Below are 54,867 nucleotides of genomic sequence, written 5' to 3'. Positions count from 1 at the left end.
TGAATCGGGAAGGGACACATCTCAATGACCAGCCTGCTGATCCTTTTCGGCGTGTTCTTCGGCCTGTTGATCATCGGCACCCCAATCCTGTTCGCCCTGCTTTCCGCGGCGCTTGTGGTGCTATCGGTCGTGGACCTGCTGTCGCCGCAGCTCGTGTTGCAACGCGTTTATGCTGGGCTCGACAGCTTTCCGATGCTCGCGATTCCGTTTTTCATGGCGGCCGGCGCGCTGATGGAACGCGGCGGCATCTCACGACGGCTGGTGAATTTCTCGTCCTACCTCGTCGGCTGGGTGCGCGGTGGGCTCGGGCATGTCGCGGTCATGGCCTCGACGTTCTTCGCGGGCATCTCGGGCTCGGCCGTCGCCGACACCACTGCCATCGGATCGACCATGATCCCGATGATGAAGGCGCGAGGCTACGATCCCGCCTTCGCGGCCTCAGTCGTCGCGGCGGCGGGTGTCAACGGGCCAGTCATTCCGCCATCAATCCCGCTGGTGCTCTACGGTGTTATCTCCGGCGTCTCGATCGGTGCCTTGTTCATGGGCGGGGTCGTTCCGGGCCTGTTGATGACCGTGGGCCTGATGGTCCTGATTTACTTCAAGGCCAGCCGGGGAGGCTGGGCAATAGAACCCGAGCCATTCTCGATGCCGGGCCTCGTCAGCTCGTTCGTGTCGGCTATCGGCGCCTTGGTCATGCCCCTGATCATCGTCGGCGGGATTCTCGGCGGCATCTTTACCGCGACCGAAGCAGCGGCGGTGGCGACTGTTTATGCGCTGATCGCTGGACTGTTCATCTACCGCGAACTGAAGCCGTCCGACCTGCCAGACATCCTGCGCAGCGCAGCGCTGAATACGGCGATGGTGATGGTCATCGTTGGGGTCGCAAATCTCGTCGGCTACGTCCTGACGATCGAGCAGATCCCACAGGCGCTGTCGTCCTTCCTCGAGGAAAAGGTTGCCGATGCACTTGTCCTTCTGCTGCTGATCAACCTGCTCCTGCTGGTCGCGGGATGCTTTCTGGATGGCGGCTCGGCGATCATCGTCTTCACTCCGGTCCTGCTGCCGGTGACCCAGGCCTTCGGGATCGACCCGGTGTTCTTCGGCGTGATGATGACGGTGAACCTGATGATCGGCACCATCACCCCGCCGGTTGGACTGTCGCTTTACATCGCGGGAGGCATCGCTGGGTTACCGATACTGAAGGTATGCCGTGCGATTCTGCCGTTCCTGGGCGTCCATTTGGCGGTCCTTGTCCTCATCACCCTCTTTCCCGAACTCGTGCTGGCCATTCCCAGCCGGGTCTATCAATAACGAAAGGCACATAATGGCCCAGAAGAACTCAGTCTTGATGGGAACGCTCGGCAAGTATTCCGACCGGTTCCACACTTACCAGCCAGCCCGCGACTACGCGGAACGCATCGAGGTCGCCAAGACCATCTCCGGTGCTGACGGGATCGAGCCCGTCTATCCCCATGACCTCGGCCATGACGGAGAAATGATGCAGGCCACCAAAGACTGTGGCATGGCCATCTCGGCGGTGAACGTTAACCTGAAGGGCGAGGACCTGTTCCGCGCCGGCTCGTTCACCAACCCTGACGCTGGTGTACGCCAACAGGCCATCAGCTACATGAAACGCGCGATGGACATGGCGGCCGAACTGGGGACCGACATGATCTCGGTCTGCCCGCTGATTGACGGGTCAGACCACGCCTTCCACGTCGACCACTTCGACCAATGGCGGTGGACGATCGACGCTTTCGGCGAGGTCACTTCGCACCGAGACGACGTCCGCGTTTCGATCGAGTACAAGGCCTACGAGGTCCGCAATCGTATCATCCTGCCATCGATGGGGCGGACGCTGCACCTGTGCGATCGAGTGGGTGCGGCGAACCTCGGCGTGACGATGGATCTCGGTCACGCGTTGATCGAAGGCGAATGCGCTGCTGCGGAAATCGCCGCGGCGCATGAGGCCGGCCGGCTGTTCTACGTCCACTTTAACGACAATGACCGCAACGCGGACTGGGACATGCCGGTGGCCTCCATTAACCTTTGGGACACCCTGGAGGTACTTTGGTACATGGAGCGGATCGGCTATGATGGCTGGATAGCCTATGACGTCTTCACGCGCGCCGGCGACGGGGTCGAGGCCGTGGGCGATACATTCGAGACGATGAACCATCTCCGCGAGCTGCTGGCCAAGATCGGGCCTGACAAACTGAAGGCGATGGTCGCCGCCGGCAGCAGCGCGCGCACCACCCGCGATCTGATCAAGGCCCTCTTGTGAGCGCCATGACACCTGGACTCGGCTCCTACGCCTTCCGTTGGTCGATCGGCCACCGCGACCGCGTCCCGTCCAGGCCTATGACGGCGATGGACGTGCTCGACGCGGCCGTCGGCTTGAAGATGCCGGTCCTGCAATATGCTGACAACATGCGGCTTCACGAGATCGAGATCGCCAAGATCGACGAAATCGCAACCTCGGCGCGCGAGCGTGGCGTGGCACTCGAAATCGGGGCTCAGGGCTTTGAGCGCGACATGGTCTCTCGCTACGTGGCACTTGCTGACCAAATGGACGCAAGCATCTTGCGCATCGCACTCGATGGCGAGGATGCAGCCAGACCGCTCGAAGATCTGGGTGAGGACTTGCGCGGCGCAGTCGCAGAGGCGCGGGGGATCTGCCGCATCGCCATTGAGAACCACTTCGACTATCCGTCGCCGCAAATGGCGCGTTTGCTCGACAGGGTCGAAGATGACGGCCTCGGGGTCTGCCTCGACGTCGCCAATTCGATTTGTGCGGGGGAATGGCCGGCGGAGACGGTCGGCCTGCTCGCGCCGCGCACGATTAACCTGCACATGAAGGACTACGTCATCGCTCCCGATCCTTACGGGGTAGGGTTCCGGGTCCACGGTGTCCCCCTGGGAGAAGGGCGCACCGACATGGCGGCGGTGCTGGACGCGCTGGAAGGACGCGCGATGAGCGTGATCTACGAGCACTGGTTGCCCTGGCCCGGCGATTTCAGCGCGGCGCATGAGCAGGAGCGCGTCTGGACGGCGCAGGGTACCGCCGCACTGTCGGATATTCTCGCCGCAAGATGACCTCGCCGGCCCCTTTCCGCCCCATTAGGCTGGCGGGGCACCGTCTGCGAGCTGAAATTCTGCCCTTCGGTGCCAGCCTGGTGTCGCTGGTGCCGGACGGCCTGGGACGGTCGATCGTCTTGGGCCACGGCAACCGGGAGGATTACGCAAAGCATCCCAAGCTTTACATGGGTGCGGTGATCGGACGCCACGCGAACCGCATAGCATTTGGACGGACCCTCCTCGACGGGCAGACATTGAAACTCGATCTGAACGCACCGCCGCATCACAGTGCCGGGGGCGCGGCCGGTTTCTCGACCCAGACCTTTCGCGTTGGCCTCCGGACCCGGGAGCGGGTGGCGCTGCACTATCACAGTCCCGACGGTGAGGGCGGCTATCCGGGTGCCTTGGATGTTAGTGTAACCTACGAGCTGGCACCCCCGTCCACCCTTCGCTTGACCTTAGAGGCCACGACGACAGCGCCAACTATCCTGTCGATGTGCCATCATCCCTATTTCGACCTCGACGGGCGGCGGGACGTCCGCGATCACGAATTGCAGGTCCATGCCGAGCGCTACCTTCCATGCGACGATACCGTTCTGCCCACGGGCGATGTGGTGCCGGTCAAGGGGACGGGCTTCGATTTTCGCACTGCCCGCCGGTTTGCCTCTGCGCCGGGGTGGGCTCGTCTGAACAACACGTTCCGCCTCCACGATATGCCAGAGGGGCCGCTGCGGCCAGCAGCGACGCTTTGGGGTGCGGACGGGACACGGCTCGATCTGGCAACGACCATGCCGGGGCTCCACGTGTATTCCGGTCACCGCCTGTCGGGCACGGCGCACGGTGCCGACGGTCAGCAATTTGAGGCGTTTTCCGGCCTTTGTCTGGAGGCGCAGGCTTGGCCGGATGCCCCCAACAATCCCTTGTTTCCCAGTGTAGTGCTGCGACCTGAGAGGGGCTATCGACACGTCACCGAATACCGGATCGGATTGCAGAACGAAGCCAGGCGAGCAGGTTGACGTAGCTGCCACCGCTATTCCCGTTGACGTGAAACCGGACACAACTGTGGTCTGGAACCGCTCGGGCGCTCCACTACTGGAGAGAGTGTTATTTCAAGACGTTTCTTGGGGTCGGTTCGGAGCCTATGGAGGTGCCATAATTACATAAGGGGCGATCGAAACCGATCGGTAACGTGCGGTGAAGCCATCATCGATAAAGGCTCGAAGCGGTCATGCGGCGTCACGGCGTCTCGTCGGTGACGGTAGTCCCGGTGATGTCTGCTCTCGCAGGATGGCCAAGTTTCCCCCGCATTCGCAGCGAAGGTCCGAAGTCCGCCCTTCCCAGACCTCCACCCATCTGATGCGCCGCGTTGTTTGATCCTTCACAGAGTGAGCCTGCTCGTTGGACAGGCGCTGTAGGTGGCGTGTCCTCAGAAAATGACTATGACTTCTCTTTGTCGACCACGGGTCGGGTCGGAGTCACCTGCGCGGGATCGACTCCCGGCGGACGCGGCGCTCCCTGAGGATTGGGTGATCAGCAGGCAGGTTGCGCCAGAAGCCCCGTCCCTTAGCCCAGTTCAGGAACTGGCTGACACTGTCGACCTGGTCGTCGAACCGGGTCCTGGGGAAGCCGAGCAGTTCGCGCTTCAGTTCGCTCAGCCAAGGAGCTGACCGTGGCAGGACAACCCTGCCCTCCTCGATCACGGAACAGCTTGAGGCGAAGCGCACCTCCTTGTCGTCTCGTGCGGGAAATAGAATGAACTTCGCCCGGTCCTCTCGCCGGCAGTCGTGAAGAAGCGGCTTACCGGTTGCCGCGTCCTCGATAATGACCTCATCGGCTTTCCAGGACGCCTGAAGGCGGAGGACTTTCTTCCGAAGATCCGGATAGTCCAGGCGGTCCCGGAAGAGGTCGAGCAGGTACCACTTGTTCTCGAGGAATCCCCAGGTCGTACAGACGGTGTAGTCGCTGCGCGGATCGCTGGACATGCCGGTGTCCCAGCTCTGGATCACCATCTGCAGGCGGTGCCGCTCTGGGGCCTCCTCGTAGGTCCCAAACCACTCCCAGCGGAGGGGCGACCCATCAGGGGCGATCGGGTTCTGCTGATACTGCATGTTGAAGGTTGCAGAGCCCATTTCGGCCCTTAGGCGATCGAGATAGTCTCGGGGGAGCCTCTGCGGGAACAGCAGATCCCCCGGCTGGCGGACGATCGGCTCGCGCCGGCCGACGTCGATCTCCTGCCTCTCCTCGGCGATCGCCGGCAGGTTGAGGTGATGATAGTTGCCCTTGCCGATGAGCCACCCTGCAGGATCAAGCTCATGGAGCCGCTGTTGGATCGCGACCACGCGACCTTCAGTCGGATTGTTGAAACGAGATAGAAGGGAGCCTTCGATGAACTCCTGAGCCCTGACCAGCTCTGTCTCGGAGCTCGCGTCGCCGGCCTTCAGAAGGTCGTCGATAATGATGATGTCGGCGCCGTGGCCGGTGACGGCCCCACCGATCGACACCGCCTTCCTTAGGCCGCCCTTCGTGGTTCGAAGCTCGTCCTGGGTCGTGCCCCGACGCTCCAGCCGCGCGTCCGGGAAGAGACGCCGATACCATCGGCTCTCCATCACCCTGCGGCAGTCGTGGCCATGCTTTCGGGCGAGATCGAGGCCGTAGCTCGCCACGATGATCTTGGTCTGGGGCTTGTGCCCCAGAACCCAGGCCACGAAAGCCACCGCCGTCGTGATCGACTTCAGGCACCGCGGCGGCATGGTGATGACCACCCGCTTCCGGCTCCCTGTCTTGACCGCTTCGAGCGAGCAGCAGATCGCATCGATGTGCCAGTTCGGCACGTAGTCGGTCCCGTCGTTGTGGAGCTCGACGAAGACACGCTGAACGAAGGCCGCGAGGTTCTGGCGGTAGAGGGCGTCTGCGACTCTGGCGGCCCGCACTTGATCAAGAGCCATTGAGGTCCTCCAGATCATCGAGCGATCCCCCTTCCCTCAGGAGGTCAGCATATTGCCGGAGCACCTCGAGGTCGGTCTCGTCCGCCTTGCGCGGCTCCGCCGAGGGCTCGCCGTCTGACGGCCCTGCAGCTTCTCGGGCTTCCATGGCCTCACGCAATTGTAGGAGCTTAAGGATCGGGGCCACCGATTTCGTCTCCCCGCCAATCGCCTCCTTGAGGATACGCGTCAGACCAGCTTCGATAGCGGGAATTATTGTTCTGCGACCGTTTCGGGTCACAGCCACCGGTTGGAACAGAACGGCCTCCACGATCGAGTGTGCGTTCTTCTTCGACTTCGGCCGGCCTCGCGGGTTACCGGACTGTCCCGGTTTGAACCGGGTCGCCTTCGGCGGCTTGCCGTAGCCGACCTCATACTCCTCCTCACGCTTCGGCATCCGCTGCCTCCCGCTCCTCGTCTCTCTCGATCGATGCCGCGCGGTCCTCGAAGCGCTCTCCTGTCGCGACATGAACCGCGGACTTGCCTGTCAGCGCCTGCCAACGTCGGATCGTGACATCCACGTAGGCCGGATCGAGCTCGACGAGCCGGGCGGTCCGCCCGGACTTCTCTGCGGCCAGGAGCGTGGAACCGGAGCCCCCGAAAACATCGAGCACGACCTCCCCTCGCCGACTGACATCGCGGATGGCATCCGCCACGAGCGCGGTCGGCTTGACCGTCGGATGATCGGTCAGATCGGCCGTCCGGCTTCGACCAAAGCTGTTGACGCCGGCATAGTCCCAGACATTGGTCCGGTAGCGGCCGTGCTTGCCAAGCTCCACGTTGTTGACGTGGGCTGCCCCGGGTTTTTTGAAGACGGCCACGAGTTCGTGCTTCGAGCGGTAAAGGCTTCCCATCCCGCCGTTGGACTTGTTCCAGACGCAGAGGTTCAGCAGATCGAAGCCTGCCGCTTCCCCGGACCGTAGGAGGTCCTGGATGTGGCGCCAGTCCATGCAGACCATCGCGATCCCGCCGGGACGCAGACATGCTTCCAATTGAGCGAAGACCCTTCCGAGAAAGGCCTCGAACTCCGCCCGGCTCATCTCGCCCGATGCCATCGCGAACTCGCGATGCTGCCCCTCGCGGCCCGTCCGGACATGACCTTGGACGGGGACATTGTAGGGCGGGTCGGTAAAGACCATCGCCGCCACCTCACCCTCGAGAAGGGCCGCATAGCTTTCCGGTTTCAGCGCATCGGCACAAAGGATCTTGTGCTGCCCCAGGGTCCAGGCATCGCCGGGCTGCGTCACCGAGGACCGCGCTCTCTCGGGTTCCTCGACCTCCTCTGGCGCCTCATCCGGGGTCTCGCCGTCGATCAGCAGGTCGATCTCACCCATCTCGAAGCCGGTCAGGGTCAGGTCGAAGTCCACGTCTCCGGCCAACTCCAGGTCAGCAAGATCACCGAGCTCGATCTTGAGAGTGTCCCGATCCCACTCCGAGAGTTCAGCCAGTCGGTTATCCGCGATGCGCAGGGCACGAACTTCCGCATCCGAGAGATGGCCTGCGCGGATCGTTGGAACCTGAGCCAGTCCAAGCCTCTCGGCTGCCAGGGCACGACCGTGACCGCAGATGATTGTGTCGGTGTCATCGATGAGGATCGGGGTGACAAAACCGAACTGACGGATGGACGCGGCAAGCTTGGCCACATCGCGATCGCCATGCGACCGGCTGTTGGCGCGATAGTGCTTCAGCTCCGAAAGGGCTCTTTGCTCGATGGACGCTGCCGCCCAGTTGCTGGGCGCAGGAGAGTGTTCAGTGGATGCCATAGGCAATCCTCCGGTGTTGACGGCTCAACGGCCGCGTCGTGAGGTTTCGAGTGGTCGGCCGAACCACGAGGGGAATGTCCCGCCGTGGGCCCGACCGACCGATTTGGCTCTCGAATGCTCCTCGTCTCGCAAGACCGAAGTGCTGCCGAGGCGCGCCGTCTTGAGCGCGTCCTGAGAGTTATTCGGGGCGCTGAATTGCGACAAGAGCGGTCAAGGGAGGGTCAAAAAGAGTCAACGCGGGTCGATTTAAACGCTCTCCCCATGCCCATCGTCCAATTGTCGGCAACCAGACTGGACTTCGCCTGCCAAGGAAGCATTCATGTCCCCACGCCCGGCGCGGCTTCCGGGCGCCACTCGGTAGAAGGCCCGGCCACCGCCGGTCTTCGACAACCCGAGGAGACCGACCCATGACAGAGACCACGAAGACGCCTGCCGCGCGGCAGACCAAAGCCCAGATGATCCGCGGGATGCTGTCCCGCAAGGAAGGCGCCACGCTCGCAGCCCTCTGCAAGGCGACCGGATGGCAGACGCATTCGGCCCGGGCGGCGATCAGCTCCCTGCGCAAGGCCGGCTTCGTCATTGAGCGGGCGCAGCCAGCGACCGGACGCGACGCGCGCTACAAGATCACAGCCTCGCCGGAGACTGCGTCCTGATGGAGGTGGCAGAGATCGAGACCATGGACCGGGCCGCGCTTGTCGCGGCCTGGGTCCACCTCTTCGAAAAGGCACCACCCCGCGGGATCAGTCAGCCTGTCATGCGCCGCTTCCTCGCCTTCGAGAGTCAGGCACGACAACGAAGTGGGCTATCGCGGAAGGTACAGGCCGCCCTTTCCACGCCTACCGCGCCGAACAGCGAGCCTCGCCGACGTGATGCGCTGAAGCCAGGGGGCCGGCTGCTCCGCGAGTGGAATGGCGTGACGCATGTCGTGGACGTGCTCGAGACGGGTTATCGCTGGAACGGCCAAACCTGGCGGTCGCTCTCGGCCATCGCGCGCGAGATCACCGGCGCCCATTGGTCTGGGCCGCGCTTCTTCGGCCTGCGTGCGAAAGCCCGGCGATGACCAAGACCCGCATCCGTTGCGCGATCTATACCCGCAAGTCTTCTGACGAAGGCTTGGACCAAGAGTTCAACTCCCTCGATGCCCAGCACGAAGCCTGCGCTGCCTACATCGCAAGCCAGAAGCACGAAGGTTGGTCGCTGGTCCGTACCCGCTTCGACGATGGCGGCGTCTCAGGCGGGACCCTCCATCGTCCTGCCCTGCAGCGCCTGGTGGCCGAGATCGAGGCCGGCCGGATCGACATGGTCGTCGTCTACAAGATCGACCGGCTGACGCGCTCCCTTGCCGACTTCGCCAAGCTTGTCGAGAGTCTCGAGGCCGCGTCCTGCTCCTTCGTCTCGGTCACCCAGGCGTTCAACACCTCCTCCTCGATGGGACGGCTGACCCTCAACATGCTTCTGTCCTTCGCGCAGTTCGAGCGCGAGGTCACGGCAGAACGCATCCGTGACAAGATCGCGGCCTCCAAAAGAAAGGGGCTCTGGATGGGCGGGTTGCCACCTCTGGGATACGATCCCCATCCGGACCCTCAGGTTCGCCAACTCGTCCCGAACGAGGCGGAAGCGGTGACCATCCGAGCCCTCTTCCACCTCTATGCTGAACATGGCTGCCTGAACGCCGTAGCTCGCGCAGCGGCGGATAGAGGGCTCTTGTCCAAGCAGCGTCGGTCTGCCTCGGGGAACTCGAGTGGGGGAGGCCCCCTGAGCCGCGGGCAGATTCATCACATCCTGCGCAACCCTGTCTACGTCGGACGCATTCGTCACAAGGACACAACCTGGCCAGCCCAGCACCCCGCGATTGTCGATGACGACCTCTGGAAGAACGTGCAGGACCGGCTTGGTGAGCGGGGCCACCGCAGGCGCGATCCAAACAGAAAGCAGGTCTCCGCGGATAGCGCACTCTTGAAGGGCAAGCTTCGGGACGGAACGGGAGACCGGCTTACACCGACCCGTGTGCAACGAGGAGGCCGGCACTACCGATACTACGTCTCCAATCGCCTGATCTCGGGTAGCCCCGATCGAAGCGCCCTGCGAATACCTGCAATTGAGCTAGAGCGGCGAGTGACAGAAATCGTCGCCGGCCACATCCAAGCCGCCGGTGAGCGCCACAGACTGGCAACACCGAGCGATGCCGTCGCAAGCCACTCCCTCTCCGAGCGCGCCACTGCTTGCGCGTCGAACTTGCGAGACGATCCCCGACAGGCCCTCGCCAGGCTCATCGAGGGTGTGACGCTTGCAACTGGTCAGATCACAATCGGTCTGGATGGGACCGCACTCGCGGCGGCGCTCGACCTCAAGGAAGAAGAGATCGAGCGAGAGAGCGTCACGATCGCCATGCCGCTCCAGTACCGACGCCGCGGTCAGGAGACGCGCATCGTGATTGGAGATCTGAAGCGTACCCCGGATGCCACACTTCTGCGGGCCCTTAGAATGGCCCATCGGTGGGCCACCTCGATCCGCGATGGAGTCTCTCTGGCGCAGATCGCTCGACAGGAGAATGTCGGCCCCCGCTACGTCGCGAAGCTCCTTCCGCTCGCCATGCTGTCCCCGCGAATCCAGGACGCCGTCATCGCCGGAACACAGCCCGTCGAAATGACGCTCGAACGGCTGCTCAATAGCCCGCTCCCCTTCGACTGGACAGACCAGGAACGGGCTGTCGGACTGGCACCCTGAGTACCATCGTCGAGCGCTACAGTTATCCCTGCTCAGGCAAAATGCTTTCCCTGTTCTCAGAGAAAACTTCCCTGTTCGACCGCATAGGGAAATCACGTCTAAGCCTTTGGTGTGAAACCCGGATTCGGCCGCCACTTTCCTAGGATACCAGGATCTTCCCGTTATTTCCCTGCAGATCGCCAAAAAACAGGGAAAGCGCACTGGCCGCATCGCGCGAGTGAGACCACCGCCCAGTTCTGCCATGACCTGCGAGGTCCAGTGCGTCTCAGTCAGGAGTATCCCCGGGTAACCCCCGGAAAATGGGGCCAGACTACGGACAAGAAGTTGTAGGGAATTTGAGCTAGGGGTCCTTGGCGGAGGAGGTGGGATTCGAACCCACGGTACGCTTTCACGCACGGCGGTTTTCAAGACCGCTGCAATCGACCACTCTGCCACTCCTCCGGGTCCGGTCCGGTTAGACCGCGGACGTCGATTCTGCAAAGCGGTGCGCGCATTTGCGCGCGGCGTCAACGGCGGACTTTTCTTGTCGGGTTCCACCCGCTATCCTCGCACTCAGCTCCGCCGCAAGAATGCGGGGCACGTGTATCTTGAGCAGTGCCCGCTGACAGGGCCGCGCGGCGGACGCGCCGCGGAGACGAGGGGCGACGTATGACAGGCACTACCGGATTCCCGAAGCCGCGCCGCGCGCGGCTTCATCCCATCGGCCTCGGGCTGGCCGCGGGGCTCTTGCTGACCGCCTGCGAGAACGGCGAACTGCAAATGCCCTTCGCGAGCCGCGCAACCGAGACCCCGGCGGCCGACAGCGCCGCTGCCGGAACAGTCGAGTTGGTCGAACGCGACGTGGAAGCGCCCGAGGTCTTCCAGGTGACGGAGCCCGGCCTCTGGGACGGCCGCCCCTCGCTGGGCGGCGTCTGGGTTGCGCATCCCGACGTGGACGAGCCGGAGCGCGTCATCATCCGCAACCGCGAGAACGGGCAGTTCGTGATCGGCGCACTCTTCCGCCGCGAGAGGGACAACCCCGGCCCGCGCCTGCAGGTCTCCTCCGACGCGGCCGAGGCGCTCGGCGTGCTCGCCGGCGCTCCGACCGAGCTCAATGTCACGGCCCTCCGCCGGGAAGAGGGTCCGGGCGACGCCGCGGCTGTCTCCGCCCCTGCCCCCTCGGACGAGACGGCGACCTTCGACGAGGCCCCCGGTGTCGAGACCGCCTCCCTGGAGCCCGCCGGCACGACACCGGCTGCCCCTGCGGCGGAGGCAACCCTCGCCCCCGCGCCCCAGGCGGCGCCCGATCAGCAGCCGCAGGGCGGCTCCGACCTCGACCGGCCTTACGTCCAGATCGGCATCTTCTCGGTCGAGGCCAATGCCGAAGGGACGGCAGAACGGATGCGCTCCGTCGGTGTCGTCCCCACCGTCCGGCAGCAGGAAACCCAGGGGCGCGCGTTCTGGCGCGTGATCGTCGGGCCGGCCCGGACCGAGGCCGAACGCGCCGAGCTGCTCGAAAAAGTGAAGGCGGAAGGCTTTGAAGACGCCTACGCCGTGACAGACTAGGGCGGCGCCCCGCCGAGCCGGCGGAGAGCGCCCCGACCTCATTTGCAGGCGGTCCCGCCGCGCGCTATGCGACGGGCCGCACCCAGAGACCTGTCACCGAGGAGTGCCGCCATGATCCGCCGTCTCTTTGCCCTCGCGCTCTGTCTCGCCGCCGCCTCGCAGGCCGCGGCGCAGACCTTCGAGACCTCCGCCCGCGCGGCCTACGTCTACGACCACACGACCGACACGGTCCTGCTTGAAAAGAACGCCGACGCCCCCCTGCCCCCGGCCTCGATGTCGAAGCTGATGACGCTCTACATGGTCTTCGAGGCCATCGCGGACGGACGGCTCTCCATCGACGAGCGGCTCCCGGTCTCGGAGCACGCGATGTCCTACGGCGGCTCCACGATGTTCCTCGACACGACCGACCGGCCCACCGTCGAGGAGCTGATCCGCGGCGTGATCGTCCTGTCTGGCAACGACGCGACGGCGGTCCTGGCCGAGGCCCTGTCGCCCGACGGCACGGAAGAGGGCTTTGCCCGGATGATGACGGAACGCGGGCGTGAAATGGGGCTGACGAGCTCGACCTTCCTGAACTCGAACGGATGGCCCGAGCCGGGTCATGTCATGTCGGTCCGAGATCTGGGCGTGCTCGCGCACCGGCTCATCGCGGACTTCCCGACCTTCTATCCCCTCTTCGCCGAACGGACCTTCGAGTACGACGGACGCGCACCCACCAACGTCAACAACCGCAATCCGCTGCTGGGTCTCGGGATCGGGGCCGACGGCCTCAAGACAGGCCACACGGAAGAGGCGGGCTACGGCCTCGTCGGATCGGCCAAGCAGGGCGATCGCCGGGTGATCTTCGTGCTCTCCGGTCTCGATAGCCAGGCCCAGCGGGCCGAAGAATCGGAGCGCCTGGTCAACTGGGCGTTCCGCCAGTTCGTCGAACGCAAGGTGACCGACGCCGGGACCCGCGTGGCCGAGGCCGACGTCTGGATGGGCGACGTGCCAACGGTCGGCCTGACCGTCGTCGACGACGTCCGCCTTCTGGTGCCGGTCCTCGACCAGGACAGCCTCGAGGCCGAGGTGATCTATACCGGCCCGGTCGAAGCACCGATCGCGGCCGGCGACGAGATCGCGGAGCTCGTCATCACGCGCGAGGGCCTGCCGGAGGTCCGCCTCCCGCTTGCCGCCGAAACCGACGTGGCGCGCGGCGGCTTCCTCCGCCGCGTCGGCGGGGCAGCGATGGTCGTGCTGGGCAAGGTCGCCCCCGAGGCGGACCTTTCCGCCCTGCCCGGCACCTGACGGCTCATGGGCGCCGGCGGCTGGTTCATCACCTTCGAGGGGATCGACGGCTCGGGCAAGTCGACCCAGGCCCGGCGGCTGGCCGAGCGTCTGCCGGGCGCGGTCCTGACCCGTGAGCCGGGCGGCAGCGCCGGGGCCGAGGAAATCCGTCGTCTCGTCCTGAACGGCGAAACGGGCCGCTGGTCGCCGGAAACCGAACTCCTGCTCTTCACGGCGGCGCGGCGCGACCACCTCGAGAAGCTGATCGAGCCCCGGCTCTCCGAAGGTCGGACGGTGATCTGCGACCGCTTCGCCGACAGCACCCGGATCTACCAGGGCGCGACCCGCGGCGACCTCCGGGACAAGGTCGACGCCCTCCACGCGCTGATGATCGGGCGTGAACCCGACCTGACCTTCATCATCGACATGGACCCGGCCACCGCACTCGCCCGGGGCATGGCCCGCGAAGGGGCGGAGAGCCGCTTCGAGTCCTTCGGCCTCGAACTGCAGGAGACTGTCCGGGCGGGCTTTCTGGCCCTCGCCGCGCAGTTCCCCGAGCGCTGTGTCGTCATCGACGGCAACCGGGACGCCGATGCGGTTGCGGAGGACATCGCGGCCCGCGTAACGGTGGAAACATGAGCAAGAGCCTGAAACGCGTGAAGCACGCGCTGGAAGAGAGCGGCATCGGCGGCGAGGTGCTGGAGATGTCAGCCTCGACCAAGACCGCGGACCAGGCGGCGGAGGCGGCCGGGTGCGAGCTCGATCAGATCGTGAAGTCGATCATCTTTCGTGGCGAGGAGACGGGCGAAGCGCTGCTCTTCCTCACGGCAGGCGGCAACCGGGTTTCGGCCGAGAAGGCTGCCCTGATCGCCGGAGAGCCGCTCGGCCGCGCGGACGCGGCGCTGGTGCGGTCCCAGACCGGGTTCGCCATCGGAGGCGTCGCGCCGATCGGCCATCTGAACCCGATCCGGACCTTCTGGGACGCCCGGCTTTCCGAGTTCGACGTGATCTACGCAGCCGCGGGGACGCCGAACCATATCTTCGCCGCCTCGCCCGACGATCTAAAACGCGTTTCCGGCGCGGTCCCGGGCGACTTCACGGACTAGTTTTCAGCCCCGCCGCATCCCCTCGATCTCAAGCGACCGGCGCAGCTCGAGGTCGGCGATCCGCTTCTGAATGACCCGCCGCTCGTCGGGGTCCGTCTCCGACCGGAGCGCCTCTCGGGCCTCGCCGATCTCCCGGGCCAGCCGGGTGATCGGAAGTTCGACCTCGGCCTCGGCGAATGTCTTCTTGAAGGGATTGGCGCCAGGTTTGCTCAGGTCCAGCGGCTTACCCTTCCCCGTGAGGTCGTCCATGACGCCCTCGGCCTCCGCCTTGCGGAGCTGCGCCTCGACGATTCGGTCGAAAAAGCTGGACATCACGACGCTCCTGTCTCTCTCGCTCATATAGTCCGGCCGGGGCGAGTTGCACGCCGGGGCGGGGATGTTCTTCGGATTCGGGATAAATATACGACCTTTCATAGCCTTATACGATTTATGTGAAATCTCTTAACATTACCTCTTGCGGGGACAGGGCCGGACTCCGATATGGTGTGATGTGAAAGGCATTTACATCACCTCACCGCAAAGGAGACCCCGAATGACCGACGCCACCACCCATTATCCGGCCCCTCGCCAGCAGGGCGTCGCCGGATGGTTCGCCCGGGCCGAAGCCTGGCTCGATGATCGCGGCAAAGGTGCCTGGATCGTCGCAACGGTCCTCGGCTTCATCTTCGCCTGGCCGGTCGGCCTCGCCCTTCTCGCCTACATGATCTGGAGCAAACGCATGTTTTCCGGCAGCTGCGCCTCCCGGCGCCAATCCTCCTCCCGCCACGCCTTCCGCGCGGCGATGAAATCCTCGGGCAACAGCGCCTTCGACGCCTACAAGTCCGAGACCCTCCGCCGGCTCGAAGACGAGCAGGCCAGCTTCGAGGCCTTCCTCGAGCGGCTCCGCGAAGCCAAGGACAAGGCCGAGTTCGACCAGTTCATGGAAGACCGCGCCCGAAAGGCCCGCGACGAGAACACCGGCGGCGAAACCGCCTGATCGCCCGGCCGGGCCCCTCGCGGGCCCGGCCTCTCCCTTCCACATCCTGCCAGCAGAGGCTGTCATGTCCGCATCCACCGAAAGGTCACGTTCGTCCGTCCCCCCCGCCGTCCAGGTCCTTTCGGTCCTGATCTTCGGCGCCTTCGCCATCGCCTCGGTCGCCATCGCCTTCGCGCACTTCTGGCCGGCGGGCTTCGCCCTCGCGGCGATCCTGGCCTGGCGCGGCGACTTCCTGCCCGAGGCCGCCCGCCGGTCCTCCGCGCCCGCCGAGGAGACTGCGCCCGAGCCGGCGGAGCCCGCCGGCACCGGCAACGCGAGCTTCGACGCCTACCGGGCCGACATGCTCAAGCGGCTCGAGGACGAGCGGCAGAGCTTCGGCGCTTTCCTGACCCGCCTCCGCGAGGCCAAGGACCAGACCGAGTTCGACCAGTTCATGGACCGGCGCGCCCGCAGGGTTCAGGACGAGACCATCGCCGCCTATGCGGACTGACGCCATCGGCGGGGCGCCCCTTGCGCCGCCCCGCCGCCCTTCCGATATCAATCAAATGGACCCTGCCGAGATGTACGCCGAACCCCGCAATTCCTTCACGCAATCGCGCCTGCCCGACCCGATCAGGCGGCCGGACTTCTATGCCGGCGTTACGGGCAAGCGCTTTGCCGCCTGGCTTGTGGACATGGTGCTCATCGGCATCGTCTGCGTGCTCCTGCTGCCCTTTACCGCCTTCACCGGCATCTTCTTCTTCCCGCTGATGATGCTCTTCGTGGGCTTCCTATACCGCTGGGGCACGATCGCCGCAGGCTCCGGGACCTGGGGGATGCGCCTGATGGGGATGGAGCTGCGCGAGGCCGACGGGCATCGGCTGTCGAATGCCACCGCCTTCGCCCATACGCTCGGCTACACGATCTCCATCGCATTTCCGATCTTGCAGGCGATCTCCATCGTGCTCATGCTGATCTCCGATCGAAAGCAGGGCCTGACGGATCACATCCTCGGTACAGCCCTGCTCAACCGGCCGGCGGTCTGAGATTGGCCCCCCGTAGCGGGGGCTTGGCCTGCGGGCGGGCCGTTGCTAACGTCTCGCCCGAGGAGACGGAGACCCCATGCGTCACACCCTTCCGCTCGCGCCGCAATTCTACGTGACGGCCCCGCAGCCCTGCCCCTATCTCGAGGGGCGGATGGAACGGAAGCTCTTCACGGCGCTGCAGGGCGACGGCGCCGAGCAGCTTAACGACGCGCTGTCCAAGCAGGGCTTCCGCCGCTCGCAGAACGTCCTCTACCGCCCCTCCTGCGCGGAATGCTCCGCCTGTCTCTCGGCGCGGATCGCGGTCGACCGGTTCAGGCCCTCCAAGAGCCAGCGAAGGGTTCTTCGCAAGAACGGCTACCTCGAGCGCAGGGCGAGCGCCCCCTGGGCGACGGAAGAGCAGTATTTCTTGTTCCGGTCCTACCTCGACAGCCGCCACGCCCAGGGCGGGATGGCGGACATGGATCTCTTCGAGTTCGCCGCGATGATCGAGGAGACGCCGATCCGCAGCCGGATTATCGAGTATTCGGACCGCGAAGCCCCGCGTGACGATCCGCACGGCGGGCTCAAGGCGGTCTGCCTGACGGACGTGCTCGATGACGGGCTGAGCATGGTCTACTCGTTCTTCGACCCGGAACTCGCCAGCGACTCCCTCGGGACGCACGTCATCCTCGACCACGTCGATCTCGCGCGGTCGATGGGGCTACCCTTCGTCTATCTTGGCTACTGGGTGCCCGGCAGTCCGAAGATGGGCTACAAGGCCCGCTTCTCCGGGCTGGAGGTCTATCACCGGGGATGCTGGCAACGCCTGACCGACCCTGAGAGCTTCGAGGCCGACACGCACCCGCTCTCCGTGCCGCCGATCGCCGAGCAGGTGGCGCGGATCAGCCTGCCCGACACGCGGCCGACGCGCCGGGAAGAGTAAAAGCCCGCGTCCAAATTTGGACGGGGCATCAGGGCTCTGATTTAAAACGAAAAATTGGTTAACGCCGCGGTCCGGAGAATTCTGCGGTCAGGTGCGGCTCACCCCTTGCGGAACTGACCCGCGCACCCGATCTCTTGGTCCGGGCGTGCCCTGAGACGCGAGATCGCGGCTCCGCCCGGGAGGTCTGTGGACGCGGCAGTTCGCGTCCCGTGGCAACATGATCCTGTCCCTCATCCGGCGCAAAGCGCCGGCCGGTGCGACCCGGTACCCGTTCTCGCGCTGGAGCCCCCTCGGGCTCGCTGTCTCCGCCTTCCTCATCCTGGCGACGCTCGTGTCGCTGGGTCTCGGCGGGCTCAACCTCTCGGCCGACTTCTCGGGCGGGACGGTGGTTCAGGCGCGCGGGGAGGCACAGTGGGACCTCACCGCTCTGCGCTCCGACCTTGCGGCGGCGGGTATCGACGATGCCTCGGTCCAGAGCCTCGACGACGGCCAGACCGTCCTGATCCGCACGAGGGAGTCGGGAAGCGGCGCGACGGAGGCCATCACCTCGGCACTGGGACCCGAGGCCCGGGTGCTCGACGCCGCGACGGTCGGGCCCAAGGTCTCCGCCGAGCTGCTGCGCTCCGGACTGCTGTCCTGCCTGGCCGCAGTCACCGCTATCGGGGCTTATATCTGGATCCGTTTCGACGCCCGCTTCGCCCTCTCGGCTTTCCTCACGACCTTCCACGACACCGCGCTGATGGTTGGCTTCTTCGCCGTCACACGGATCAGCTTCGATCTGACCAGCGTCGCGGCGATCCTGCTGATCGCGGGCTATTCGATCAACGATACGGTGGTCGTCTTCGACCGCCTGCGCGAGGTTTTCGGCAAGCGCCCCGACCTGCCTCTGCGAGACGCCGTGGACGAAGCGGTGACGACCACCCTGAGGCGCACGCTGATGACCTCGGCCACCACGCTGGCGACGGCGCTGTCGCTGCTGATCTTCGGCGGGCCGGTGCTCTTCGGTTTCGCGGCGGCGGTCACCTTCGGTCTGCTGCTCGGCACCCTGTCCAGTATCTTCGTGGCGGCACCGCTCCTACTGCACCTGCCGGGCGGCCTGTCGGGCAGAGCGCGGGCGGAGGACGGCGCCCCCGCATCGGATCACTCGATGATCGGATCGGCGTCCGGCAGCGACTCGAGCTCGGCCTCCGGATCGGGAACCGTGTCGATCTCGGGCGCGGGTGCGAGGTCGTCCAAGGCCTGAACCCCGGGCCCCTCGCCCATCTCGGCGTCGATGCGCTCGATCGCGGCGTCGGTGATGTCGACGGCCCCCGCTCCGAGGACGACGGTCCTGCGGTCGAGAATGACCGCCGCGCCCCGCTCTATCATCAGGTTAGCCAGCACGGGCCGGACCGCACCCAGAAAGGCCGCCTGAGCCTGCTGCACCCGCTCGCCGATGGCGCGTTCCTTGGCGTCCTGCTCGCGGCGGATCTCTTGGACGCGCGCGTCGAACTCCTCCGCCTCGGCCCGGAATTCCTCGGGCGGGATATCGGGGCGGCGCTCCGTCAGGTCGCGCTCTTCCGCTTCCAGACGGGCGGCGATCCGGCGGTTCTCTTCCGCGAGCGCCTCGGTCTCGGCCTGGATCTCTTCGGTGATGTGCTGGCCGAACCGGCTCTCGGAGAAGACCCGGTCGGGATCGATGGTCAGCACGGGAGAGCGCACGACCTCAGGCCCCTGCACCGGGAATTGCTCCGCCACGTTGCCCTGCTGTTGCGCGGGAAGGGTGCCGGGCAGCAGGAGCGCGAGCAGAGCCGCGCAGAGGCCGCCTGCCCGGCGCGCCGGCATCAGAAGCTCGTCGAGATCGTGATGTCGAACTCGTTCGTCTCGTCCTGCTCCTGGACGTCGACCGGCTCGGAGAAGTTGAACCGCAGTGGGCCGATCGGCGTGTCCCAGAAGATCGAGACGCCGGCGACGGTCCGGGGCGTGTAGTCGTTGTAGAGCACGTCGGCCCCGTAGGTTTCGCCCACGTCCCAGACGGAACCGTGGTCGAGGAAGACACCGCCGGTGATCCCGTATTCCTCCGGCAGGCCGAGCGGGAACTCCGCCTCGACACGGGCGACGGCGTAGTAGTTGCCGCCGAGCGCGTCGCCGGTGTCCGCGTCGCGCGGGCCCACCCCGTTCGGCTCGAAGCCCCGGAAGATGCGGGAGCCGAGAAAGTAGCGGTCGGTCACACGGCTGGAGCCCTCGTTGTACTTGAGCGCGCCGCCCTCGACGGTTCCGCGCAGGATCACGTCGTCGTTGAAGACACGCGTCTCGACCGCGGCCGAGGCCGAGGTGCGGACGAACTGGTTGTCGCCCACGCCGAATTCCTGCCCGAAGCGCAGGATGACGCCGGTGTTCGGGTCGAGGCCCGCGCGGCGCGTGTCGTAGCTATAAGAGTAGCCGAGCGAGTTGGTGGATACGCCGCCCTGCTCCGCCTCTTCGAAGATCACGATACTGGCGCGGTCCTTCGGAGGATCGGTCCGCTCTCCGGCGACGCCGGTGATGTCGGTGTACTCGTAGGCATAGAATACCGAGAGACGGCCGTTCTGGCTCACCGGGAAGGCCAGCGAGGGGCTGAAGCGGCCGGTCTCCGTGTCGTAGAGCGCGCTGGCGTTGTCGGTCGTCCGGTAGTTCGCGTTCAGGCCAAAGCGGAGGTCGCGACCGAGGAAGGCGGGCTCGGAGAAGGACACGCCGACGTTGCGGGTGTCCGCCCCGACCGAGATGTCGAAGGAGAGCCCCTGCCCGCGCCCGAGGAAGTTGTCCTCGGAGAAGCTGGCAACGAGGCTCACGCCGTTGTCGCTGTTGTAATTCGCCCCGAAGGAGAGCGAGCCGGTGGGCTGCTCGGTCACGTCGACGTCGATGACCACCTGGTCGGGAGACGACCCCTCGCGGGCGTTCACGTCGGTGGAGGCGAAGAAGCCCAGTGCGCGGATGCGCTCGGCGCTCTCGCGGATCTCGCGCGGGTTGAAGGGGTCGCCCTCGACCGTGTTGAACTGGCGCCGGATCACGCGGTCGAGGGTCGTGGTGTTGCCTTCGATGTCGATGCGTTCGACGAAGATCCGCTCGCCGGGGACCAGCGCGTAGTTCACGTTCAGGATCAGGCCGCGGTCGTCGCGGGTGATCTGGGGGTCGACGCGGACGAAGTTGAGACCCTTGCGGAGCGCCAGCGTCTCGAGCCGGGCGATGTCGTTCTCGATCCGGCTGGGCGAGTAGACCATGCCGGTGCGGAGCCGGGCGGCCGCGAGGAATTCCTGGGCGTCGGCGCCCGCGACCTGCGAAGAGGCGGTGACGTTGCCGACGCGGAACTGCTGCCCTTCCTGGACGAAGAAGGTGATCAGGTAGGCATCACGCTCGCGAGTGAGCGAGACGTCCACGTCGGTGATCAGGAAGTCCGGGTAGCCCCGCGAGTTGTAGAAATCGGTCAGGACCTGGCGGTCGAACTGGAGACGTTCGGCCGAGAAGGTGTCGCGCTGGACGAGCAGGCGGAGGAGGCCCGCCTGCTTGGTCTCGAGCACGCCGCGCAGGCGGCGGTCCGAGAAGGTCTGGTTGCCGACGAAGGAGATCCGCTCGACCTCGGTGATGCCGCCCTCGGCGATCTCGAAGACGAGGTCGACGCGGTTGTTGTCACGGCGGATGATCGTGGGGCGCACGACGGCGCCGATCCGGCCCTGCGAGGCGTAGGCCTCGGTGATGGCGGCGGTGTCGCGCTCTGCCTGGGCGGTGGAGTAGACGTCGCGCGGGGTGCTCTGGACGACGGCGGCGAGCTGCTCGTCCGAGATGCGGTCGTTGCCCTCGAAGGCGACGATGTTGACGGTCGGGTTCTCGACGACGCGGATGACGAGGGTGCCGCCCTGGGGCACGACCTCGACCGCGCTGAAGAGGCCCGTCTCGCGGATCGCCTGGGCGGCGTCGTTGAGCTCGGCCGCCGTCACCGTCTCGCCGCGCGAGATGCCGGTGTAGCTGAGGATGGTGGAGTCCTCGATCCGCTGGTTGCCGGTGACCGAGACGGAGCCGAAGGAGTAGGTCTGCGCGGAAACCGCACTGCCGGTAACTGCTAGCGAGACCGAGAGCGCCGCGGCTCTGATCGCAAGATGGACGTGCCCCGCACTGCTCCGGGTTTTTTGCATGTCTTCCGCCCCACCAGACATCCCTCAATTGAAAGTCTGGTACCGGGCGAATGGGCACTTGTCAAAACGAGAACGCGCGCCGGAAGGCGCGCGTTCGTCGAGCGTTGTTTGAGAGGCTCAGAACCCGGTGAGCGATCCGATAAAGGCGCCGGCCCAAAGCGCTCCGACGATCGTGACAACCGAAAGAAGCCGGTCCCAGTTGAGACCGATCAGCAGCGATACGCCGCGATACCCTTGAGCCAAAGTCTGCATGGTTGCCTTCGCCATCCGATGCTTCGTTCACCGTCAGTGATGCGGATGGATTGTGGCGCGAAATGGGCAAGCCCGTGCAGATACGGGGAAATTCACGCCCATTCGCAAGATTGTTCTCAGCAGAGGAAAAGGTCGTTGGCCAGCGCGAAGAGCATCAGGGTGAGAAGGATCGAGAGCCCGGCCGCCATCAGGACCCGCAGCGCCCGGTCGGAGGGCGGACGCCCGGAAACGGCCTCGTAGGCGTGGAACACGAGATGCCCGCCATCGAGGATCGGGACCGGGAAGAGGTTGAGCAGGCCCACCGCGGTCGAGAGGACCGCGACGAACCAGATGAAGTCCGAGGCCCCCTGGCTCGCCATGGCGCCGGAGGTTTCGGCGATGCCCACGGGGCCGGAGAGATTGCAGGTGGAAATGGCCCCCGTCAGCATGTGCCACAGCCCGGACAGCGACGACTTCGCGATGAACCAGACCTGCGCCGCGCCGTACTGGATCGAGGACAGGAGACCGGGGCTTTCGGTCTCGGGCTCGAAGAAGAGCCCGCCGGTGATCCCGATGAGCCAGCGCGTCTCGAAGCCTCCCTCGGGGCTCGGCAGGTCGACACGGCGCGGAACCAGCGTGAATTCGAGGATTTCTCCGTCGCGCCAGACCTGCAGCCCGAGCGGCGTTCCGCCCGCCTCGGCCACCTGGTCGCGCAACTGGTCGAAGGTCCGGACGTCCTGTCCGTCGATCGAGAGGATCACGTCGCCCACGCGAAGGTCGACGTCCATCGCCGCCGATTGCGGGCTCAGACCGGCGATGACGGGCGGATAGGGAAACGGTCCCTGGACGGTCATGACCTCGTCGCCGCGACGCACCTCATAGTCGAGCACCGGCTCCTGCGGGAGTTCGTCGAGGTAGGCGTCGAACCCCTCCAGTCCCGGTGTCTCCTGCCCGGCGATCGAGAGGATCTCGTCGCCCGGCTGAAGCTCCTGCGTGTAAGCCGGCGGAAGGGCGCGGACCTCGGCGACGGTCAGCGGATCCGCCGTGCGCCCCTCGATGAGGATGACGCCCATGAAAATAAAGAACGACAGGACGAAATTGAACACGGGACCGGCCGCGACCGTCGCGGCGCGCGCCCAGAGCGGCGCGCCGAGCATGGTGCGGCGCTTGTCGACTTCCCGGATGTCCGTGTCGTCACCGCCGACGCTGGCGGCGTTGGCGTCGCCCAGGAACTTGACGTAGCCGCCGAAGGGCAGCGCCGCGATCTGCCAGCGCGTCCCGCGCTTGTCCGTCCGCGAGTAGAGCACGGGACCGAAGCCCAGCGAGAAAACCTCGGCGTCGATGCCGGACCAGCGGCCGACGATGTAGTGACCGTATTCATGGATCGCGACGATGATCGACAGCGCGACCACAAATGCGATGATGGTGAAGGCCGCGCCTCCGAACGTGGGGAGAAGCTCTGTCACGTCTGCTCAGCCTTTTGCCTGGACCGTCCGGATCACCTCCGCCGCCACGGTCCGCGCCGCACGGTCGGTGTCGAGTACAGTATCTAGGTCCGTCATTGTCATTTGAAGGGTGCCCTGCCCTGACATTCGCGTCAGCACGTCCTCGACGACCGCCGCCATGTCGAGAAACCGGATGCGGCCTTCGATGAAGGCATCGAGCGCGCATTCCTTGGCGGCGTTGAAGACGCAGCCCGCAAGTCCGCCCTGATCCATCACCGACCGGGCGAGCCTCAGGGCCGGGTATCTGCGGAGATCGGGCTCCCGGAAGGTGAGCTGGCCGATCTTCGCAAGGTCGAGCCGCTCCACCGGCAGCGGCCGGCGGTCGGGCCAGTGCAGGGCATAGCCGATGGCGTGCCGCATGTCCGCCGGGCCGACATGCGCCATGAGCGCGCCATCGGTGAAGCCGACCAGCGCATGGATCAGGCTCTCGGGGTGGACGACCGTCTCGATCCGGGCAGGGTCGATACCGAAGAACTCTTTGGTCTCAATGAGTTCCAAGGCTTTGTTAAACATGGAAGCGCTGTCGATGGTGATGCGCTGACCCATGTCCCAATTCGGATGCGAAGAGGCCTGCTCGACCGTCGCCGCGGCGAGGTCCTCGATCGGCCAGTCGCGGAAGGCGCCGCCGGAGGCGGTGATGACGATCCGCTCGACAGCGCTCATTTCCTCGCCCACCAGCGCCTGGAAGACGGCGGAATGCTCGCTGTCGACCGGCAAGAGCGTGGCGCCGTGGGCCGCGACCTCCTGCATGACAAGGGGACCTGCGCAGACGAGAGTCTCCTTGTTGGCAAGCGCGAGCGTGCCGCCGCGCCGGATGACGTCCAGCCCCGGCGCAAGGCCTGCCGCGCCGACGATGCCGGAGATCGTCCAGTCCGCTGGCCTCATGGCCGCCTCGCGGACCGCCTCCGGCCCGGCCGCCGTCTCGATGCCGGTCCCGGCGAGCCGGTCCTTCAGATCGTCGGCCAGTTCGGGGTGGCAGGTCACCGCGAGCGCGGCCCGGTGCTCGACGGCGGCAGCGGCGAGATCGTCGAGATTGCGGCCGCCGGTGAGCGCGACGACCTCGTAGTCATCGGGTGCTCGCGCGATCAGGTCGAGCGTTTGCCGCCCGATGGATCCGGTCGCGCCGAGAACGCTGATACGTCTCAAAAGCCGACCCCGGGCACGTCGAAGACCGCAGAGATGAGGAGCATGGTGACCGCCGCGCCCAACAGCGCGTCGAAGCGGTCGAAGAGCCCGCCGTGACCCGGGATCAGCGTGGAGCTGTCCTTGACCCCCATCCGCCGCTTGAGCGCGGATTCAGCGATGTCACCCATCTGGCCCGCAAAGCTGATGAACATGGACAGAAGGATCAGGATCGGGCCTGCCTCGGTCGCGGCCCAGAAGACAGCGCCGACGAGCCCGGCGCCGATCCAGCCGGCGATGGTCCCGCTCCATGTCTTCTTGGGACTGACCTTGGGCCAGAACTTCGGCCCGCCGAAGCGGCGCCCGGCGAAGTAGCCCGCGATGTCAGTGACGGCCACGACGAGGATCAGCCAGATCAGCCAGCCGGCCCCCTGTTCATGCCGGAAGACGACAAGCCCCCAGCCCGCGGCCTGGATGGCGAAGGCGAAGGCGCCGAAGGTCAGCCGCTCCCGGGTGGAGCCCAGGATGCCCAGCGCGGGGACGATGGGGAAGAAGAGCAGGAACCAGCCCTGCTCGACCGAAAGAAACCCGGAGAGGACCGAGGCCGTGAGCGCCGCCAGCAGCATCCCCACCGTGGGCCGGGAGGGATGGATCATGATCCAGAGCTCCCAGATCATCACCGAGACGCAGAAGACGGCAAGCATCTGGAACCAGACGCCGCCCGCGAGGATCGCGATGGTGCCGATGACGACCATCGCCGCCCCGGAGCCGAGGCGGACGCGGAGGTCGTCCCACCGGGTCGGGTCGGCGCCTCGCAGCATCAGGGGATCAGGCCTTCACCGCCCCGAAGCGCCTCTCGCGGCCGGAATACTGGCCGACGATGCGCTTGAACTCGGCCGCGCCGAAGTCGGGCCAGAGCGTATCGACGAACTCGTACTCGGCATAGGCGGACTGCCAGAGCAGGAAGTTCGAGATCCGCGCCTCACCGCTCGTGCGGATGACGAGATCCGGGTCGGGCAGGAAGCGGGTGTCCAGGAAACGGGCGAGCGTCTCGGCATCCACGTCGGCATGGCCGAGGCGGCCCTGCTCGATCTCGTAGGCGAGACGCTGGGCGGCTCGGGTCACCTCGTCGCGGCCGCCATAGTTCAGCGCGATGGTCAGGTGTACCCTGTCGTTGTTCGAGGTCAGCAGCTCGAGCTCGTCCATCAGGCGCACGAGCTTCTCGTCGAGCTTGATGCGGTCGCCGATGAAGCGGACGCGGACGCCGCGGGCCAGGAGGTCGCGCGCCTCGCGCTGGATGTAGCGGCGGAAGAGGCCCATGAGGCCCGCGACCTCGGTCTGGGTCCGCTTCCAGTTCTCGGTCGAGAATGCGAAGATCGTCAGATACTTGACGCCGATATCGGGGCAGGCCTCGACGATTTCGCGGACCCGCTTGGCCCCGGCGTGATGGCCGAAGAGACGCGGCTTTCCGCGCTGCTGAGCCCAGCGGCCGTTGCCGTCCATGATGACCGCAACGTGGTGCGGTCCGGTGGTCGTCTTGTCATCGGCCATCCGGCCTACTCCTAACGGTGCCGCTCGGCGCCCCTTGACCGGGGTGCCTCGCGGGCGTTGTGTCGGTCCGTCGCGTCCCCGGCCTTCGGAGGACCGCCCTTGCCGGCTCAGACCTGCATGATCTCCGCCTGCTTGGTCTCCAGCGCCTCGTCGACCGCCTTGATGTAGGAGTCGGTCATCTCCTGCACTTCGCCTTCCCAGAGCTTCTGGTCATCCTCGGACAGACCCTCGCTCTTGGCCTTCTTGATCTGGTCCATGCCGTCGCGACGGACGTTCCGGATCGAGACGCGGGCGTGCTCGGCGTACTGGCCCGCCACCTTGGTCAACTCGCGCCGGCGCTCTTCGTTCAACTCGGGGATCGGCAGCATGATGATCGTGCCGTTCATCTGCGGGTTGATGCCGAGACCGCTCTCGCGGATCGCCTTCTCGACCTTGTTCACGAGACCCTTGTCCCAGACGTTGACCGTGACCATCCGTGGCTCGGGCACGTTGACGGTGCCCACCTGGTTGATCGGCGTCATCTGGCCGTAGGCCTCGACCTGCACCGGCTCCAGCATGGAGGCGGAGGCGCGGCCGGTCCGAAGCGAGGCGAACTCGGTCCGGAGGTTGCTCATCGCGCCGTCCATGCGGCGCTTCAGGTCGTCGGTGTCTAGCTCGAACTCGTCTGCCATAGGTAAATGCCCGGGGTCCGTGATTTTGCCTTGCTATAACGGCATGGCCCGGACGTGTATAGGGCAGCGGCGCGGGGCGTGTCCGGCTGTGGCGGGACGGTCAGCCGTGGACCTTGGTATAGGTCCCCTGCCCCGCGAGGATCCCGCGGAAGCCGCCGGGCTCGTCCAGCGAGAAGACGATGATCGGCAGCGAATTGTCCCGGGCGAGCGCGATGGCCGAGGCATCCATGACGCCGAGGTGCTTCTGCAGGCACTCGTCGTAGGTCACCGTCTCGTAGCGCTTGGCATCGGGGAATTTCTTGGGGTCCTTGTCGTAGACCCCGTCGACCTTGGTGCCCTTGAAGATCGCCTCGCAGGCCATCTCGTTGGCGCGCAGCGTCGCGGCGGTATCGGTGGTGAAGTAGGGGTTGCCGGTCCCGGCGGCGAAGATGCAGACCCGCTTCTTCTCGAGGTGACGGACGGCGCGGCGGCGGATGTAGGGCTCGGCCACCTCGTCCATGCGGATCGCGGAGATCACCCGGGTATAGACCCCCTCGGCCTCCAGCGCGGACTGCATCGCCAGTGCGTTCATCACCGTTGCGAGCATGCCCATGTAGTCGGCGGTGGTCCGCTCCATCCCCTGCGCAGCACCCGCGAGGCCGCGGAAGATGTTGCCGCCGCCGATCACCATGCAGATCTCGACGCCGAGATCGTGGACCGACTTCACCTCCCGGGCGATGCGTTCGACGGTGGGCGGATTGAGCCCGTAGCCCGCGTCCCCCATCAGCGCCTCGCCGGAGATCTTCAGGAGAACCCTCTGATAGGTCGGCTGTTCGCTGTCTCTCATCGGGGGCTCCTCTTTATGTCGCGCGCAAAATGCGGGATACGGCCTTTCTGTCAATGCCCGCCCGAAGGCTGCGGACCGCCCCGATGATCCCCCTGCCCGACATTCCGGAGGACCGTCCCGTGCTCATCGCAGGGCCGACGGCGAGCGGCAAGTCGGGACTTGCGCTTCGGATCGCCGAAACGGGCGGCAGGGTCATCGTCAACGCGGATGCTCTTCAGGTCTTCGACGGGTGGCGCATCCTGACGGCCCGCCCGGACGCCGGGGATATGGAGCGGGCGCCGCATGCGCTCTACGGGCACGTCCCCCATGACGCCAGCTACTCCGCCGGCGATTGGCTGCGAGAGGCCGCCCGCTATCTCGACGGGGCCGAGCGGCCGATTTTCGTTGGCGGCACGGGGCTCTACTTCTCGGCCCTGACCGAGGGACTGGCAGAGATTCCCGCCACGCCGCCGGAGGTCCGGGCCGAGGGCGACAGCCTGCCTCTCGAGACGATGGTGGCTGAACTCGACGACGAGACGCGGGCAAAGCTGGACCTGCGCAACCGCGCCCGGGTCCAGCGGGCCTGGGAGGTCGCGCGGGCGACGGGCCGGTCGATCTCCGCCTGGCAGGCGGACACGCCGCCGCCCCTGCTGCCGATCGATGCTGCGGCCCCGCTGGTTCTGCGGCCCGAGGTCGAATGGCTCGACGCCCGCATCGCCGGACGATTCGAGCAGATGCTGGAGGATGGCGTCCTCGACGAGGCGCGCGCCATGCGCCCCCGCTGGTCACCCGGCCACCAGAGCGCCAAGGCCATCGGCGCGGCCGAGCTCATCGCCCATGTCGAAGGCAGGATGACGCTGGAAGAGGCACGGCAGGCAGTACTCGTCGCGACGCGGCAATACGCGAAGAGACAGCGGACATGGTTCCGGAATCGCATGAAAAACTGGACACCCATCCACCTGCCGTCCCCAGACTGACCCCAAGGTTATCCACAGGCGTCTCTCCTGATTGTTTCCGAACGGGGGTTGATCCTCGCCCGGCAACTCCCCTTGATGGCGCCGATGACGCTAGGGAAGAAATCCGCATGGACATGAAGGCGGGCACAGATCGGCTCGACCTACGGGCCGTGAGCCAGGGCGCCGAGGGCTCCCGGTGGCGCACCGAGGCCATGCGCTCCTATTCCAGCCCGCGACTTCTCTTCGTCTCCCGCGGACAGGGCCGGATCACTGTGGCCGGCCTGACCTCCGGCTACGGGCCGAACAACCTCGTCTATCTGCCCGCCCGGACGATGTGGGGGATGGAGGCGGGAAAGACCGTCTACGCCCAGATCCTGACGATTCCCCGGGCGCTCGAGACAGAGTGGCCGGAGGAGCCGGTGCATCTGCGCCTGCGCGACGTCCATGCCCAGAAGGAACTGGCGCTGATCCTGGACCGGCTGGAGGAAGAACTGCGCTCCGACCGGCTGGGGCACGAGCGGGCTGCGCACTACCACGCGGGGCTCCTCGCCGTCTTCTTCGCGCGCCAGTGCGAAGGGCTGCCCGCCGAAACCCGGCGGGAGAAGAGCGCGGCGCGGCTGGCGGCGGCTTTCACGGATCTGGTGGAGCGCGACTTCCGCTCGGGCAAGGGCGTCGCGGATTATGCCGCCGCGCTCGGCGTGACGCCCACGCACCTCACGCGCGTCTGCAAGGCGAGCTGCGGCCGGTCGGCCCATGCCATCCTCAACGACCGGATCCTCTACGAGGCGCGTCGGGCCCTGCGGGAGAGCCGGGTGCCGATCAAGGAGATCGCCTCCGGTCTCGGCTACACCTCCGCCGCCTATTTCACCCGGTCGTTTCAATCGGCCACCGGCGAGACGCCCTCCGCCTTCCGCGCCGCGGCGAGGTAAGCGCAGCGGCACCGCGCGGTTATGTCGCTTTCCGACAAGAAGCGCGTCGTTTTTTGACCGCAAATGCCGGTCGCAACCGTTGACCCGCCAAGAAAAAACATGCCGAATGCGCGCTACAACGAAAAACTCCGGGACCCCGACTGCCGATAGCCGATCCCTGCGCCCGGCGCAGAGACCGCGATCGGATGGGCGGGTGCATCCCTGAGACACGACTGGGAGACAGCGATGACCAAGACCCTCACCGGGGCGCCCGTACACCCGGCGGCCGAGACCTATGTCCGCGACTACGAAGCCGGCAAGCTCGACCGCCGCGAATTCCTCGCCCGAACGACGGCCCTCGGCGTTACCGCCGCCGGCGCCTACGGCATGATCGGCCTGGCGCAACCCGCGCAGGCGGCCGAGCACATGCAGCAGGGCGGCACGCTGCGGATGCAGATGGAAGTCCGCGCGCTGAAGGATCCGCGCACCTTCGACTGGACCCAGATGGCCTACGTCGTCTCCGGCTGGCTCGAGTACCTCGTCGAGTACAACAACGACGGCTCGTTCCAGCCGATGCTGCTGGAAAGCTGGGAGGTCAACGACGACGCGACCCAGTACACCCTGAACGTCCGCCAGGGCGTGACCTGGAACGACGGCACGCCCTTCACCGCCGAGGACGTGGCCTTCAACATCACCCGCTGGTGCGAGCGCGACGTCGAGGGCAACTCGATGGCCACGCGCTTTGCCGTCATTATCGATGACGAGACCGGCGAGGCGATGGACGGCGCGATCGAGGTGGTGGACGAGCACACCGTCCGTCTCAACCTGCCCGCGCCGGACATCACGCTGATCGCCGGCATGGCCGACTATCCCGCGCCGATCGTGCCGCAGGACTTCTCGGCCGATCAGCTGCTGGAGAACCAGAAGGGTACCGGACCCTATCTCAACACCGGCCACGAGGTCGGCGTCCGCTCGACGCTGGTGCGCAACGAGGGCCACGAGTGGTGGGGCTATGCTGCCGGCAAGGGCGCGGCGCTCGATACCATCGAGTTCATCGACTACGGCACCGATCCCGTCTCCTGGCTCGCCGCCGCGGAGGCCGGCGAGGTCGACGTGCTCTACGAGACGGTGGGCGAGTTCATCGATATCTTCGACAGCATCGGCTGGCAGAAGTCCGAGGTCGTCTCGGGTGCGACCATCGTCATCCGGCCCAACCAGCTGGCCGAGGTCAACGGGATGCGCCCCTACGAGGATGTCCGCGTGCGCCAGGCCATCGTGAAGGCCGTCGACAACTCGGTCTGCCTGCAGCTGGGCTATGCCTCGCGCGGTGTCGAGGCGAACAACCACCACGTCGCCCCGATCCACCCGGAATACGCCGAGGTGCCGCGGCTGGAGTACGACCCCGAAGCCGCCTATGCGCTTCTCGAAGAGGCCGGCATGACCGACTTCGAGTTCGAGCTGATCTCCATCGACGACGACTGGCGCCGCAACACGACCGATGCCGTCGCCGCCCAATTGCGCGACGCGGGCTTCAACGTGACCCGCACCGTCCTGCCGGGCTCGACCTTCTGGAACGACTGGACGAACTACCCCTTCAGCTCCACGAACTGGAACCACCGTCCGCTCGGCACGCAGATCCTCGGTCTCGCCTACCGCACCGGGGAGGCCTGGAACGAGTTCGGCTTCTCGAACGAGGAGTTCGACAGCCTGCTGGCAGAGGCCAACTCGATCGCCGACGCCGATGCGCGCCGCGAGGTCATGGCACGGCTCGAGCAGATTCTCGTGGACGAGGGCGTCACGATCCAGCCCTACTGGCGCTCGCTTTACCGCCACGCCCGCGAGGGCGTCGTGGGTGCGGACCAGCACATCGCCTACCTGCCGCAGCTCTACAAGCTGGGCCTCGCGGCGTAACCATTCCGGAGGGGCCGCCACGCGGCGGCCCCGACGAACGGCTTCGAGGGCGGCGACAGGGGCCGCCCTCAGGACCTTGGGACAGGGGACCGGATGGGACTGTTCATACTCAGGCGGGTGGGCGTGATGCTGCTGACCGCGCTCTGCCTCACCTTCATCGTCTTCTTTCTGACCAACCTCTATCCGAACCTGGAAAAGCTCGCGAAGACGCAGGGCAACTTCCGGATGACGGACGAGCAGGTCGCGAGCTACCTCACCGACCGCGGCTACCTCGAGCCCCTGCCGATCAAGTACGGCCAGTGGCTCGGCGTCGTTCCGGGTTGGGTGATAGAGGGCCGGGACGGCACCGTCCGCTCGCGTTGTTTCGGCGAGTTGCCCGAGGGCGACCTGCCCGGGGACGCCGCCAACTACTGCGGCATCCTGCAGGGCAACTGGGGCTATTCCACCGTCTTCCGCGAAGACGTGGGCGAGATCATCTCGACCCGTCTCGCCCTGACCGGAAAGCTCATGTTCTGGGTGATGCTCGTGATGGTGCCCGGCGCCCTGATCATCGGCGTGCTCGCGGGCATGCGCGAGGGGAGCCGTACAGACCGGACGCTCTCGACCGCCTCGATCATCACGACCGCCACGCCGGAATACGTCTCCGGCGTCGTCTTCATCGCGGTCTTCGCCTCCTCCGCCGTCGGACTGCGATGGTTCAACGGCTCGGCCACCAGTGCCATGGAGAACGCGACTTTCGAGAACTTCACCCTGCCGGTGATGACCATCGCGCTCTACGGCATGGGCTATATCGCCCGGATGACCCGGGCCTCGATGACCGAGGTCATGACCGCCCAGTACATCCGGACCGCCCGGCTCAAGGGTGTGAGCTTCCCCAACATCGTGCTGAAGCACGCCCTGCGGAACGCGCTCATCGCGCCCTTCACGGTGATCATGCTCCAGTTTCCCTGGCTGCTGAACGGCGTGGTGATCGTCGAGACGATCTTCAACTACAAGGGCTTCGGCTGGACGCTGGTGCAGGCCGCTGGAAACAACGACATCGAATTGCTGCTCGGCGTCTCCGTGGTCTCCGTCTTCGTCGTGCTGGTGACGCAGCTGATCTCGGACATCGGCTACGTCTATCTCAACCCGCGCATCCGGATCGCCTGAGGAGAGACGCCCATGGACCCGCTCACCTGGACCGGATCGCTCGGCACGATCCTCAACCCGCTGCTCTTCGGCCTCGCCGGTCTCTTCCTGCTGGCGGTCGTGCTGCAGACGGTGGTCTCCTTCGTCGTGGAGGCGCCCGTGCTGCAGTCGAACCCGGACGGTACGATCGCCCGGACGCCGGGCTTCCCCGGCCTGCTGGAACAGGTGGTCAAGTGGCTGCTGCTGGGGCTGATCCTCGTGATCCTCGCCTATATCGTCGCGGGCGCGCTGATGCCCTACGGCTCGGCCGGGATCGTCGGCGCGGTCTCGGCGCGCTTCTCGCCCGTCTGGATCGCCCTCGTCGCGACCTTCGCGCTCTCGATCGCAACCAAGCGCAAGACGGGCCTCTACGGCAAGCTCTTCGACTCCACGATCGGGATGGTGGGCTTCGGGCTCGTGATGTTCTGGGTCTTCACCGCGGTCTTCGTGGGCTTCTTCGACCTCATCGCCACGCACGATCCCCTCAGCCAGATCGTGGCGATGAAGAACGAGGTCCCGGGCATGCCCGTGCAGGGCGGCGACGAAGGCGTCTTCCCGCACTACCTGCTGGGCGGCGACAACCTGGCCCGCGACATCTTCAGCCGGATGGTCGAGGGCTCGGTGGTGGTGATGCAGATCGCCCCGCTCGCGACGATCTTCGCCTTCATGGTGGGGATCACGCTGGGGCTTCCGGCCGGCTACTACGGCGGACGCCTCGACACGGTGCTGTCGTTCCTCGCCAACCTGATCCTGGCCTTCCCGGTGATCCTGCTCTTCTACCTGCTGGTCACGCCCGAGATCGTGGCGACGGGGATCCCCTCCTACATGGCGATGGTTCTCTTCATCTTCCCCATCGTCTTCTTCACCGTCCTACTGAACTCGCGCTACTACACCCGGCCGGCCCTGCGCACGGCGCTCCTTGTGGCGGTCGTGGGCAGCCTCGGCCTGCTCTACATCAGCCTGGTGAACGCCCAGGGCTCGGTGATAGACGTGCTCCCGGCCTGGCTCGACCTCTTCGACGTGCCGGGCGGCATCCTGGTGGTCTTCGTGGCCGTCGTCTTCGTGAACTCGCCCACGGTCTTCCGGATCGTCCGGGGCCTGGCGCTCGACATCAAGACGCGGGACTACGTCGCCGCCGCCCAGACCCGCGGCGAAGGGCCCTGGTACATCATGCTCTGGGAGATCCTGCCCAACGCGCGCGGTCCGCTCATCGTCGATTTCTGCCTGCGCATCGGCTACACGACGATCCTTCTCGGCACGCTGGGCTTCTTCGGCCTGGGCCTGCCGCCCGAAAGCCCCGACTGGGGGACGACGATCAACGACGGACGCCGGCTCCTGTCGATCTACCCGCACCCCGCGCTGCCCCCCGCCATCGCGCTCCTGACCCTCGTGCTGGGTCTGAACCTGCTGGCGGACGGATTGCGCGAGGAGAGCCTGAAGGACTGACCCGCCCCTCTTCTGGGCGAAAATATCCCGGGGGGCCGGGGGCTGGCCCCCGGTTCCACGGCCAAAGACAAGACCAGACGCTCCAGCAGGGAGACCGCGATGCCACAGGACTACGACGGCCCGATCCTCGAGATCGAGAACCTCTCGATCTCCTTCTTCACCCGCCTGCGCGAGATCCCCGCGGTGATGGACTTTTCCTGCACGGTGCAGCCGGGCGAGGCCATGGGGCTCGTGGGCGAGAGCGGCTGCGGCAAGTCCACGGTGGCGCTCGGCGTCATGCAGGACCTCGGGGTGAACGGTCGCATCGTCGGCGGCTCGATCCGCTTCAAGGGCCGCAATCTGAACGAGATGACCGACGACGAGCTGCGCGAGATCCGCGGCCGCGAGATCGCGATGATCTACCAGGAGCCCATGGCCTCGCTGAACCCGGCGATGCGGGTGGGCAAGCAGCTCATGGAAGTGCCGATGATCCACGAGGGCGTCTCCGAGAAGGAGGCGCGCAAGCGGGCGCTGGAGGTCGTGAGCGACGTGAAGCTTCCCGACCCCGAGCGCATCCTGCGGGCCTACCCCCACCAGCTGTCGGGCGGCCAGCAGCAGCGGATCGTCATCGCCATGGCGCTCATGGCGAACCCCTCGCTGCTGATCCTCGACGAGCCGACCACGGCGCTCGACGTGACCGTCGAGGCGGCTGTCGTGGACCTCGTGAAGGATCTCGGCAAGAAGTACGGCACCTCGATGCTCTTCATCAGCCACAACCTCGGCCTGGTGCTGGAGACCTGCGACCGCATCTGCGTGATGTATTCCGGCGAGGCGGTCGAGACGGGCTCGATCGAGGACGTCTTCGACAAGATGCGCCATCCCTACACGCAGGCGCTCTTCCGCTCGATCCCGCTGCCCGGCGCCGACAAGGCGGCCAAGCCCCTGCGGGCCATCCCGGGCAACTTCCCCCTGCCCCACGAGCGCCCGCCGGGCTGCAACTTCGGGCCGCGCTGCGACTACTTCCAGGAGGGGCGCTGCGACGCGCAGGCGATCCCGATGTACCCGGTCGACGGGGACGAGCGGCACGACACGCGCTGCCTGCGCTGGGACGAGATCGACTGGCAGATGCAGGCCCTCGGAACCGACGGCAAGGAGAAGCCGCAACCGGGCAAGGTCGTCCTGAAGATGGAGAACCTCAAGAAATACTACGAGGTGGCGGCCAACGCGCTCTTCGGCGGCGGCGACAAGAAGGTCGTGAAGGCCAACGAGGACATCACCTTCGAGGCCCGCGAGAGCGAGACCATGGCCATCGTCGGCGAATCCGGCTGCGGCAAGTCGACCTTCGCCAAGGTGCTCATGGGGCTGGAGACCGCGACCGAGGGGCAGATCCTTCTCGACAACCGCAACATCGAGAGCACGCCCATCGAGAAGCGCGAGACGCAGACCGTCGCCGACGTGCAGATGGTCTTCCAGAACCCCTTCGACACGCTGAACCCCTCGATGACCGTCGGCAGCCAGATCATGCGGGCACTCGAGATTTTCGGCATCGGCGAAAACCAGGAGGCGCGGCGCACCCGGATGCTGGAGCTGCTGGACCTCGTGAAGCTGCCGCGCGCCTTCGCCGAACGGATGCCGCGCCAGCTCTCGGGCGGGCAGAAGCAACGCGTGGGCATCGCCCGTGCCTTTGCCGGAGGCGCGCGGATCGTCGTGGCCGACGAGCCGGTCTCGGCGCTCGACGTCTCGGTGCAGGCCGCGGTGACGGACCTGCTCATGGATATCCAGCGCGAGCAGAAGACGACGCTGCTTTTCATCTCCCACGACCTCTCGATCGTGCGCTACCTCTCCGACCGAATCGTGGTCATGTACCTCGGCCATATCGTGGAGACCGGCACGACGGAGCAGGTCTTCGCCCCGCCCTACCACCCCTACACCGAGGCGCTGCTCTCGGCGGTGCCCATCGCGGACACCCGGGTCGTGAAGCAGAACATCGTGCTCGAAGGCGACATTCCCTCGGCGATGAACCCGCCGCCGGGATGTCCGTTCCAGACGCGGTGCCGCTGGAAGTCCAAGGTCCCAGGCAACAAGTGCGAGACCGAGCTGCCGCCCTACCGCGACCTCGGCGACGGGCACAGGTCGCTCTGCTGGCTGGACGAGGACGAGCTCGCCTCGATGCAGCCCGTGATAAAGGTCGCGGCCGAGTAGGGCACGCACCCATGGCGGCGCGATTGACCGGTCCCGGACGGGACCGCTGACGCGTCGTCGGGCGTTGGGAGGCCAAAGGGAGCCCGTCATGACCCTCAGCCGCCGCGAGACGCTTGCCCTCTCCGCCGCCGCCCTGGCCGCTGCCGCGACAGGTGGCAGCGCCGCCCGCGCACAAGTGTCGGAAAGCGGACGCGCGCTCGTCACCGGATGTTCCTCCGGTTTCGGACGATTGACCGCGGAAACCTTCGCCCGCGCCGGCATTCCCGTCAGTGCCGCGATGCGGGAGGTCGAGGGGCGCAACGCCGAGGCCGCCGGCGAGTTCCGGGACTTGGCCGAGACCGAGGGCCTGCCCATCGACGTGGTGGAGATCGACGTCACCGACGATGCCTCCGTCGAGGCGGGCGTGGCCGCGGCGCAGGAGGCCGGGCCCGTCGAGATCCTCGTGAACAACGCCGGGATCGGTCTGCTCGGGCCCGCTGAAATACAGACACCCGACCTGGCGAGCCGCATCTTCGAGACGAACGTGGTCGGCTACCACCGCGTGAGCCGGGCCTGCCTCCCGCAGATGCGGGAGCGAGGGCGGGGATATATTCTGCACATATCCTCGGGGCTCGGTCGTTTCCTCCACCCCGCCCTCACGCTCTACACCGCGACGAAGCATGCGACCGAGGCGATAGGCGAGATGATGGCCTACGAGCTGGCGCCCTTCGGTCTCGACGTGACGATCGTCCAGCCGGGGCGCTTCCCGACAGACTTCTCCGAGAACGCGCTGGACCTGCTTGAGCAGGCGCTGGAAGGGGCCGGCCCCGAACGGCAGGAGGCCTATGCGCGTCATCTGGAGGTCGCCCGGGCTTGGGCCACCGAGGAGGTCTCCTCGGACCCTCAGAGGGTCGCGGAGGTGCTGCTGGAGCTTGTCTCCCTCCCCTCCGGCGACCGGCCGCTGCGCCGCCGCGCGACGCCCGGCGACCGGCCAGATCTCACGGATGCGATAAACGAGGCGGTCTGGGACCTGCAGGGCGACTACCTGCGCGATGGACCCTACGGCGAGTGGGTCGGCCGGGTGCGGGACTAAGCCGCCCCCCGAACGGAACGAAGGCCAGTCCCGTGCATTGGCTAACCATTCACGGAGGGTTTACCCAATGTCCCAGACCGATCTTTCCTGGTCCGTGCCGGTCATGCGCGCGGGCTACGCGGGCCGCGGGCTCGTCTACCTCGTCGTTGCGGGCTTCTCGCTGTATGCCATCTGGCGCGGCGGCTCCGCCGAGGGCACGCAGAGCGCCCTGCAGCAGCTCGAGACGACCTTCGGCGGCGGCGTCGTGCTGTTCCTGATCTTCGCGGGCCTGATGGCCTACATGATCTGGCGCCTGATCGACGCGGCCTACGACCTGGAGGCCTACGGGTCCGACGGTGAGGGCGCCGTGGCGCGGATCGGCATGGTCGTGACGGGTCTCATCCATGGCGCGCTCGGGATCGCGGCGCTCCTGATCCTCTTTGCAAGCGGCGGATCGAGCGGTGGCGGCTCCGGTGGGGGCGGCAGCACGATCGCCGAGGTGACCGGCCAGGTGATGTCGCAGCCCTACGGTCGGTGGATTGTCGGTCTTGCAGGGCTCGCGACGGTGGGCGCGGGCCTCTACTACATCAAGAAGGCCTGGAAGGAGGAATACCGCAAATTCCTCCGTGCGAACCATTTCACGGTCAACTGGAACTGGGCCCTCAAGGCGGGCGTCGCGGCGCAGGGCGTCGTGGTCACGATCGTCGGCGGCTTTCTCCTCGTCGCCGCCTGGCGGGCGAACCCGAACGAGGCCGGCGGTCTCGGCCAGACCTTCTCCTGGCTGCAGCAGCAGACCTACGGGCAGATCCTCGTGACGCTACTCTGCCTGGGCCTCCTGGGCTTCTCGCTGTTCTGCTTCGTGAACGCGGGCTACCGGATCATTCCGAAGGTCGCGGGCGACGACATCGAGACGCTGGGTCAGCGTCTCAAGGCGAAGGCCGAGCAGAAGGCGTCGGCCTGACCGGCCCGGGTCATCCGCCGAGGATGGCCCGCACGTAGCCTTGCGTCTCCGCGTAGGGCGGCACCCCTCCGTGCCGCCTGACCGCCTCGGGACCCGCGTTGTAGGCGGCGAGGGCCAGCCGCCAGGACCGGAAGGTCGCGAACTGCTCCTTCAGGTAGCGCGCCCCGCCATCGAGGTTCTGCTCGGGGTCCCAGACATCCCGGATGCCGAGGTAGGCGGCGGTTGCGGGCATGATCTGCGCAAGGCCCTGCGCGCCGACGTGGCTGCGGGCGCGGGCATTCCAGCCGCTCTCCTGCTGGACAAGACGCAGGAAGAGATCCTCGGGGATGCCATGCCGCCGGGCCGCGGTCCGGGCGAGCGTCAGATAGGGACCGCTGTAGCGCCCGTTGTAGGACACCTGCCCTTCGGCCGACGGACTGCCCGGCACCACCACGCGAGTCGGCTGAAGCCGGACCGAATTGGCGTACTGGCTAGCGGCTCGCCCGTCGAGCACCGCGGTCTGGGACCGGAACAGCGCCGTGCGATTGGAGGTCGAAAGCGTCTGGGCCGTCGCGGCGCCCACACTCGACAGGATAACAAGACCGGCAACGATCCAGCGCATACTCGTCCCCCTCGTCCTTTTCCCTCGTTCCGAAGAGCATCATACCTTTTTTGGCCGATTTCGCTACCCAGCTCGAAACGGCCTGTTAACCATCTCCGCGCATCCCTAGGGTGCGCCGAAGATTCGAGACGACACACTGCGCGACGAGGAAAGAAGGGGGCGACGATGGCCGGAAGCGTGAACAAGGTGATCCTGATCGGCAACCTGGGCCGGGACCCCGAGACGCGGACGTTCCAAAACGGGGGCAAGGTCTGCAACCTGCGCATCGCGACCTCCGAAACCTGGAAGGACCGCAACACCGGCGAGCGCCGCGAGCGGACCGAGTGGCACACCGTGGCCATCTTCAACGAGAACCTCGTCCGCCTTGCCGAGCAGTACCTCAAGAAGGGCTCCAAGGTGTACATCGAGGGCAAGCTCGAAACCCGGAAGTGGCAGGACCAGTCCGGTCAGGACCGCTACTCGACCGAGGTCGTGCTGCGTCCCTACGCCGGTGAGCTGACCTTCCTCGACGGCCGTGACGGCGGCGGCGGCAATGGCGGCGGCGGTGGCTACGATGACCGGGGCGGCTCCGGCGGCGGATACGGTTCCGGCGGCGGTGGCGGCTACGGCTCCGGCGGCGGCTATGGTGGTGGCTCCGGCGGCGATCTCGATGACGAGATCCCCTTCTGATCCGGGTGTTCCCGGGAAACCGCAGGGCGACCTAGCGTCAGTCTCGAAATACCTCAGTTTCCGCTTTGTCTTGGCGGCTTTCGTGCCTAGGGTCACCCTGCGGCCGAAGGACTGCACTCGGCCTATATCAACTTGAAGGGATACCCGGGTGGGGTCTGCACGTGTCCTCCTCGCGACGAGCCGCTTGATCGCGGTGGCCGTCATGGTCTGTGCAATGGCTTCGGGTGTCTTCGCGATACTCGGCGGGCTTGACGACGCGACAGCCCCGATGCCCTCGACGATGCTCTGCATCGCCCTGCTTGCAGCCGCTGCCGCCCTGTCGAATGCCTCGCGCGCGCAGTCGCGCGCCATATCCGCGGCCCTCGCCGAAGGCGCGGGGTTCGTGGCCCTCTTCAATCTGGTCACGCTCGGGCTGTTCGCCGGGGGACTCGACGGGCTCGCGGGCATCCCCGGCGCGGACGACCACCCGGTGGCGCCCGGTACGGTCTTGTGCCTCGTGGCCGCGGCGGTCGCCCTCTGGATCCGTCAGAAGACTGTCTTCGTCGCCGACGCCATCGCGCTGTTCGGGCTTTCCACCAGCCTCGGCGTCCTGTTTCTCAGGCAGCTCAACGATGGCGCGACGCCCCTGCCCGGCTTCGCTCAGACCTCTTGGCAGTCAGCCCTGCTGCTGATGCTCCTCTTCGGGGTCATGCTGATCCTGCCGCACCGCCGGTCCGAAGAGATCGAGCTGCCGCTCGACCCGATCACCCCAAAACCGCTCGGACCTCCTGGTGAGGAACTTCCGAAGTAACGAAGGCTCGCCCGATGCCGCGGGCGAGGACGAAGCGCAGCTTACCGTCCACGACCTTCTTGTCCTGCCCCATGAGCTCGACCAGGCGCTCCGCCGGAGGCAACTCTCCCGGAATGTCGGATAGATCGACCTTCATTCCCATGGACCGAAGGTGCGCCCGGACCCGCCCCGGCTCCTCCTGCGGGCAGAGCCCGAGACGCGCCGAAAGCTCGAAGGCCAGCGCGCAGCCGATCGCCACGCCCTCTCCGTGCAGGAGCCTGTCTGAGTAGCCCGTGGCGGCCTCCAGCGAGTGGCAGAAGGTGTGGCCGAGGTTCAGCAGCGCGCGGTCGCCCTGCTCGGTCTCGTCCCGCATCACGATCTCGGCCTTCATCTCCACCGATCGCCGAACGGCCTCGACCAGGGCGGCGCCATCCTGCCGCAAGCGGGGCCCCGCCTCTTCCAGCCATGAGAAGAAGGCTTCGTCTCCAAGCAGGCCGTACTTGGCCACCTCGCCGTAGCCAGCGCGGAAATCGCGATCCGGGAGGGTGGAAAGCAGATCCGTGTCCGCCAGCACGAGCGACGGTTGGTGGAAGGCTCCGATCAGGTTCTTGCCGGCCCGCGCGTTGATGCCGGTCTTTCCGCCGACGGAGCTGTCGACCTGAGCCAGGAGCGTGGTCGGAATCTGCACGAAGCGCACGCCGCGCCGAAGCACCGCGGCCGCGAAGCCGGCGAGGTCGCCGATCACGCCGCCGCCGAAGGCCACGACCACGTCCCGCCGCTCGACCTTCTGCTCGACCAGCCACTCGACGGCGCGGGAGAACTCCGGCCAGCCCTTCGTCGCCTCCCCCGGCGGCAGCGCGAGAGAGACCATCTCGATCCCCTCCGCCGCGAGACCGGCGCGCAGAGCCTCGAGATGCATGGAGGCCACGCGCTCGTCGGTCAGGACGGCGACGCGCGGCCGCGACAGGAGCGGCGCGATCTCGGCCCCTGCCCGCGCCAACAGGCCGGGGCCGATCCGGACATCGTAGGCCCGCCCGGGAAGGTCGACCCTTACGGTCTGCAGGGCATCGCTCGCGTCACGCATCCAGTCTCTCCAGCACGTCCGGTCGTCCGGAGAGGGTCCGGATCACCGCGTCGGTCATGTCTTCGATCGAATAGCTCCGCTTGGCGGGCACCGAAAGATCGGCCAGCCGGTAGACCGGCAGGCGCTCCTCATAGAGCCGCGTCAGCGTGCCCTTCGGATCGGGGGTCTTGAGGAGGGGGCGGGTTTCCTTGTGCCGCACCCGGTCCCAGAGCAGGTCCAGGTCGGCATCGAGCCAGACCGCGACCCCGGCCTCCGAGATCGCCTGGCGGTTCTGCTCCGACAGGTAGGCCCCGCCGCCGGTAGAAAGGACGCCCGGACCTTCCGCCAGCAGCCGCCGGATCACAGCCGATTCCCGGTCGCGGAAGAAGCTCTCGCCATCGCGCGCGAAGATCTCGGCGATGGAGGCGGCGGCCGCGGCCTCGATCTCGTGGTCCGAATCGCGGAAGGGCACATCGAGCCGCGCCGCGAGCGACCGGCCAATGGCGGTCTTGCCCGAGCCCATCATGCCCACGAGCGTCACCGCGCGCTTGAGCCGTCCCTTCGGCCGCGCCGCCAGCGTCGTCCTGTCGCGCTGCTCGGTCATGCCATCTGCGTCCCGTCCCGGTCCTCTCTCGGCTTGCGACCGCCGGAGAGGGCGAATTCTCTTCCTCAATGGCGTGATCTCCGGCGAAAGGCCATATATAAGTGAACTCGAACCGGGCCGCGTTGGTGAGTCCGGACCGCCCCCATGGCGGACCCGAGGCACAATGAGCGGTAGAGACTCGATGCTGTGGCGACTTATCAAGTTCTTGTTCTGGCTGGCCCTTCTCGGCGGGATCGCTCTCGTGGCCTACGCCTATGTCGGCCCCATCTTCTTCCCGGAGGATTTCGATCCGCCTCAGGAAGAGATACGCCTCCCGGTCACGCTGGAGCCCGGGGAGTGAGACACGCGGCGGCCCTCTGTCTGATGCTCGCGGCCGGTGCCGTCCAGGCGCAGGAGGAGACGAGCCGGCCGCTGTCCGCCATCGACTGGCTTTCCGAGAGCGTGAACACGCCGGACCCTCTCTCCTCCAGCAGCAGCAGTACCGACCGCCCGGCCCGCGCCGGTGAGGATCCGATCGCCGACAGCGCGAACATCCCCGAGGTCACGGTCCAGCCGCTGGGCTCGGCCTCGCCCGACCCGGTCGGCGTGCTGGCACCCGAGCTCACGGGGCTGCCCCGCAGTCTGTGGGCGGGCTCCGAGGTCGAGACCGTCGCGGCCCTCATCGCGGCAGAGCGGATCGAGACGCTCCCGGCCCTGCGCGACCTGATGAGGCTCCTTCTGCTGGCGGAGGCGGACGCGCCGCGTGGTGCGGGCCCCGAGGCCGCACTGTTTCTCGCTCGGATCGACAAGCTGCTGGACCTGGGCGCGCTGGACCCGGCCTGGGAAATGCTGGATGCGGCCAAGCCGGACCGGCCTGCCCTTTTCCGCCGCTACTTCGACGTCGCGCTGCTGACCAGCCGCGAGGCGCAGGCCTGCCGGCTCATGGACGAGATGCCCGAGCTCGCACCGACGCTCGATGCCCGGATCTTCTGCCTCGCGAACCAGGGGGACTGGCCCGCGGCCGCTCTGACGCTCAACACGGCGCAGGCGCTCGGCGACGTGAGCGCGCGGGACGAGGCCCTGCTGACGCGGTTCCTCGACCCGGAGGTCTTCGAGGGACTGCCGCCCCTGCCGGTGCCGGACCGCCCCACGCCGCTGGATTTCCGCCTGCGCGAGGGGATCGGGGAGGCCCTGCCGACGACGGACATGCCGCGCGCCTTCGCCCATGCCGATCTCCGCGAGATCAATGGCTGGAAGGCCCGGCTCGAGGCCGCCGAACGGCTCGCCCGGGTCGGCGCAGTCGACGATGCCGTCCTCCTCGATCTCTACACGCTGCGCAGTCCCGCGGCCTCCGGCAGTGTCTGGGACAGGGCCGCCGCGATCCAGGCGCTGGACACCGCATTGGCCGAGGAGGATGCCGAAGAGGTGGCCGACGCCCTGCCCGAGGCCTGGGCCGCCATGGAAGAGGCGCGGACCGAAGTCCCCTTCGCCCGGCTCTTCGCCGACCGGCTCCGGTCGATCGAGCTGCCCGAGCGTGCCGAGGAGCTTGCGACGCGGATCGGACTTCTCTCCGACATCTACGAGGAAATCGCGCTCGGCATGGAGCCGGAGACGCCGCAGGCGGAGCTGCTCAAGGCGACCGCTCTCGGCCAAGCGGCGGAGACGGTCCCGCCGGACGAAATGGCCGCCGCCGTTCGCGCCGCCTTCGCCGGGGCCGAGCCGCCTGCCCCGCTCATGCAGATGGTCGAAGAGGACCGGCTGGGAGAGGCCATCCTCCGGGCTGTGGCGATCTTCGACAACGGTATCGCGGGCGATCCGGAGGCCGTGACCGAGGCGCTCGCCTTCCTTCGGGCCGTCGGGCTCGAGGACACGGCCCGGCGCGCGGCGCTCCAGCTGCTGCTGCTCGACCGACGGCCATGAGCGCCGCGACGCAGCCGAACGCCCACTGGATCCAGGCCTTCCTAGAGGCTCAGGCCGCCGAGCTCGATGCCGCGACGAACACTCAGCTGGCCTATGCCCGGGACCTGAAGGACTTCGACGCCTGGCTCGCGGGGCGCCATTTCGCGGAGGCCGGCCAGGACGACGTCGAGGGCTACCTGATCCATTGCGAGGCGCAGGGCTTCGCCCGATCCACCCGCGCGCGCCGCCTCTCAGCGATCAAGCAGCTCTACCGCTTCGCATTCGAGGAAGGCTGGCGCGAGGACAACCCGGCGATCCGCATCGCCGGTCCGGGCCGGGACCAGCGCTTGCCGAAGACGCTGACGACCGAGGAAGTCGACCAGCTCCTCGCTGCCGCGCGGGAGACGACGGAGCCGGTGCGGAACGCCTGCCTGATGGAGCTCCTCTACGCGACCGGGCTGCGGGTGACCGAACTCGTCTCCCTCCCGGTCGCCGCGGCGCGGGGCGACCCGCGCATGCTCCTCGTGCGCGGCAAGGGCGGCAAGGAGCGGATGGTCCCCCTCTCCGAGCCCGCCCGCGCGGCCCTGACCGAATGGCTCGCGGCCCGGGACGCCGCCGAGGAGGAACAGGTCCGAGATAGGGGCAAGACGCCTTCACGCTTTCTCTTTCCGTCGCGCTCCAAGGCCGGGCACCTGACCCGCCATCGCTTTTTCAGCATCGTCAAGGAAATCGCCGTGCTCGCCGGCATCTCGCCGGCGAAGGTCACGCCGCACACGCTCCGGCACGCCTTCGCGACCCACCTGCTGGAAGGCGGCGCCGATCTGCGGGCGATCCAGACCCTGCTCGGCCATGCCGACGTGGGCACGACCGAGATCTACACGCATGTCCTCGACGAACGGCTCAAGGCGCTGGTGCTGGAGCACCATCCCATGGTCCGGGAGCGCGAATAGGCTCCGCACCGGGGCCGGCGCTCACTGCTGCCGGTCCTTGAAGAGACGGGCCCGCGACCTCATAAACTGTAGAAACTGAAACGAAGGACGACATGGAAACCGCCAGCTTCGACGGTGCCTTCTGGATCACCTCTGCCGCGATCCTGCTACTGCTCATTCTCTCCGGCTTCTTCTCCGGTTCGGAAACCGCCCTCACCGCGGCGTCGCGGGGCAAGCTGCGCTCCCTCTCCGACCGGGGCAGCAAGGGCGCGGCGCTGGCCCTCAAGGTGACCGAGGACAGCGAGCGCCTCATCGGGTCCGTCCTTCTCGGCAACAACCTGGTCAATATCCTTGCGACCTCGCTGGCGACCGCGCTCTTCACCCGGCTGCTGGGGGAATCCGGCGTGGCGCTCGCCACGCTCGTCATGACCGCCCTCGTCCTGATCTTCGCCGAGGTGCTGCCCAAGACATACGCCATCACCAATGCCGAGGCCGCGGCCTCTCTCGTCGCGCGTCCGATCAGCCTCGTGGTGAAGGTCTTCGCCCCGGTGGTGAGCTTCGTGCGGTTGCTCGTCCGCGGGGTACTGCGGGTCTTCGGCATCCGCACCGACCCCGACGCAGACCTCCTCGCCGTGCGCGAGGAGATCGCCGGGGCGCTCTCGATCGGCCATTCCGAAGGCGTCGTGGAAAAGGAAGACCGCGACCGGATCCTCGGGGCCCTGGACCTCGGCGAGCGCTTCGTCGAGGAAATCATGCTCCACCGCTCGGGGATCGAGATGATCGATGCCGATCTGGAGCCCCGCGAGATCCTGCGTCTCTGCCTTGAAAGCCAGCACACCCGCCTGCCGCTCTATCGCGAGAAGCCCGAGAACATCGTCGGGGTACTGCACGCCAAGGAACTGCTGCGGGCCATGCACCGGCTGGCGGACGACGGCGACGTGACGGCCGAGGAACTGAGGAACTTCGACGTCATGAGCGTGGTGATGGAGCCCTACTTCGTCCCCGAGACCACGACGCTCGACGACCAGATGCGCGAGTTTCTCAAGCGGCACACGCACTTCGCGCTTGTCGTCGACGAATACGGCACGCTGCAGGGCCTGATCACGCTGGAGGACATCCTCGAGGAGATCGTCGGCGAGATCACAGACGAATTCGACATCGAGGAGGAGAACGCGGTCAAGCGGACCGAGGACGGCGCTTTCCTTGTCGAGGGCGCGATGACGATCCGCGACCTCAACCGGATGAACGACTGGAACCTGCCCGACGAAGAGGCCAACACGATCGCGGGCCTCGTCATTCACGAGGCGCAGATGATCCCGGCCGAGGGACAGGTCTTCTCCTTCCACGACTTCCGTTTCGAGGTGCTGGAGAAGGAAGAAAACCGGCTGACTCTCCTGAAAATTCGACCGGTTGACCCGATCTAGCCAGCGCGTCGGCGAGATTTTCCAATTTATTGCAGGGCGTTACCGCGCGAACTTGAAGTGCGGACGCCGCAGGAAGCCGCGCCGGGTCTCAACGCGCTCTTAAAGTCTTTCCGGCAAGACTACATCCGTGCCCGCGCTCTGCTTCCCAAGTCCTCGGGGCCGGGCACGACTTCCTCCCTGTCGACTGGCCGCGCCTTCGGGCGCGGCTTTTTTGTTTGGCGATCCGTAGTTACTAGCCTGTTGACGGACGCCTCCCCCGCCGCTAGCGTTCGCGACATAAGTCGGCCAAGTCCGGCAGGGAGAATGGGAGAAGGGTCCGCGAGGGCCCTTTTTCTATGGCCGCTCCCCACCGGTCACGGCCTGGTCAGCGCCGAGATTTGGCCCTGACAGCCTGCCGCACCCATGCTAGAGACCGCGCCGACACGGACAATGGACGGACCGCAATGCTAGACAGACTTTCCCTGTTCCTGACGGCCGCAGCCACGGCCATGACCCTCGCGCTGCCCGCCGCGGCACAGGATGCCGAAACCGAGGCACCGCAGACCGAAACCGAGGCACCGCAGACCGAAACTGAGGCGCCCGAAGCCGAAGCGACGGACACGGACGCTCCGGCGACCGATGCCGAGGCGCCGGAGACGGGCGAGGCCACCGAAACCGGCAACGCCCTGCCCGACCTCGACCTCGGAAACCCGGTCGAAGGCGGCGAGCCTGCCGAGGGCCAGCCCTACATCCGCGAGACCTTCGACGCCTGGTCGCTGCGCTGCATCAACGCGCCCGAAGGCCAGCCGGACCCCTGCGAGCTCTACCAGCTCCTGACCGACCAGGAAGGCAACGAGGTCGCCGAGATCTCCGTCGTGCCGCTTCCCGAGGGCGGACAGGCGGCGGCCGGGGCCACCGTGGTCGCCCCGCTCGAGACCCTGCTGACCGAACAACTCGTCGTTTCCGTCGACGGTGGCGCGGCGCGGCAGTATCCCTTCCGCTTCTGCAACCGGGCGGGCTGCGTGGCGCAGATCGGTCTGACGACCGAGCAGGTGAACCAGTTCAAGCGCGGCGCAAATGCGCAGATCCGGCTCGTGCCGGCCGCGGCGCCCGACCAGGAGGTCCGTCTCGACGCTTCCCTCTCCGGGTTCACCGCCGGCTTCGAGGCCGCCAACGACCAGTAAGTTCTGGCTCGGAGATCAAGAGAAACGCCGCCTCTCGGAGGCGGCGTTTTTCGTTCGGGAGCTCGGATCAGACGCGGCGAAGCGCCAGCACGGCGTTGAGCCCGCCGAAGGCGAAGGCGTTCGACAGCGCCACGTCGACCTTCGCCTCGCGCGCCTCATTGGGCACGACGTCCAGCGCGCATTCGGGGTCGGGCTCCTCGTAGCCGATGGTCGGCGCGATCACCCCGTCCCGCAGGGCCATGATGCAGGCCAGGAGCTCCACCGCACCGGTCCCGCCGATCAGGTGACCGTGCATGGACTTGGTGGACGAGATCATCAGCTCGTCGGCATGGGCCCCGAAGGCATCGGACACGGCCGCGCATTCGGTCTTGTCGTTCGCCGCGGTCCCGGTGCCGTGGGCGTTGATGTAGCCGACCTCTTCCCGGGCGATCCGGGCATCGGCGACCGCCCCCTGGATCGCGCGCGAGGCGCCCTGCTTGGAGGGCATCACGATGTCCGCCGCGTCGGAGGTCATGGCGAAGCCGATGACCTCGGCCAGGATATCGGCTCCGCGGGCCTTGGCATGCTCCATCTCCTCGAAGACGAAGACGCCGGCCCCCTCGCCCTGCACCATGCCGTTGCGGCCAAGGCTGAAGGGCCGGCAGGCGTCCTTGGACATGACCCGGAGCCCTTCCCATGCCTTCACCCCGCCGAAGCAGAGCATGCTTTCCGATCCGCCGGTGACCATGGCGTCGCAGGCGCCCGAGCGGATCAGCCAGAAGGCCTGCCCCATGGCGTGGTTCGACGAGGCGCAGGCGGTGGCAACGGTGAAAGACGGCCCCTTGAGGTTCCACTCCATCGAGACGTGGCTGGCCGCCGCGTTGTTCATGAGCTTCGGCACGACGAAGGGATGAACGCGGTTCTTCCCCTCCTCGTAGACCGTCCGGTAGTTCTCGTCCCAGGTGTTCACGCCACCGCCCGCGGTGCCGAGCACCACGCCTGACCGCGCCGCGATCTCGCCGACGAAGCTCAGCCCGGACTGCTCCACGGCCTCTTTCGCCGCGAGGAGGGTGAACTGCGTGAAGCGGTCGTAGAGCGCGATCTGCTGGCGGTTGAAGTGGGCGTGTTCGTCGTAGCCCTGCACCTGCCCGCCGATCCGGACCGAGAGCCGGTCGACGTCACGGACGTCGATCGGACCGATACCGCAACGACCCTCGCGCATGGCCTCCATCGTCGAGGCCACGTCGTGGCCGAGCGCGTTGATGGTGCCCGCGCCGGTGATGACCACCCGCTTCATACCGGTCATTTCTGGTGCTGCGCCGCGACGAGCTCCTGCACGGCGTCCACGATCGCCTGGACCGAGGAGATATCGAAGTCGCTGGATTCGGGGTCGTTCGCGTTGAAGGGCACCGAGATGTCGAAGGCCTCCTCGATGGCGAAGATGCTCTCCACCAGGCCGAGGCTGTCGATCCCGAGGTCTTCCAGCGTCATGTCCATGCGCACGTCGCCGGGCTCCATCAACGCCTGCTCGGCGATGATCTCGACCACCTTGTCGCGCACCTCGTCCATCACGTCCGTCCCCCCGACTTGAATTGGCGGTGATTTAGTCATTCGGGTCCGGCTTGGGAACCGGTTTCTTGGCCGACGCAAGGTCGCGAAGCAGCCGCGGAAGGCGTCTGAGGGCCTTGTAGCTGGCCAAGTGCGCGGTCATCGGCATCGCGGGACTACCCATCATGATGCGCCCCGAAGGGACGTTCGACAGAACCAAAGTGCCTGCCCCCGTCACGACGTCCGAGCCGATCTTCAGGTTGTCGACGACGCCGGTCGCGCCGCCGAGCACGGTGCGGTCCCCGACCACGGTCGACCCGGCTATGCCGGTCGCGCCGCAGATCAGGCAGTCCTCGCCGATGACCACGTTGTGGCCCACCTGCACGAGATTATCGACCTTGGTCCCCCGGCCGATCCGCGTGGCGCGGATCGTGCCAGCGTCGACGGCGGAGTTCGATCCGACCTCGACATCGTCGCCGATCTCAACCCCGCCGAGAGAGTGTATCCGATGCCAGACCGGATCCTCGGGCGGTTCCAGACGCGCGTCGCCGAGGGCCGCGCGGGCGCGCTCGGCATTCGAGACATCGCGGGTCACGAAGGAAAATCCGTCGCCACCGATCGTTGCGTTGGGCTGAAGGATCACCCGGTCGCCGATGCGGCAATTGCGCTGGATGCGGACGCCCGCGGCGAGGCGGCAGTCCTGTCCGATACGCGCGCCCGGGGCCACCGTGACATGCGCCTCCAGCCTTGTGCCCGCACCGATCTCGGCACCCTCGCCCACCACGCAGAGCGGGCCGATCAAGGCGCCGTCGACGCGCGCGCTCTCGCCGATCACGGCAGAGGGATGAACCTCTCCCGGCCCGGAGGGCGCCGAGTCAAGCAACTGGGTGAGCTGCGCCATGGCCAGACGCGCCCGCGGCGCGACAATTGCGGCCTCGAGTCCAAGCGCCTGCCAGTCCGCCCCGGGCCAGATCACGGCAGCCCGGGCGCGGCCCCTGGTCAGGGCCTCGCCGTAGGCCGGCGTCATCGCAAGCGCGAGTTCGTCGGGCGCCGCCGCTTGCGGCTCGGCCGCGCCGGTCACGCGCAAGGAGACGGCGCCCAGAGCTTCCGCTCCGAGCGCCGCCGCAATCTCTTCGATGCTGTGCGAAGTCATGGCCGCCCCCATCCGGGCGCGGGACTAGCCCGAGACCGAGCGAATCGCCACCCCTTCACGGGCGAGCGCATCCCAGATGCGGGCATCGCGGCCGTAGATGTCATCGCGGAACTGCAGTTTGCCGTCCACGTCCGTGAAGGCTGTCCGGTACACCAGGTGCACCGGGACCGTCTGCTCCAGGTTCACGCGCGTGTTCTGACCGCTGCGAAGACGGGTCTGGAAGAAGCTTTCCGGATCGTCTTCCTGGAGCGCCAGGAGCGCGTAGGCAAACTCGTACGGGTCATCGAGTCGGATACAGCCGTGGCTGTAGGCCCGGACGGCGCGGGTGAAGAGGTGCTGCGCCGGCGTGTCGTGCAGATAGATGTTGTACTGGTTCGGGAACATGAACTTCACCCGTCCCAGCGCATTCGAGGGGCCCGGAGGCTGGCGCATGGAATAGGGGAAGGAGCCGCCGGTTCTCACGGCGCCACGGCTCACGACCTGACCCTGCCGGTTGATGACCTGCAGCTGGCCGTGCGCGTTCCGGTTCCGACGGATGTCCGGCAGGTACTCGTTCTCGATGATCGAGCGCGGGACGTACCAGTACGGATTGATGACCATGTGGTCCATCTCGTCCGAGAACTCGGGCGTCTGGCGGTCGACATCGGCAGTGCCGATGACCGACTTGGTCCGGAAGCTCACCGCACCATCGTCCACGATGGTCGCGGTGAAATCGGGCAGGTTCACCCAGATGTGGCGGTCGCCGCGCTCGATGTTGTTCATCCAGCGCTCGCGCTCCATGGCGACGAGGACGGATTCGAGACGCTCGAGCGCGCCCATGTTCAGGGCCTCGAGCGTGGCGCCCCCGACGACGCCGTCGACCTCGAGCCCCATGTCGGCCTGAAACTCTTCGACGGCCTCGACCATCTCGCGGTCGTAGCTCGCCGTCATGGTGCGGCCGATGTAGCCCATGGCGCGAAGCCGGTCCCGAAGACGGACCACGTCGGAGCCGCTATCGCCGGGGCGGATCGTCGCCTGCACCGTAGGGCCGTAGCCGCCGGCGGCGAGCGTCCGTTCAAGCGACATCTTGGCACGAACCAGGCGCTGGTACTCGGGCGAGGACGGCGGCAGCGACTGCAGCATGCCCAGCGGGTTCTCCGCGAAGCTGGCCAGCAGTTCCTGCCGATCCTTGTGCTGAACCTCGCGGCGAATCTGCGAGACCACCTCCCGAGGCTCCAGCACGCCGGTATTCAGCGCCCGCGCGTAGTCGAGGAAGAGCCGCGTCATGGCGACCTCGGCCTCGGCCTTCTCCTGAGGCGTCCGCGCGCTGCGCAGGATCATCATCGCCTGTTCGGGATTGAAGCGCGCCTCTGGCAGGCCGTGGATATGTGCATCCGCCAGCGCACCCAGGAAGGCGTTGCGGCGCATCTGCGCCTCTTCGCCGGTGCCGGTCCAAAGACCCGAGAATTCGCGATCGCGGTAGAAGGCGGAGAGATCGCCGTCGCGGGCGGCGGTTTCCGCCACGGTCTGCGCGAAGGCCGTAAACTCGATCTGGATTTGCGCCTTGGCCGGCGTGCCGGCGACGGGCGCGATAAGGGCGGCCGCAACGGCGGCTGCGACGCCACGCGCGCGAATTCTATCGGACAGTCTCATGGATCGGCGCCCCTGGGGATTGTGCGGCGTCTGCTTCATCGGGTTCCTGCTCAGAATGACGCGGGTGGCGATCCCGTCTATTCAACTTTCCGCAAGGTCCGCCAACGCCCCGCGTTCTGTGGTTTTTCTGCCGTGGCCGATTTGCACCGGGTTCCGGCGCAACGCGCCTGTGCGCAAATTCTCGCCGATTTGGACAATCTTTACGATCTGCATGCTACCCCCGCCTTGGTAATCGGGCGGGCTTGTGGCAAACAGGTGCTGCATCTGGGGATGAGATGGCAGACACGCCCGCCGGCCAAGGCGGGCCAAGTAAGCGACGGGACAGGCGCTATTACCATGACCGACACTTGCTCTTCGAGCTTCTCTAGACGTGCGCTCCTTCGTGCGTTTGCGGCCACGGCCGTTACTGCAGCTCCAACGTACTCCATGGCCGCGGGGTTCCTTCGCGGTTCGGGCGATATCCGCCGGCTGAAGATGTACAACGGCCGGACCGGCGAAAAGATCGAGATGATCTACTGGATCGATGGTCAGTACGTCGCCGACGCCGTGCAGGAAGTGAACCACTTCATGCGCGACTGGCGGAACGGGAAGGTCAAGCAGATCGACACCCGCACGCTCGACATCATGGCGGCGTCCTGGAACCTGCTCCGGGTGGATGAGCCCTTCACGCTGATCTCGGGCTACCGCTCGCCCGAAACCAACGCGATGCTCCGGGCCAACTCCTCCGGCGTGGCGAGCAACTCGCTGCACCTTCAGGGCCAGGCGGCGGACCTTCAGCTTCGCTCGCGCTCGGTGAGCCAGATCGCCAGCGCCGCGGCCTCCTGCCGCGCGGGTGGCGTGGGCCGCTACTCCGGCTCCAACTTCGTCCACATGGACTGCGGTCGCGTCCGCAGCTGGGGCAGCTGAGCCGGACCGGGCTTCGAATTCGAGAGAGGGCGCCTTCGGGCGCCCTTTTCTGTTCGGGGACAAGATTCCTGTGGTTTGGCGGGCGATCACAAGGCGGCCTTGCACCGGGCGCATGGGGCGATGGCGGATCAACGTCCCACACAACACCCGCCCAGGAAAACGCCAGCCGCACTGAGGGCGGGCCCTCAAGGACATGCGTCCCGCCTGGCACCGCAGCAAAAACACATGCGGCCTTTTTCCGGGCCGCGCGTTGATTGCCGGAGCCAGGGGCGTCACGTAGAGCCCAAACGCAAGATGGAGTTCTGAACATGCTCAAGATGATCCTCCCGGCGGCCGTCGCGGCCCTCGCCGGCACCAGCCTCGCCGCCCAGGAAACCGAAACGCTGCGCGTCGGGATGTCCGGCGGCTACTTCCCGTTCACCTTCGTGCGCCAGGACGAGCTCCAGGGCTTCGAGGTCGACGTGATGAACGCCATCGGCGAAGAGACCGGCCTCGAGATCGAGTACGAGACGATGAACTTCTCGGGACTTATCGGCGCTCTCGAGTCGGGCCGCATCGACACGATCGCCAACCAGATCACCATCACGCCCGAGCGCGAGGAAGCCTTCATCTTCACGCAGCCCTACGTCATCGACGGTGCCCAGGTCGTGACCCGCGAGGGCAACGAGGAGATCGAGGGCGTGGAAGACCTCCGCGGCAAGACCGTCGCCGTGAACCTCGGCTCGAACTTCGAGCAGCTCCTGCGGGACCTGCCCTATGCCGAGGAAATCGACATCCGGACCTACGAATCGAACATCGAGCAGGACACCGCGCTCGGCCGGGTGGATGCCTTCGTGATGGACCGCGTGTCCTCCGCCCAGGTCATCCAGGAGAGCCCCCTGCCCCTCGAACTCGCGGGTCAGCCCTTCTCAGAGATTCGGAACGCCTACCCCTTCCGGGACACGGAAGAAGGCGAAGAGCTGCGTGACCGGATCGACGCGGCCCTGACGACGCTCAAGGAAGACGGAACCCTCGCGGAGATCTCGCAGGAGTGGTTCGACAGCGACATCACGACCGCAGCCGCGGAGTGACCTGACCGATGCGGGCACTCGACCTCGACTACATGCTGGGGCTTGTGCCCGTCATCCTGGGCTACGTGCCGCTGACGCTCTTCATGGCGGTGGCGGGGATGGTGCTCGCGCTCATCCTCGCCTCGCTCCTCGCCGTCGAGCGCGTCATCAAGATCCCGGGGCTGGATTGGCTGGTGATCCTCTTCATCAGCTTCTTCCGCGGGACACCGCTGCTCGTGCAGCTCTTCCTTTTCTACTACGGCCTGCCGCAGGTGCTTTCATTTCTCACGCAGATCAACGGCGTGACGGCGGCAATCATGGGCCTGACATTGCACTTTTCTGCCTACATGGCGGAAAGCATCCGTGCCGCGATCGCAGGCGTGGACCGCAGCCAGTGGGAGGCCGCCCAGTCGATCGGGATGACCCAGGCCCAGATGATGAAGCGGATCGTCCTGCCGCAGGCGACCCGCATCGCGGCGCCGACGCTGGTCAATTACTTCATCGACATGATCAAGGGGACCTCCCTCGCCTTCACCCTCGGGGTCACCGAGATGATGGGCGCGGCCCAGAAGGAAGCAGCCGGGAGCTTTCTCTACTTCGAAGCCTTCCTCGTGGTCGCCGTCATCTACTGGATCATGGTCGAGGTGCTGAACCAGGGCCAGAAGCGGCTCGAACTCTACCTGAACAAGGCCTACGCACGATGATCTCGATACAGGGGCTGACCAAGCGCTTCGGCGAGACCGCCGTTCTCGACGGGATCGACCTCGAGATCGCCGATGGCGAGCGCGTCGTGGTGATCGGGCCGTCCGGTACGGGCAAGTCCACACTGCTGCGCTGCATCAACTTTCTCGACAGGCCCCAGTCGGGAACGATCCGTATCGACGATCTGACCGTCGACGCGGCGCGCGCCTCGAAGACCGACATCCTGTCGCTGCGGCGCTGCACCGCCTTCGTCTTCCAGAACTACGCGCTCTTCGCGAACAAGACGGCCAAGGAAAACATCATGGAAGCGCTGGTCACGGTCCAGCGGGTCCCGAAGGAAGAAGCCGAGGAGCGCGCGCTCGGAATCCTCAAGGAGACCGGGCTGGCCGACAAGGCCGACAGCTACCCTGCCGCCCTTTCCGGCGGTCAGCAACAGCGCGTGGGGATCGGCCGTGCCATGGCCCTCGGGGCCGCCCTGATGCTCTTCGACGAGCCGACCTCGGCGCTCGACCCGGAGTGGATCGGCGAAGTGCTCGATCTCATGCGCCGCGTCGCCGAGCAGCGCCAGACGATGCTGATCGTCACCCACGAGATGCAGTTCGCCCGGGAAATCGCCGACCGCATCCTCTTCATGGATGGCGGTCGCATCGTCGAGCAAGGCCCTCCCGCGGAGCTTCTCGACAACCCGCAGGACGAGCGCCTCAAGCGCTTCCTCAGGCGTGTCGGCTAGCGGTGCGTGGCGTGGTGCCCCCAGAGAGACTCGAACTCCCGACCCACTGATTACAAATCAGTTGC

General features: G+C 66.6%; 57 protein-coding genes and 1 tRNA gene (1 of these 58 only partly in view). 36 read left to right on the top strand and 22 right to left on the bottom strand.

What is annotated here, in order from left to right; translation table 11 throughout:
* The 5 genes from F3S47_RS05665 to F3S47_RS05645 form a co-directional block, all read left to right on the top strand.
* Positions 1-28: the 3' end of a TRAP transporter small permease gene (locus F3S47_RS05665; protein WP_150444287.1), read on the top strand. The gene continues 530 nt to the left of window position 1, outside the view; only the last 28 of its 558 coding nucleotides appear in the window; its start codon lies beyond the left edge, outside the window; its stop codon occupies positions 26-28.
* Complete coding sequence (locus F3S47_RS05660) at positions 25-1,311, top strand: TRAP transporter large permease (protein ID WP_150444286.1); 1,287 nt, start codon at positions 25-27, stop codon at positions 1,309-1,311. Before F3S47_RS05665 ends, F3S47_RS05660 begins: the two co-directional genes overlap by 4 nt.
* Positions 1,312-1,324: 13 nt before the next feature.
* Positions 1,325-2,284 carry a sugar phosphate isomerase/epimerase family protein gene (locus F3S47_RS05655; RefSeq protein WP_150444285.1) on the top strand — a complete coding sequence of 320 codons (960 nt, stop codon included), beginning with the start codon at positions 1,325-1,327 and terminating at the stop codon, positions 2,282-2,284.
* Between the two features lie 86 nt (positions 2,285-2,370).
* Positions 2,371-3,096, top strand: a complete 726-nt coding sequence (locus F3S47_RS05650) for a sugar phosphate isomerase/epimerase family protein (protein ID WP_223877728.1) — start codon at positions 2,371-2,373, stop codon at positions 3,094-3,096.
* Positions 3,093-4,094, top strand: a complete 1,002-nt coding sequence (locus F3S47_RS05645) for an aldose epimerase family protein (RefSeq protein ID WP_150444283.1) — start codon at positions 3,093-3,095, stop codon at positions 4,092-4,094. The genes F3S47_RS05650 and F3S47_RS05645 overlap by 4 nt, the downstream gene beginning before the upstream one ends.
* A gap of 459 nt (positions 4,095-4,553) precedes the next feature.
* Here F3S47_RS05645 and terL read toward each other — a convergent pair whose 3' ends face one another.
* Genes terL through F3S47_RS05630 form a run of 3 tightly spaced genes read right to left on the bottom strand, consistent with a single transcriptional unit; the run spans position 4,554 to position 7,822 of the window.
* On the bottom strand, positions 4,554-6,041 hold the full coding sequence (terL, locus tag F3S47_RS05640) for a phage terminase large subunit (RefSeq protein ID WP_150444282.1): 1,488 nt from the start codon (positions 6,039-6,041) through the stop codon (positions 4,554-4,556).
* Entirely contained in the window at positions 6,013-6,456 is a 444-nt protein-coding gene (locus F3S47_RS05635; protein ID WP_150444281.1) for a DUF5681 domain-containing protein, read from the bottom strand. The genes terL and F3S47_RS05635 overlap by 29 nt, the downstream gene beginning before the upstream one ends.
* On the bottom strand, positions 6,443-7,822 hold the full coding sequence (locus F3S47_RS05630) for a site-specific DNA-methyltransferase (protein WP_150444280.1): 1,380 nt from the start codon (positions 7,820-7,822) through the stop codon (positions 6,443-6,445). The genes F3S47_RS05635 and F3S47_RS05630 overlap by 14 nt, the downstream gene beginning before the upstream one ends.
* Positions 7,823-8,229: 407 nt before the next feature.
* On the opposite strand from F3S47_RS05630, the gene F3S47_RS05625 reads away from it, so the two are divergent.
* From F3S47_RS05625 to F3S47_RS05615, 3 genes are read left to right on the top strand one after another with little or no spacing between them, the layout of a single operon-like run.
* Positions 8,230-8,475, top strand: a complete 246-nt coding sequence (locus F3S47_RS05625; protein ID WP_150444279.1) for a DUF3489 domain-containing protein — start codon at positions 8,230-8,232, stop codon at positions 8,473-8,475.
* Entirely contained in the window at positions 8,475-8,882 is a 408-nt protein-coding gene (locus tag F3S47_RS05620) for a DUF2924 domain-containing protein (protein WP_150444278.1), read from the top strand. Before F3S47_RS05625 ends, F3S47_RS05620 begins: the two co-directional genes overlap by 1 nt.
* Positions 8,879-10,549: a recombinase family protein gene (locus F3S47_RS05615; RefSeq protein WP_150444277.1), complete on the top strand. Its 1,671-nt coding sequence runs from the start codon at positions 8,879-8,881 to the stop codon at positions 10,547-10,549. The genes F3S47_RS05620 and F3S47_RS05615 overlap by 4 nt, the downstream gene beginning before the upstream one ends.
* Before the next feature lie 351 nt (positions 10,550-10,900).
* Here F3S47_RS05615 and F3S47_RS05610 read toward each other — a convergent pair.
* Positions 10,901-10,990, bottom strand: a tRNA-Ser gene (locus F3S47_RS05610).
* 207 nt (positions 10,991-11,197) lie between these two features.
* Between F3S47_RS05610 and F3S47_RS05605 the strand changes: the two genes are divergently transcribed.
* The 4 genes from F3S47_RS05605 to F3S47_RS05590 all read left to right on the top strand — a co-directional run bounded on the left by F3S47_RS05605 (position 11,198) and on the right by F3S47_RS05590 (position 14,466).
* Positions 11,198-12,094: an SPOR domain-containing protein gene (locus tag F3S47_RS05605; RefSeq protein WP_150444276.1), complete on the top strand. Its 897-nt coding sequence runs from the start codon at positions 11,198-11,200 to the stop codon at positions 12,092-12,094.
* Between the two features lie 111 nt (positions 12,095-12,205).
* Positions 12,206-13,381, top strand: a complete 1,176-nt coding sequence (locus F3S47_RS05600) for a D-alanyl-D-alanine carboxypeptidase family protein (protein WP_150444275.1) — start codon at positions 12,206-12,208, stop codon at positions 13,379-13,381.
* Between the two features lie 6 nt (positions 13,382-13,387).
* A complete protein-coding gene (tmk, locus tag F3S47_RS05595) occupies positions 13,388-13,999 on the top strand; it encodes a dTMP kinase (protein ID WP_150444274.1) in 612 nt (203 codons plus the stop codon).
* Positions 13,996-14,466 carry a YbaK/EbsC family protein gene (locus F3S47_RS05590; protein WP_150444273.1) on the top strand — a complete coding sequence of 157 codons (471 nt, stop codon included), beginning with the start codon at positions 13,996-13,998 and terminating at the stop codon, positions 14,464-14,466. The genes tmk and F3S47_RS05590 overlap by 4 nt, the downstream gene beginning before the upstream one ends.
* A 3-nt stretch (positions 14,467-14,469) precedes the next feature.
* Here the strand turns inward: F3S47_RS05590 and F3S47_RS05585 are convergent, their stop codons facing one another.
* Positions 14,470-14,778, bottom strand: a complete 309-nt coding sequence (locus tag F3S47_RS05585; protein WP_191090083.1) for a DnaJ family domain-containing protein — start codon at positions 14,776-14,778, stop codon at positions 14,470-14,472.
* 220 nt (positions 14,779-14,998) lie between these two features.
* Between F3S47_RS05585 and F3S47_RS05580 the strand changes: the two genes are divergently transcribed.
* The 5 genes from F3S47_RS05580 to secF all read left to right on the top strand — a co-directional run bounded on the left by F3S47_RS05580 (position 14,999) and on the right by secF (position 18,632).
* Positions 14,999-15,442 carry a DUF2852 domain-containing protein gene (locus F3S47_RS05580; protein ID WP_150444271.1) on the top strand — a complete coding sequence of 148 codons (444 nt, stop codon included), beginning with the start codon at positions 14,999-15,001 and terminating at the stop codon, positions 15,440-15,442.
* A gap of 64 nt (positions 15,443-15,506) precedes the next feature.
* Positions 15,507-15,932 carry a DUF2852 domain-containing protein gene (locus F3S47_RS05575; RefSeq protein ID WP_150444270.1) on the top strand — a complete coding sequence of 142 codons (426 nt, stop codon included), beginning with the start codon at positions 15,507-15,509 and terminating at the stop codon, positions 15,930-15,932.
* 70 nt (positions 15,933-16,002) lie between these two features.
* Positions 16,003-16,467, top strand: coding sequence for an RDD family protein (locus F3S47_RS05570; RefSeq protein ID WP_150444269.1), 465 nt, complete (start codon positions 16,003-16,005; stop codon positions 16,465-16,467).
* Positions 16,468-16,543: 76 nt separating this feature from the next.
* Complete coding sequence (locus F3S47_RS05565; protein ID WP_150444268.1) at positions 16,544-17,389, top strand: arginyltransferase; 846 nt, start codon at positions 16,544-16,546, stop codon at positions 17,387-17,389.
* Positions 17,390-17,606: 217 nt separating this feature from the next.
* On the top strand, positions 17,607-18,632 hold the full coding sequence (gene secF, locus F3S47_RS05560; RefSeq protein WP_150444267.1) for a protein translocase subunit SecF: 1,026 nt from the start codon (positions 17,607-17,609) through the stop codon (positions 18,630-18,632).
* Here secF and F3S47_RS05555 read toward each other — a convergent pair.
* The 9 genes from F3S47_RS05555 to pyrH form a co-directional block, all read right to left on the bottom strand.
* Entirely contained in the window at positions 18,530-19,213 is a 684-nt protein-coding gene (locus F3S47_RS05555; RefSeq protein ID WP_150444266.1) for an OmpH family outer membrane protein, read from the bottom strand. The two genes, secF and F3S47_RS05555, sit on opposite strands and share 103 nt — an antisense overlap.
* Positions 19,213-21,537, bottom strand: coding sequence for an outer membrane protein assembly factor BamA (bamA, locus tag F3S47_RS05550; RefSeq protein ID WP_150444265.1), 2,325 nt, complete (start codon positions 21,535-21,537; stop codon positions 19,213-19,215). Before bamA ends, F3S47_RS05555 begins: the two co-directional genes overlap by 1 nt.
* 117 nt (positions 21,538-21,654) lie before the next feature.
* The gene (locus F3S47_RS19310) at positions 21,655-21,804 is read right to left on the bottom strand and encodes a hypothetical protein (protein WP_191090140.1); all 150 of its coding nucleotides are present in this window, start codon (positions 21,802-21,804) and stop codon (positions 21,655-21,657) included.
* Positions 21,805-21,905: 101 nt separating this feature from the next.
* Positions 21,906-23,234: an RIP metalloprotease RseP gene (gene rseP / locus F3S47_RS05545; RefSeq protein ID WP_150444264.1), complete on the bottom strand. Its 1,329-nt coding sequence runs from the start codon at positions 23,232-23,234 to the stop codon at positions 21,906-21,908.
* A 6-nt stretch (positions 23,235-23,240) separates the two neighbouring features.
* Positions 23,241-24,419, bottom strand: a complete 1,179-nt coding sequence (dxr, locus tag F3S47_RS05540) for a 1-deoxy-D-xylulose-5-phosphate reductoisomerase (RefSeq protein ID WP_150444263.1) — start codon at positions 24,417-24,419, stop codon at positions 23,241-23,243.
* On the bottom strand, positions 24,416-25,216 hold the full coding sequence (locus tag F3S47_RS05535; RefSeq protein ID WP_150444262.1) for a phosphatidate cytidylyltransferase: 801 nt from the start codon (positions 25,214-25,216) through the stop codon (positions 24,416-24,418). The genes dxr and F3S47_RS05535 overlap by 4 nt, the downstream gene beginning before the upstream one ends.
* Positions 25,217-25,223: 7 nt before the next feature.
* On the bottom strand, positions 25,224-25,946 hold the full coding sequence (uppS, locus tag F3S47_RS05530) for a polyprenyl diphosphate synthase (protein ID WP_150444261.1): 723 nt from the start codon (positions 25,944-25,946) through the stop codon (positions 25,224-25,226).
* 107 nt (positions 25,947-26,053) lie between these two features.
* A complete protein-coding gene (gene frr / locus F3S47_RS05525) occupies positions 26,054-26,617 on the bottom strand; it encodes a ribosome recycling factor (RefSeq protein ID WP_150444260.1) in 564 nt (187 codons plus the stop codon).
* 100 nt (positions 26,618-26,717) lie between these two features.
* Complete coding sequence (pyrH, locus tag F3S47_RS05520; RefSeq protein WP_150444259.1) at positions 26,718-27,443, bottom strand: UMP kinase; 726 nt, start codon at positions 27,441-27,443, stop codon at positions 26,718-26,720.
* A gap of 83 nt (positions 27,444-27,526) precedes the next feature.
* Here pyrH and miaA point away from each other — a divergent pair, with 83 nt between their 5' ends.
* From miaA to F3S47_RS05480, 8 genes are all read left to right on the top strand, one after another.
* Positions 27,527-28,399 (top strand): tRNA (adenosine(37)-N6)-dimethylallyltransferase MiaA, encoded by an 873-nt coding sequence (gene miaA, locus F3S47_RS05515; RefSeq protein WP_150444258.1) that lies wholly within the window; start codon positions 27,527-27,529, stop codon positions 28,397-28,399.
* Between the two features lie 107 nt (positions 28,400-28,506).
* Positions 28,507-29,307 carry a helix-turn-helix domain-containing protein gene (locus F3S47_RS05510; RefSeq protein ID WP_150444257.1) on the top strand — a complete coding sequence of 267 codons (801 nt, stop codon included), beginning with the start codon at positions 28,507-28,509 and terminating at the stop codon, positions 29,305-29,307.
* Between the two features lie 225 nt (positions 29,308-29,532).
* The gene (locus F3S47_RS05505; protein ID WP_150444256.1) at positions 29,533-31,197 is read left to right on the top strand and encodes an ABC transporter substrate-binding protein; all 1,665 of its coding nucleotides are present in this window, start codon (positions 29,533-29,535) and stop codon (positions 31,195-31,197) included.
* Between the two features lie 93 nt (positions 31,198-31,290).
* Positions 31,291-32,346, top strand: a complete 1,056-nt coding sequence (locus F3S47_RS05500; protein ID WP_150444255.1) for an ABC transporter permease — start codon at positions 31,291-31,293, stop codon at positions 32,344-32,346.
* Positions 32,347-32,358: 12 nt separating this feature from the next.
* The gene (locus F3S47_RS05495) at positions 32,359-33,810 is read left to right on the top strand and encodes an ABC transporter permease (RefSeq protein ID WP_150444254.1); all 1,452 of its coding nucleotides are present in this window, start codon (positions 32,359-32,361) and stop codon (positions 33,808-33,810) included.
* Positions 33,811-33,909: 99 nt separating this feature from the next.
* On the top strand, positions 33,910-35,991 hold the full coding sequence (locus tag F3S47_RS05490) for a dipeptide ABC transporter ATP-binding protein (RefSeq protein ID WP_150444253.1): 2,082 nt from the start codon (positions 33,910-33,912) through the stop codon (positions 35,989-35,991).
* A gap of 88 nt (positions 35,992-36,079) precedes the next feature.
* On the top strand, positions 36,080-37,063 hold the full coding sequence (locus tag F3S47_RS05485) for an SDR family oxidoreductase (protein WP_150444252.1): 984 nt from the start codon (positions 36,080-36,082) through the stop codon (positions 37,061-37,063).
* 67 nt (positions 37,064-37,130) lie between these two features.
* Entirely contained in the window at positions 37,131-38,003 is an 873-nt protein-coding gene (locus F3S47_RS05480) for a DUF1206 domain-containing protein (protein ID WP_150444251.1), read from the top strand.
* Between the two features lie 10 nt (positions 38,004-38,013).
* On the opposite strand, the gene F3S47_RS05475 is transcribed toward F3S47_RS05480, so the two are convergent.
* The gene (locus F3S47_RS05475; protein ID WP_150444250.1) at positions 38,014-38,604 is read right to left on the bottom strand and encodes a lytic transglycosylase domain-containing protein; all 591 of its coding nucleotides are present in this window, start codon (positions 38,602-38,604) and stop codon (positions 38,014-38,016) included.
* Positions 38,605-38,769: 165 nt separating this feature from the next.
* Here F3S47_RS05475 and ssb point away from each other — a divergent pair, with 165 nt between their 5' ends.
* Positions 38,770-39,273, top strand: coding sequence for a single-stranded DNA-binding protein (gene ssb, locus F3S47_RS05470; protein ID WP_150444249.1), 504 nt, complete (start codon positions 38,770-38,772; stop codon positions 39,271-39,273).
* A 148-nt stretch (positions 39,274-39,421) separates the two neighbouring features.
* Positions 39,422-40,063 (top strand): hypothetical protein, encoded by a 642-nt coding sequence (locus tag F3S47_RS05465; protein WP_150444248.1) that lies wholly within the window; start codon positions 39,422-39,424, stop codon positions 40,061-40,063.
* On the opposite strand, the gene aroB is transcribed toward F3S47_RS05465, so the two are convergent.
* Both aroB and F3S47_RS05455 read right to left on the bottom strand, forming a co-directional pair.
* Entirely contained in the window at positions 40,017-41,126 is a 1,110-nt protein-coding gene (gene aroB, locus F3S47_RS05460) for a 3-dehydroquinate synthase (protein ID WP_150444247.1), read from the bottom strand. The two genes, F3S47_RS05465 and aroB, sit on opposite strands and share 47 nt — an antisense overlap.
* Positions 41,119-41,709, bottom strand: coding sequence for a shikimate kinase (locus F3S47_RS05455; protein ID WP_150444246.1), 591 nt, complete (start codon positions 41,707-41,709; stop codon positions 41,119-41,121). The genes aroB and F3S47_RS05455 overlap by 8 nt, the downstream gene beginning before the upstream one ends.
* A 163-nt stretch (positions 41,710-41,872) precedes the next feature.
* On the opposite strand from F3S47_RS05455, the gene F3S47_RS19305 reads away from it, so the two are divergent.
* From F3S47_RS19305 to F3S47_RS05435, 5 genes are all read left to right on the top strand, one after another.
* Positions 41,873-42,049, top strand: a complete 177-nt coding sequence (locus F3S47_RS19305) for a hypothetical protein (RefSeq protein ID WP_191090139.1) — start codon at positions 41,873-41,875, stop codon at positions 42,047-42,049.
* Positions 42,046-43,608 carry a hypothetical protein gene (locus tag F3S47_RS05450; protein WP_150444245.1) on the top strand — a complete coding sequence of 521 codons (1,563 nt, stop codon included), beginning with the start codon at positions 42,046-42,048 and terminating at the stop codon, positions 43,606-43,608. The genes F3S47_RS19305 and F3S47_RS05450 overlap by 4 nt, the downstream gene beginning before the upstream one ends.
* Positions 43,605-44,537, top strand: coding sequence for a site-specific tyrosine recombinase XerD (locus F3S47_RS05445; protein WP_150444244.1), 933 nt, complete (start codon positions 43,605-43,607; stop codon positions 44,535-44,537). Before F3S47_RS05450 ends, F3S47_RS05445 begins: the two co-directional genes overlap by 4 nt.
* A gap of 92 nt (positions 44,538-44,629) precedes the next feature.
* On the top strand, positions 44,630-45,940 hold the full coding sequence (locus F3S47_RS05440; protein ID WP_150444243.1) for an HlyC/CorC family transporter: 1,311 nt from the start codon (positions 44,630-44,632) through the stop codon (positions 45,938-45,940).
* A gap of 443 nt (positions 45,941-46,383) precedes the next feature.
* Complete coding sequence (locus F3S47_RS05435; RefSeq protein ID WP_150444242.1) at positions 46,384-47,103, top strand: invasion associated locus B family protein; 720 nt, start codon at positions 46,384-46,386, stop codon at positions 47,101-47,103.
* Between the two features lie 67 nt (positions 47,104-47,170).
* Here F3S47_RS05435 and F3S47_RS05430 read toward each other — a convergent pair whose 3' ends face one another.
* The 5 genes from F3S47_RS05430 to F3S47_RS19635 form a co-directional block, all read right to left on the bottom strand.
* Positions 47,171-48,379, bottom strand: coding sequence for a beta-ketoacyl-[acyl-carrier-protein] synthase family protein (locus tag F3S47_RS05430; RefSeq protein WP_150445018.1), 1,209 nt, complete (start codon positions 48,377-48,379; stop codon positions 47,171-47,173).
* Positions 48,380-48,384: 5 nt separating this feature from the next.
* On the bottom strand, positions 48,385-48,651 hold the full coding sequence (locus F3S47_RS05425) for an acyl carrier protein (protein WP_191090082.1): 267 nt from the start codon (positions 48,649-48,651) through the stop codon (positions 48,385-48,387).
* 34 nt (positions 48,652-48,685) lie between these two features.
* Positions 48,686-49,783 (bottom strand): UDP-3-O-(3-hydroxymyristoyl)glucosamine N-acyltransferase, encoded by a 1,098-nt coding sequence (locus F3S47_RS05420; RefSeq protein ID WP_150444240.1) that lies wholly within the window; start codon positions 49,781-49,783, stop codon positions 48,686-48,688.
* A gap of 24 nt (positions 49,784-49,807) precedes the next feature.
* Positions 49,808-51,415 (bottom strand): L,D-transpeptidase family protein, encoded by a 1,608-nt coding sequence (locus tag F3S47_RS05415; RefSeq protein WP_150444239.1) that lies wholly within the window; start codon positions 51,413-51,415, stop codon positions 49,808-49,810.
* Positions 51,416-51,496: 81 nt separating this feature from the next.
* Positions 51,497-51,628, bottom strand: a complete 132-nt coding sequence (locus tag F3S47_RS19635; RefSeq protein ID WP_263405978.1) for a hypothetical protein — start codon at positions 51,626-51,628, stop codon at positions 51,497-51,499.
* 123 nt (positions 51,629-51,751) lie between these two features.
* Between F3S47_RS19635 and F3S47_RS05410 the strand changes: the two genes are divergently transcribed.
* The 4 genes from F3S47_RS05410 to F3S47_RS05395 all read left to right on the top strand — a co-directional run bounded on the left by F3S47_RS05410 (position 51,752) and on the right by F3S47_RS05395 (position 54,802).
* Positions 51,752-52,321 carry a YcbK family protein gene (locus F3S47_RS05410; RefSeq protein ID WP_150444238.1) on the top strand — a complete coding sequence of 190 codons (570 nt, stop codon included), beginning with the start codon at positions 51,752-51,754 and terminating at the stop codon, positions 52,319-52,321.
* Positions 52,322-52,629: 308 nt separating this feature from the next.
* The gene (locus tag F3S47_RS05405; RefSeq protein ID WP_150444237.1) at positions 52,630-53,391 is read left to right on the top strand and encodes an amino acid ABC transporter substrate-binding protein; all 762 of its coding nucleotides are present in this window, start codon (positions 52,630-52,632) and stop codon (positions 53,389-53,391) included.
* An 8-nt stretch (positions 53,392-53,399) separates the two neighbouring features.
* Complete coding sequence (locus F3S47_RS05400) at positions 53,400-54,074, top strand: amino acid ABC transporter permease (RefSeq protein ID WP_150444236.1); 675 nt, start codon at positions 53,400-53,402, stop codon at positions 54,072-54,074.
* Entirely contained in the window at positions 54,071-54,802 is a 732-nt protein-coding gene (locus F3S47_RS05395) for an amino acid ABC transporter ATP-binding protein (protein WP_150444235.1), read from the top strand. The genes F3S47_RS05400 and F3S47_RS05395 overlap by 4 nt, the downstream gene beginning before the upstream one ends.
* Positions 54,803-54,867 lie beyond the last annotated feature (65 nt).

The sequence above is a fragment of the Histidinibacterium aquaticum genome, from assembly GCF_008710275.1.
GTDB classification, from domain to species: domain Bacteria; phylum Pseudomonadota; class Alphaproteobacteria; order Rhodobacterales; family Rhodobacteraceae; genus Oceanicola; species Oceanicola aquaticus.
Note: the sequence above shows the minus strand (reverse complement) of the source record. Positions and strands in the feature narration are given on the sequence as shown.

What these genes read in the sequence shown, in the direction of transcription:
- F3S47_RS05445 (WP_150444244.1), top strand. Translation starts at nt 43,605, where the DNA reads ATGAGCGCCGCGACGCAGCCGAACGCCCACTGGATCCAGGCCTTCCTA.
- F3S47_RS05575 (WP_150444270.1), top strand. Translation starts at nt 15,507, where the DNA reads ATGTCCGCATCCACCGAAAGGTCACGTTCGTCCGTCCCCCCCGCCGTC.
- F3S47_RS05600 (WP_150444275.1), top strand. Translation starts at nt 12,206, where the DNA reads ATGATCCGCCGTCTCTTTGCCCTCGCGCTCTGTCTCGCCGCCGCCTCG.
- F3S47_RS05400 (WP_150444236.1), top strand. Translation starts at nt 53,400, where the DNA reads ATGCGGGCACTCGACCTCGACTACATGCTGGGGCTTGTGCCCGTCATC.
- F3S47_RS05620 (WP_150444278.1), top strand. Translation starts at nt 8,475, where the DNA reads ATGGAGGTGGCAGAGATCGAGACCATGGACCGGGCCGCGCTTGTCGCG.
- F3S47_RS05535 (WP_150444262.1), bottom strand. Translation starts at nt 25,216, where the DNA reads ATGCTGCGAGGCGCCGACCCGACCCGGTGGGACGACCTCCGCGTCCGC.
- miaA (WP_150444258.1), top strand. Translation starts at nt 27,527, where the DNA reads ATGATCCCCCTGCCCGACATTCCGGAGGACCGTCCCGTGCTCATCGCA.
- F3S47_RS05415 (WP_150444239.1), bottom strand. Translation starts at nt 51,415, where the DNA reads ATGAGACTGTCCGATAGAATTCGCGCGCGTGGCGTCGCAGCCGCCGTT.
- F3S47_RS05615 (WP_150444277.1), top strand. Translation starts at nt 8,879, where the DNA reads ATGACCAAGACCCGCATCCGTTGCGCGATCTATACCCGCAAGTCTTCT.
- F3S47_RS05510 (WP_150444257.1), top strand. Translation starts at nt 28,507, where the DNA reads ATGGACATGAAGGCGGGCACAGATCGGCTCGACCTACGGGCCGTGAGC.
- F3S47_RS05420 (WP_150444240.1), bottom strand. Translation starts at nt 49,783, where the DNA reads ATGACTTCGCACAGCATCGAAGAGATTGCGGCGGCGCTCGGAGCGGAA.
- uppS (WP_150444261.1), bottom strand. Translation starts at nt 25,946, where the DNA reads ATGGCCGATGACAAGACGACCACCGGACCGCACCACGTTGCGGTCATC.
- F3S47_RS05430 (WP_150445018.1), bottom strand. Translation starts at nt 48,379, where the DNA reads ATGAAGCGGGTGGTCATCACCGGCGCGGGCACCATCAACGCGCTCGGC.
- F3S47_RS05440 (WP_150444243.1), top strand. Translation starts at nt 44,630, where the DNA reads ATGGAAACCGCCAGCTTCGACGGTGCCTTCTGGATCACCTCTGCCGCG.
- F3S47_RS05495 (WP_150444254.1), top strand. Translation starts at nt 32,359, where the DNA reads ATGGACCCGCTCACCTGGACCGGATCGCTCGGCACGATCCTCAACCCG.
- F3S47_RS05505 (WP_150444256.1), top strand. Translation starts at nt 29,533, where the DNA reads ATGACCAAGACCCTCACCGGGGCGCCCGTACACCCGGCGGCCGAGACC.
- F3S47_RS05425 (WP_191090082.1), bottom strand. Translation starts at nt 48,651, where the DNA reads ATGGACGAGGTGCGCGACAAGGTGGTCGAGATCATCGCCGAGCAGGCG.
- F3S47_RS05650 (WP_223877728.1), top strand. Translation starts at nt 2,371, where the DNA reads ATGGACGTGCTCGACGCGGCCGTCGGCTTGAAGATGCCGGTCCTGCAA.
- terL (WP_150444282.1), bottom strand. Translation starts at nt 6,041, where the DNA reads ATGATCTGGAGGACCTCAATGGCTCTTGATCAAGTGCGGGCCGCCAGA.
- pyrH (WP_150444259.1), bottom strand. Translation starts at nt 27,443, where the DNA reads ATGAGAGACAGCGAACAGCCGACCTATCAGAGGGTTCTCCTGAAGATC.
- F3S47_RS05625 (WP_150444279.1), top strand. Translation starts at nt 8,230, where the DNA reads ATGACAGAGACCACGAAGACGCCTGCCGCGCGGCAGACCAAAGCCCAG.
- F3S47_RS05490 (WP_150444253.1), top strand. Translation starts at nt 33,910, where the DNA reads ATGCCACAGGACTACGACGGCCCGATCCTCGAGATCGAGAACCTCTCG.
- F3S47_RS19310 (WP_191090140.1), bottom strand. Translation starts at nt 21,804, where the DNA reads ATGGCGAAGGCAACCATGCAGACTTTGGCTCAAGGGTATCGCGGCGTA.
- F3S47_RS05590 (WP_150444273.1), top strand. Translation starts at nt 13,996, where the DNA reads ATGAGCAAGAGCCTGAAACGCGTGAAGCACGCGCTGGAAGAGAGCGGC.
- F3S47_RS05485 (WP_150444252.1), top strand. Translation starts at nt 36,080, where the DNA reads ATGACCCTCAGCCGCCGCGAGACGCTTGCCCTCTCCGCCGCCGCCCTG.
- F3S47_RS05660 (WP_150444286.1), top strand. Translation starts at nt 25, where the DNA reads ATGACCAGCCTGCTGATCCTTTTCGGCGTGTTCTTCGGCCTGTTGATC.
- F3S47_RS05580 (WP_150444271.1), top strand. Translation starts at nt 14,999, where the DNA reads ATGACCGACGCCACCACCCATTATCCGGCCCCTCGCCAGCAGGGCGTC.
- frr (WP_150444260.1), bottom strand. Translation starts at nt 26,617, where the DNA reads ATGGCAGACGAGTTCGAGCTAGACACCGACGACCTGAAGCGCCGCATG.
- F3S47_RS05500 (WP_150444255.1), top strand. Translation starts at nt 31,291, where the DNA reads ATGGGACTGTTCATACTCAGGCGGGTGGGCGTGATGCTGCTGACCGCG.
- F3S47_RS05475 (WP_150444250.1), bottom strand. Translation starts at nt 38,604, where the DNA reads ATGCGCTGGATCGTTGCCGGTCTTGTTATCCTGTCGAGTGTGGGCGCC.
- aroB (WP_150444247.1), bottom strand. Translation starts at nt 41,126, where the DNA reads ATGCGTGACGCGAGCGATGCCCTGCAGACCGTAAGGGTCGACCTTCCC.
- tmk (WP_150444274.1), top strand. Translation starts at nt 13,388, where the DNA reads ATGGGCGCCGGCGGCTGGTTCATCACCTTCGAGGGGATCGACGGCTCG.
- F3S47_RS05435 (WP_150444242.1), top strand. Translation starts at nt 46,384, where the DNA reads ATGCTAGACAGACTTTCCCTGTTCCTGACGGCCGCAGCCACGGCCATG.
- secF (WP_150444267.1), top strand. Translation starts at nt 17,607, where the DNA reads ATGATCCTGTCCCTCATCCGGCGCAAAGCGCCGGCCGGTGCGACCCGG.
- F3S47_RS05630 (WP_150444280.1), bottom strand. Translation starts at nt 7,822, where the DNA reads ATGGCATCCACTGAACACTCTCCTGCGCCCAGCAACTGGGCGGCAGCG.
- F3S47_RS05655 (WP_150444285.1), top strand. Translation starts at nt 1,325, where the DNA reads ATGGCCCAGAAGAACTCAGTCTTGATGGGAACGCTCGGCAAGTATTCC.
- F3S47_RS05605 (WP_150444276.1), top strand. Translation starts at nt 11,198, where the DNA reads ATGACAGGCACTACCGGATTCCCGAAGCCGCGCCGCGCGCGGCTTCAT.
- ssb (WP_150444249.1), top strand. Translation starts at nt 38,770, where the DNA reads ATGGCCGGAAGCGTGAACAAGGTGATCCTGATCGGCAACCTGGGCCGG.
- F3S47_RS05395 (WP_150444235.1), top strand. Translation starts at nt 54,071, where the DNA reads ATGATCTCGATACAGGGGCTGACCAAGCGCTTCGGCGAGACCGCCGTT.
- F3S47_RS19635 (WP_263405978.1), bottom strand. Translation starts at nt 51,628, where the DNA reads ATGCAGATCGTAAAGATTGTCCAAATCGGCGAGAATTTGCGCACAGGC.
- F3S47_RS05565 (WP_150444268.1), top strand. Translation starts at nt 16,544, where the DNA reads ATGCGTCACACCCTTCCGCTCGCGCCGCAATTCTACGTGACGGCCCCG.
- F3S47_RS05585 (WP_191090083.1), bottom strand. Translation starts at nt 14,778, where the DNA reads ATGTCCAGCTTTTTCGACCGAATCGTCGAGGCGCAGCTCCGCAAGGCG.
- F3S47_RS05410 (WP_150444238.1), top strand. Translation starts at nt 51,752, where the DNA reads ATGACCGACACTTGCTCTTCGAGCTTCTCTAGACGTGCGCTCCTTCGT.
- F3S47_RS05570 (WP_150444269.1), top strand. Translation starts at nt 16,003, where the DNA reads ATGTACGCCGAACCCCGCAATTCCTTCACGCAATCGCGCCTGCCCGAC.
- F3S47_RS19305 (WP_191090139.1), top strand. Translation starts at nt 41,873, where the DNA reads ATGAGCGGTAGAGACTCGATGCTGTGGCGACTTATCAAGTTCTTGTTC.
- bamA (WP_150444265.1), bottom strand. Translation starts at nt 21,537, where the DNA reads ATGCAAAAAACCCGGAGCAGTGCGGGGCACGTCCATCTTGCGATCAGA.
- F3S47_RS05635 (WP_150444281.1), bottom strand. Translation starts at nt 6,456, where the DNA reads ATGCCGAAGCGTGAGGAGGAGTATGAGGTCGGCTACGGCAAGCCGCCG.
- F3S47_RS05645 (WP_150444283.1), top strand. Translation starts at nt 3,093, where the DNA reads ATGACCTCGCCGGCCCCTTTCCGCCCCATTAGGCTGGCGGGGCACCGT.
- F3S47_RS05455 (WP_150444246.1), bottom strand. Translation starts at nt 41,709, where the DNA reads ATGACCGAGCAGCGCGACAGGACGACGCTGGCGGCGCGGCCGAAGGGA.
- F3S47_RS05555 (WP_150444266.1), bottom strand. Translation starts at nt 19,213, where the DNA reads ATGCCGGCGCGCCGGGCAGGCGGCCTCTGCGCGGCTCTGCTCGCGCTC.
- F3S47_RS05405 (WP_150444237.1), top strand. Translation starts at nt 52,630, where the DNA reads ATGCTCAAGATGATCCTCCCGGCGGCCGTCGCGGCCCTCGCCGGCACC.
- F3S47_RS05480 (WP_150444251.1), top strand. Translation starts at nt 37,131, where the DNA reads ATGTCCCAGACCGATCTTTCCTGGTCCGTGCCGGTCATGCGCGCGGGC.